This window comes from Salibacterium aidingense DSM 18341, from assembly GCF_000429685.1.
Classification (GTDB): Bacteria; Bacillota; Bacilli; order Bacillales; family Marinococcaceae; genus Salibacterium; species Salibacterium aidingense.
Window position 1 is genome coordinate 57,672 of sequence record NZ_AUCI01000001.1, and the last position, 57,671, is coordinate 115,342.

General features: G+C 43.8%; 50 protein-coding genes (2 of these 50 cut by a window edge). 28 read left to right on the forward strand and 22 right to left on the reverse strand.

Annotated elements, in window-relative coordinates; translation table 11 throughout:
* Positions 1–1,761: the 5' portion of an SLC13 family permease gene (locus G475_RS0100330; RefSeq protein ID WP_026699552.1), read on the reverse strand. It extends 15 nt beyond the left edge of the window; 1,761 of the gene's 1,776 nt are visible here — the first part of the coding sequence; it begins with the start codon at positions 1,759–1,761; its stop codon lies off the left edge, out of view.
* 183 nt (positions 1,762–1,944) lie between these two features.
* A complete protein-coding gene (locus G475_RS0100335; protein ID WP_026699553.1) occupies positions 1,945–3,978 on the reverse strand; it encodes a sigma 54-interacting transcriptional regulator in 2,034 nt (677 codons plus the stop codon).
* A 284-nt stretch (positions 3,979–4,262) separates the two neighbouring features.
* Here G475_RS0100335 and G475_RS0100340 point away from each other — a divergent pair, with 284 nt between their 5' ends.
* From G475_RS0100340 to G475_RS0100385, 10 genes are all read left to right on the forward strand, one after another.
* Positions 4,263–5,468: a M20 metallopeptidase family protein gene (locus G475_RS0100340; RefSeq protein WP_026699554.1), complete on the forward strand. Its 1,206-nt coding sequence runs from the start codon at positions 4,263–4,265 to the stop codon at positions 5,466–5,468.
* A gap of 68 nt (positions 5,469–5,536) precedes the next feature.
* Positions 5,537–6,454 carry an ABC transporter permease gene (locus tag G475_RS0100345; protein ID WP_026699555.1) on the forward strand — a complete coding sequence of 306 codons (918 nt, stop codon included), beginning with the start codon at positions 5,537–5,539 and terminating at the stop codon, positions 6,452–6,454.
* Between the two features lie 14 nt (positions 6,455–6,468).
* Complete coding sequence (locus tag G475_RS0100350; RefSeq protein WP_026699556.1) at positions 6,469–7,404, forward strand: ABC transporter permease; 936 nt, start codon at positions 6,469–6,471, stop codon at positions 7,402–7,404.
* 4 nt (positions 7,405–7,408) lie between these two features.
* Positions 7,409–8,383, forward strand: coding sequence for an ABC transporter ATP-binding protein (locus G475_RS0100355; RefSeq protein WP_026699557.1), 975 nt, complete (start codon positions 7,409–7,411; stop codon positions 8,381–8,383).
* Positions 8,384–8,397: 14 nt separating this feature from the next.
* Positions 8,398–9,432 (forward strand): ABC transporter ATP-binding protein, encoded by a 1,035-nt coding sequence (locus G475_RS23825; RefSeq protein ID WP_035709711.1) that lies wholly within the window; start codon positions 8,398–8,400, stop codon positions 9,430–9,432.
* A gap of 12 nt (positions 9,433–9,444) precedes the next feature.
* On the forward strand, positions 9,445–10,110 hold the full coding sequence (locus tag G475_RS0100365) for a hypothetical protein (RefSeq protein ID WP_156911590.1): 666 nt from the start codon (positions 9,445–9,447) through the stop codon (positions 10,108–10,110).
* A 25-nt stretch (positions 10,111–10,135) separates the two neighbouring features.
* Positions 10,136–11,752, forward strand: a complete 1,617-nt coding sequence (locus tag G475_RS0100370; RefSeq protein WP_026699559.1) for a C45 family peptidase — start codon at positions 10,136–10,138, stop codon at positions 11,750–11,752.
* Positions 11,753–11,772: 20 nt separating this feature from the next.
* Complete coding sequence (locus G475_RS0100375) at positions 11,773–13,374, forward strand: ABC transporter substrate-binding protein (protein WP_026699560.1); 1,602 nt, start codon at positions 11,773–11,775, stop codon at positions 13,372–13,374.
* Between the two features lie 61 nt (positions 13,375–13,435).
* Positions 13,436–14,920, forward strand: coding sequence for a gamma-glutamyltransferase (locus G475_RS0100380; protein WP_026699561.1), 1,485 nt, complete (start codon positions 13,436–13,438; stop codon positions 14,918–14,920).
* A gap of 50 nt (positions 14,921–14,970) precedes the next feature.
* Positions 14,971–15,225, forward strand: a complete 255-nt coding sequence (locus G475_RS0100385; protein ID WP_026699562.1) for a biotin/lipoyl-containing protein — start codon at positions 14,971–14,973, stop codon at positions 15,223–15,225.
* Positions 15,226–15,283: 58 nt separating this feature from the next.
* Here the strand turns inward: G475_RS0100385 and G475_RS0100390 are convergent, their stop codons facing one another.
* The 6 genes from G475_RS0100390 to G475_RS0100415 form a co-directional block, all read right to left on the reverse strand.
* Positions 15,284–15,934 carry a DUF3889 domain-containing protein gene (locus tag G475_RS0100390; protein ID WP_026699563.1) on the reverse strand — a complete coding sequence of 217 codons (651 nt, stop codon included), beginning with the start codon at positions 15,932–15,934 and terminating at the stop codon, positions 15,284–15,286.
* 176 nt (positions 15,935–16,110) lie between these two features.
* Positions 16,111–16,980, reverse strand: a complete 870-nt coding sequence (locus G475_RS0100395; protein ID WP_026699564.1) for a class II fructose-bisphosphate aldolase — start codon at positions 16,978–16,980, stop codon at positions 16,111–16,113.
* 2 nt (positions 16,981–16,982) lie between these two features.
* The gene (locus G475_RS0100400) at positions 16,983–17,459 is read right to left on the reverse strand and encodes a PTS sugar transporter subunit IIA (protein WP_233275708.1); all 477 of its coding nucleotides are present in this window, start codon (positions 17,457–17,459) and stop codon (positions 16,983–16,985) included.
* A complete protein-coding gene (locus G475_RS23830) occupies positions 17,437–18,903 on the reverse strand; it encodes a PTS fructose transporter subunit IIC (RefSeq protein WP_051301990.1) in 1,467 nt (488 codons plus the stop codon). Before G475_RS23830 ends, G475_RS0100400 begins: the two co-directional genes overlap by 23 nt.
* Complete coding sequence (gene pfkB, locus G475_RS0100410; protein ID WP_026699566.1) at positions 18,896–19,834, reverse strand: 1-phosphofructokinase; 939 nt, start codon at positions 19,832–19,834, stop codon at positions 18,896–18,898. The genes G475_RS23830 and pfkB overlap by 8 nt, the downstream gene beginning before the upstream one ends.
* Before the next feature lie 123 nt (positions 19,835–19,957).
* Complete coding sequence (locus tag G475_RS0100415; protein WP_211233907.1) at positions 19,958–20,743, reverse strand: MurR/RpiR family transcriptional regulator; 786 nt, start codon at positions 20,741–20,743, stop codon at positions 19,958–19,960.
* Between the two features lie 246 nt (positions 20,744–20,989).
* Here G475_RS0100415 and G475_RS0100420 point away from each other — a divergent pair, with 246 nt between their 5' ends.
* From G475_RS0100420 to G475_RS0100450, 7 genes are all read left to right on the forward strand, one after another.
* Positions 20,990–21,361 carry a DUF2294 domain-containing protein gene (locus G475_RS0100420; RefSeq protein WP_324603197.1) on the forward strand — a complete coding sequence of 124 codons (372 nt, stop codon included), beginning with the start codon at positions 20,990–20,992 and terminating at the stop codon, positions 21,359–21,361.
* A 216-nt stretch (positions 21,362–21,577) separates the two neighbouring features.
* Complete coding sequence (locus G475_RS0100425; protein ID WP_026699569.1) at positions 21,578–22,633, forward strand: ABC transporter substrate-binding protein; 1,056 nt, start codon at positions 21,578–21,580, stop codon at positions 22,631–22,633.
* Positions 22,634–22,648: 15 nt separating this feature from the next.
* The gene (locus G475_RS0100430; protein WP_026699570.1) at positions 22,649–23,614 is read left to right on the forward strand and encodes a nucleoside hydrolase; all 966 of its coding nucleotides are present in this window, start codon (positions 22,649–22,651) and stop codon (positions 23,612–23,614) included.
* Positions 23,611–24,444: an ABC transporter permease gene (locus G475_RS0100435; RefSeq protein WP_026699571.1), complete on the forward strand. Its 834-nt coding sequence runs from the start codon at positions 23,611–23,613 to the stop codon at positions 24,442–24,444. Before G475_RS0100430 ends, G475_RS0100435 begins: the two co-directional genes overlap by 4 nt.
* Complete coding sequence (locus tag G475_RS0100440; protein ID WP_026699572.1) at positions 24,437–25,222, forward strand: ABC transporter permease; 786 nt, start codon at positions 24,437–24,439, stop codon at positions 25,220–25,222. The genes G475_RS0100435 and G475_RS0100440 overlap by 8 nt, the downstream gene beginning before the upstream one ends.
* Positions 25,223–25,236: 14 nt before the next feature.
* Positions 25,237–26,322: an ABC transporter ATP-binding protein gene (locus tag G475_RS0100445; protein WP_026699573.1), complete on the forward strand. Its 1,086-nt coding sequence runs from the start codon at positions 25,237–25,239 to the stop codon at positions 26,320–26,322.
* On the forward strand, positions 26,312–28,024 hold the full coding sequence (locus tag G475_RS0100450) for an adenine deaminase C-terminal domain-containing protein (RefSeq protein ID WP_026699574.1): 1,713 nt from the start codon (positions 26,312–26,314) through the stop codon (positions 28,022–28,024). The genes G475_RS0100445 and G475_RS0100450 overlap by 11 nt, the downstream gene beginning before the upstream one ends.
* 241 nt (positions 28,025–28,265) lie before the next feature.
* On the opposite strand, the gene G475_RS0100455 is transcribed toward G475_RS0100450, so the two are convergent.
* From G475_RS0100455 to G475_RS0100475, 5 genes are all read right to left on the reverse strand, one after another.
* Positions 28,266–29,492, reverse strand: a complete 1,227-nt coding sequence (locus G475_RS0100455) for a DUF819 family protein (RefSeq protein WP_026699575.1) — start codon at positions 29,490–29,492, stop codon at positions 28,266–28,268.
* Positions 29,493–29,557: 65 nt separating this feature from the next.
* Positions 29,558–30,094, reverse strand: coding sequence for a helix-turn-helix domain-containing protein (locus G475_RS0100460; RefSeq protein ID WP_026699576.1), 537 nt, complete (start codon positions 30,092–30,094; stop codon positions 29,558–29,560).
* Between the two features lie 31 nt (positions 30,095–30,125).
* Positions 30,126–31,343, reverse strand: a complete 1,218-nt coding sequence (locus G475_RS0100465) for a dipeptidase (RefSeq protein WP_026699577.1) — start codon at positions 31,341–31,343, stop codon at positions 30,126–30,128.
* A 580-nt stretch (positions 31,344–31,923) separates the two neighbouring features.
* Complete coding sequence (locus G475_RS0100470) at positions 31,924–33,159, reverse strand: dicarboxylate/amino acid:cation symporter (RefSeq protein WP_035709718.1); 1,236 nt, start codon at positions 33,157–33,159, stop codon at positions 31,924–31,926.
* Positions 33,160–34,053: 894 nt separating this feature from the next.
* The gene (locus G475_RS0100475) at positions 34,054–34,737 is read right to left on the reverse strand and encodes a FadR/GntR family transcriptional regulator (protein ID WP_026699579.1); all 684 of its coding nucleotides are present in this window, start codon (positions 34,735–34,737) and stop codon (positions 34,054–34,056) included.
* A 151-nt stretch (positions 34,738–34,888) separates the two neighbouring features.
* Here G475_RS0100475 and G475_RS0100480 point away from each other — a divergent pair, with 151 nt between their 5' ends.
* The 3 genes from G475_RS0100480 to G475_RS27855 are packed head-to-tail and all read left to right on the forward strand — an operon-like array spanning position 34,889 to position 37,517.
* Positions 34,889–36,037 (forward strand): trans-sulfuration enzyme family protein, encoded by a 1,149-nt coding sequence (locus G475_RS0100480; protein WP_026699580.1) that lies wholly within the window; start codon positions 34,889–34,891, stop codon positions 36,035–36,037.
* Positions 36,038–36,049: 12 nt separating this feature from the next.
* Positions 36,050–37,195: a Na+/H+ antiporter NhaC family protein gene (locus G475_RS23835; RefSeq protein ID WP_211233908.1), complete on the forward strand. Its 1,146-nt coding sequence runs from the start codon at positions 36,050–36,052 to the stop codon at positions 37,193–37,195.
* The gene (locus tag G475_RS27855; RefSeq protein ID WP_267880091.1) at positions 37,098–37,517 is read left to right on the forward strand and encodes a Na+/H+ antiporter NhaC family protein; all 420 of its coding nucleotides are present in this window, start codon (positions 37,098–37,100) and stop codon (positions 37,515–37,517) included. The genes G475_RS23835 and G475_RS27855 overlap by 98 nt, the downstream gene beginning before the upstream one ends.
* Before the next feature lie 89 nt (positions 37,518–37,606).
* Here the strand turns inward: G475_RS27855 and G475_RS0100490 are convergent, their stop codons facing one another.
* The 6 genes from G475_RS0100490 to G475_RS23850 all read right to left on the reverse strand — a co-directional run bounded on the left by G475_RS0100490 (position 37,607) and on the right by G475_RS23850 (position 45,613).
* A complete protein-coding gene (locus tag G475_RS0100490) occupies positions 37,607–39,556 on the reverse strand; it encodes a TRAP transporter permease (protein ID WP_026699581.1) in 1,950 nt (649 codons plus the stop codon).
* Positions 39,557–39,562: 6 nt separating this feature from the next.
* The gene (locus tag G475_RS26200; RefSeq protein WP_051301991.1) at positions 39,563–40,075 is read right to left on the reverse strand and encodes a DUF1850 domain-containing protein; all 513 of its coding nucleotides are present in this window, start codon (positions 40,073–40,075) and stop codon (positions 39,563–39,565) included.
* Positions 40,059–41,042 carry a TAXI family TRAP transporter solute-binding subunit gene (locus tag G475_RS0100500; RefSeq protein WP_026699582.1) on the reverse strand — a complete coding sequence of 328 codons (984 nt, stop codon included), beginning with the start codon at positions 41,040–41,042 and terminating at the stop codon, positions 40,059–40,061. The genes G475_RS26200 and G475_RS0100500 overlap by 17 nt, the downstream gene beginning before the upstream one ends.
* A 155-nt stretch (positions 41,043–41,197) precedes the next feature.
* Positions 41,198–42,553: a sigma-54-dependent transcriptional regulator gene (locus G475_RS0100505; protein ID WP_026699583.1), complete on the reverse strand. Its 1,356-nt coding sequence runs from the start codon at positions 42,551–42,553 to the stop codon at positions 41,198–41,200.
* Positions 42,550–44,562, reverse strand: a complete 2,013-nt coding sequence (locus tag G475_RS23845; RefSeq protein ID WP_051301993.1) for a transporter substrate-binding domain-containing protein — start codon at positions 44,560–44,562, stop codon at positions 42,550–42,552. Before G475_RS23845 ends, G475_RS0100505 begins: the two co-directional genes overlap by 4 nt.
* 127 nt (positions 44,563–44,689) lie before the next feature.
* Positions 44,690–45,613 carry an NAD(P)-dependent oxidoreductase gene (locus G475_RS23850; RefSeq protein WP_051301994.1) on the reverse strand — a complete coding sequence of 308 codons (924 nt, stop codon included), beginning with the start codon at positions 45,611–45,613 and terminating at the stop codon, positions 44,690–44,692.
* A gap of 146 nt (positions 45,614–45,759) precedes the next feature.
* Here G475_RS23850 and G475_RS0100520 point away from each other — a divergent pair, with 146 nt between their 5' ends.
* The 7 genes from G475_RS0100520 to G475_RS0100550 all read left to right on the forward strand — a co-directional run bounded on the left by G475_RS0100520 (position 45,760) and on the right by G475_RS0100550 (position 53,835).
* On the forward strand, positions 45,760–46,620 hold the full coding sequence (locus G475_RS0100520; protein ID WP_026699584.1) for a LysR family transcriptional regulator: 861 nt from the start codon (positions 45,760–45,762) through the stop codon (positions 46,618–46,620).
* A 121-nt stretch (positions 46,621–46,741) separates the two neighbouring features.
* Complete coding sequence (locus tag G475_RS0100525) at positions 46,742–47,857, forward strand: type 2 periplasmic-binding domain-containing protein (RefSeq protein ID WP_035709721.1); 1,116 nt, start codon at positions 46,742–46,744, stop codon at positions 47,855–47,857.
* A gap of 53 nt (positions 47,858–47,910) precedes the next feature.
* A complete protein-coding gene (locus tag G475_RS0100530; protein WP_026699586.1) occupies positions 47,911–49,401 on the forward strand; it encodes a tripartite tricarboxylate transporter permease in 1,491 nt (496 codons plus the stop codon).
* Positions 49,394–49,834 (forward strand): tripartite tricarboxylate transporter TctB family protein, encoded by a 441-nt coding sequence (locus G475_RS0100535; protein WP_026699587.1) that lies wholly within the window; start codon positions 49,394–49,396, stop codon positions 49,832–49,834. Before G475_RS0100530 ends, G475_RS0100535 begins: the two co-directional genes overlap by 8 nt.
* Positions 49,835–50,003: 169 nt before the next feature.
* Positions 50,004–51,203: a 2-methylaconitate cis-trans isomerase PrpF family protein gene (locus G475_RS23855; protein ID WP_051301996.1), complete on the forward strand. Its 1,200-nt coding sequence runs from the start codon at positions 50,004–50,006 to the stop codon at positions 51,201–51,203.
* Positions 51,204–51,236: 33 nt separating this feature from the next.
* Positions 51,237–52,739, forward strand: coding sequence for an FAD-dependent tricarballylate dehydrogenase TcuA (gene tcuA / locus G475_RS0100545; protein ID WP_026699588.1), 1,503 nt, complete (start codon positions 51,237–51,239; stop codon positions 52,737–52,739).
* A 19-nt stretch (positions 52,740–52,758) separates the two neighbouring features.
* Positions 52,759–53,835, forward strand: a complete 1,077-nt coding sequence (locus G475_RS0100550; RefSeq protein WP_026699589.1) for an isocitrate/isopropylmalate dehydrogenase family protein — start codon at positions 52,759–52,761, stop codon at positions 53,833–53,835.
* 45 nt (positions 53,836–53,880) lie between these two features.
* On the opposite strand, the gene G475_RS26205 is transcribed toward G475_RS0100550, so the two are convergent.
* Positions 53,881–54,369 carry a hypothetical protein gene (locus tag G475_RS26205; protein ID WP_156911591.1) on the reverse strand — a complete coding sequence of 163 codons (489 nt, stop codon included), beginning with the start codon at positions 54,367–54,369 and terminating at the stop codon, positions 53,881–53,883.
* Between the two features lie 654 nt (positions 54,370–55,023).
* Between G475_RS26205 and G475_RS0100560 the strand changes: the two genes are divergently transcribed.
* Entirely contained in the window at positions 55,024–55,254 is a 231-nt protein-coding gene (locus G475_RS0100560; protein WP_026699590.1) for a YgdI/YgdR family lipoprotein, read from the forward strand.
* Between the two features lie 112 nt (positions 55,255–55,366).
* Here G475_RS0100560 and G475_RS0100565 read toward each other — a convergent pair whose 3' ends face one another.
* A complete protein-coding gene (locus tag G475_RS0100565; RefSeq protein WP_026699591.1) occupies positions 55,367–56,449 on the reverse strand; it encodes a tartrate dehydrogenase in 1,083 nt (360 codons plus the stop codon).
* Positions 56,433–57,671 carry the 3' portion of an aspartate aminotransferase family protein gene (locus G475_RS0100570; RefSeq protein WP_026699592.1) on the reverse strand. 135 nt of this gene lie beyond the right edge of the window, so only the last 1,239 of its 1,374 coding nucleotides appear in the window; its start codon lies beyond the right edge, outside the window; the stop codon is at positions 56,433–56,435. The genes G475_RS0100565 and G475_RS0100570 overlap by 17 nt, the downstream gene beginning before the upstream one ends.

Here is a 57,671-nt window from a genome sequence, read left to right on the forward strand (position 1 = left end):
ATACACGATAGAAACTGTCGTTGCCATACAAATCAGGGTTAACGGGAAACCAATACGAAAATAATCGGCAAATGAATACCCGCCCGGACCAAAGACAATTAGATTCGTCTGATAGCCGATCGGGGATAAAAAACTGGCGGATGCGGCGATCGCAATAAGAACAGCCATACCGACAGGATCCATTCCCATTTCCAGAGCGATTTCATAGGCTATCGGGAACATAATGACGGCTGCCGCGTTATTCGTGATAAATTCTGTAAAGATATTCGTGAGGAGATAGAGGGATACCAGCACGGCTGCAATTCCAAGAGGCTCCAATCCTCCTATCATTGCCTGGGCAATCCAGTCCGCTGTTCCCGTTGCCGTAATCACATTTCCGATCCCCAGCGCACTGGCGATCAATAAAAGCACCTGGAACTGGACAGATGCTTTCGCCTCTGTCGGTGAAGAAATTTTCGCAGCAAACAAGATTCCCACCATGATTACCATCGCTTGAAAAATGGAAAGCAAGTCCAGCATGACCAGCCCGATCATCCCCATTAAGAGAATCAACGTAATCCAGCCTTGGGACTCATCCTCATAAAATTTCTGTTCTTCCAGCGGAGTGGTGATATAAAAATCCTTTCTTTCCCGGATGCGTTCGTTAAAATCCGGACCGCTGACAAGCAGAAGTAAGTCGCCTGCTTTCGGTACAATGTCCCCTATTTTCCCTTCCACCCGTTCGTCATTGCGGTGTACGGCCACCACCGCCGCATCATATGTTTCTCTAAAACGGCTCTGTTTGATGGTCTGGTGAGTCAGGGAGGATTGGTGGGAAACAACGGCTTCCACGAGCCGGCTGTTTCCATTTTTTATATTGTCAAGGGACAGGTCCGTTCCTGTATTAACCTCCAGCCCTTTCCGCTTCTGCAAATCCGCAATGGTCGAAATCATTCCCGTAAATACAAGCCGGTCGCCTGCCTGCACCAGGGTCTTGCTGCTCACCGGCGAAATTCTGTTTTTGCCGCGGATAATTTCAATTAAGTAGACGCCCTTTAAATTGCGAAGCTGCGCTTCTTCCACTGTTGCATTAGCATAAGGAAATTCTGCTGTTACTCTCATTTCACTTAAATAATCTTTCGTATTTTCCCGGACCCTTTGAATCATGCTGCGGTGATCCGGGAGAAGGTGCGGACCGAATACCAGCAGATATAAAAGACCGGCCACGGTAATGGGCACTCCCACCCATGCCAGTTGGAAAAAGGAAAACCCTCGTTCTCCAGCATCAATCAGGAGACCATGAATGACCAGGTTCGTCGACGTTCCAATTAATGTTATTGTCCCTCCCAGAATAGAAGCATACGACAACGGCAGCAAGTATCGGGAGGGCGAAATGTTGTGCTTCGAGGTCCACCGCCGTACGACCGGGGTCAGTGTTGCCACAATAGGCGTGTTATTAAAGAATGCAGAGAAGGCAGACACTGGAACGAGAAGCTTTCCCATCGCCGCCCTGCCGGATTTCGTATCAGCCAGAAACGATGTCATTAACCGTTCGATTAAACCGCTTTTTTCAAAGACACCGGCAACCACAAACAGCAGAGCCACCGTCATCATCCCTTGATTCGAAAAACCGGCAAGCGCCTCTTCCGGGGTCACGAACCCCAGCATTAAAAACAGGAAGAGCGTAAAAAACACTAGAAGATCCGGCCGGACTACTTCCAAAAACAAGCCGGCCATCATGAAACATATTCCAGCCAGAACCACAGCAATCTCTATCGTCATATGAATCCTTCCCTTATGTAACTAACCTGTAATCATTATATAGGCGCTTGGTTCTTCCCGGCAAGAAACTTGAGTTTTCTGATAGGGTATTAAAATAAAATAGTTCGTATTGTTTTCCTACTTTTCACAGAAGCCAGAAACAGTATCGCACTTTCAAAAAAGCCCTCTTTAAGGGGCTTTTTCCTAGTGATTACTTATTATTTCTATTCCTTTTTTGGTAATGGTTGTACCCGCTCTCCCCTTTCCTATTTCTACCAATTTATCCTTCTCCATGATTTTAAGATAATTTCTTAATTCCTGTTCAGAAAGAAAAATTTGATTAGCAAAGGCTTTGTCAGCTATTGTTTTTCTACCAATTCTTTGTTTCCTTAAGTATTCTTGATAAAGTACACGTAAAATAAAATATATTTTCTCATCATACTCATCCTGCTTCTCGGTTTCAACAGCATGAGTAATGTTTTTTATATCCAGCCACTCTTGATAAATTGGCAGCTCTTTACATTCGATATAGTCACCCCCGAAATTCTTAATGTAATTTGCACAGTTTTCCAATTCTCTTATATTCCCTTCCCACGTATAATTTAATAAAAAGTCTGTCGCCTCTTCGCTTAAAGAGATATCATATCCTTCTAAAAAGAAGGAGAAAAGCGGTAAAATATCTTCTTGTCGTTCGCGCAGGGGCGGAATTTCGAGAGGCAGTACGTTTAATCGAAAGTACAAATCTTTACGAAAATCACCCTTTGAAATCTCGCTTTTTAAATTTCGATTTGTCGCTGCTATAATTCGTATATCCACTGGTATAACCGAATCTCCGCCTACCCTCATCACTTCTTTTTCCTGAAGTACTCTTAATAGCCTTGACTGGAGCGCTGGCGGCATTTCACCGATTTCATCTAAGAAGATAGTTCCCAGGTGGGCTTGTTCGAAGAGCCCCGGCTTGCCCCCTTTCTTTGCTCCAGTAAACGCCCCCTCCACATAACCAAAAAGTTCACTTTCCAATAATTGTTCAGGAAGAGCCGCACAATTAAAAGCGACAAACGAATATTTCTTTCTTGAAGAATGGTTATGAATGGCCTGAGCAAACAGTTCTTTTCCCGTACCACTTTCCCCTTTTATAAGCACAGAAGCATCAGAGTCAGCCATCCTCTGGGCTATATCTTTACTGCGTGAAATAGCCGGAGAATCCCCTATTATATTATAGAAATGATATTTTGCTGCAAAACCTTTTCCAGCTAACTGAGAACGCAGACGGTGCTGTCGCTTCTCCGTTTCCTGGAAAGGAACTAGCGTTGCTATGGCACCCGTTGTCTCACCTTCCACTTTAATAGCATTCATCGTCAACACTGTCGATGTTTGCCCGATTTGTAAAATTTCTTCCACAGCGTCCTGCCCATGATTCAGTATTTTTTCAAACGGTATATTCGGAAGCACATCTCGGTAATGATGCCCTAAAACTTCTTCTGGTTTATCTTCTATAAGTTGAGAAGCTGCATCATTATAAGTAGTTATTTTACCGGAAGAATTCACCGCTATGATCCCATTCTGTACAATTTGAAGAAAAAGATCTAATTGGTTTTCCAAGTAATCTTTTTTATCCAATATTCTTTCCAGCCCATAACTTATAGGAAGTATGTTAGAAAAGTGACGTTTTATTTTCCCCTCATATTTATGATGATCTATGTCAAGCTTCGCTATAATATCCATATAGGTTGTCATATCCAATATACGATTACCAATATTAATAATATCCTTATTTTCCAGTTCAGATTCAGGTTCCTCATTTGGACTTATAATGAGATCAACTTCAGGAAAGGGATCCATGCCTCTATAAGCCGGAATTAAATTAATTTGTCTTACATCTAATTGATGGATAGTAGAAATGGTTTCTAAAGACATTTCTAAAGTTGCGTTATATAAAATCGCGTTGGTCCCTTTTCTAAGATTCTTAATTCTTTTTATCCCCGTTTCACTTAACGTTCGTTTAGCAATAATAACAGCGGCATTTACATTTTTTATATAACGACGTACTTTTTCGAAAACTTTATAGTTAGGTATTAAAATTAAATCTCCTGAAATACCTTCATAGATTGTTTCATCTTCAAAACAGTAAAGATTCGTAGTTATGTCATCACCAAACATATTGGTAACTTCGTCATGAAAAGAAAGAAGAGTGTTTTTATATAACGAGACAATAGTCAAATTCTTATTCCGATTCATGCCAATCCCCTCCTTATTGATTTGTATTTTATATAAAAAGTGTTTAAAAAGCAATTTAAAATACCAAAACAACCATATTCAATTGGTTGTTTTGGTATTTCTATTCACCAATTAAACCATAAAATAACTCCTGTTTTCTTTATATTTTATAATGATACCTTTTTTTCTTTGCCATTATGACTTACAACGATAGTCCTCTCCTTCATCTCTTCTCTCCATATTTCTCTCTTGGCATGGATATTGCATCATTGTAATGGGAACGCAAACAACAAGGAGTGGAAATAATGCATTCATTACTAACCAAAGCAATGGAGATGCAAAATGATTTATCAACGTGGCGGCGGCACCTGCACCAATATCCCGAGCTTGGATTTCAGGAATACAATACCGGTGCATTTATTAGAGAGAAATTGAAGGAGTTTGGTATTCTAGAAGTTTCACGTATTGCGGAAACAGGCCTGATGGTTATGTTAAGAGGAAAAAATCCCGGGCCCACTGTTATGTTAAGAGCTGATATGGATGCCCTTCCTATCCAAGACGAAAAAAACGTTGAATACGCTTCCAAAATAGATAATGCAGCCCATTTGTGCGGGCACGATGCACATATTTCCATGATGCTGGGAGCAGCAAAAATTTTAAATGAAACAAAAATAGAAAACGGAAATGTGCAGATTATATTTCAGCCAGCAGAAGAAGGGTTATACGGTGCGAAAAAAATGATAGAAGAAAATGTACTGGGCGAAAACAATGTAGCGGCGGCAGCAGCCTTGCATGTCCAGCCTACCCTGCCCACTGGAGAAGTATCTATCTGTCCAAGTTCCAGCACGGCAAATTCAGATAGATTTGTCATTAAAATAATAGGAAAAGGAGGGCATGCGGCCCACCCCCATGTTACGGTCGACTCTGTTGCCGTTGCTGCTGAAGTTATTTCATCTATTCAACATATCGTAAGCAGAAAGGTGAACCCATTAGATAATGCTGTCATCTCGGTTGGGAAAATCACCGGAGGTTCGGCAAGAAATGTTATTGCTCCCTCCGTCACGTTGGTTGGAACTGTCCGAACTTTAAAAGAAAATGTTCAAGTTAACATAAAAGAAGAAATGGAAAGAATTATCTCGGGGGTATGCCAGGCATTTGAAGCTTCCTTTGAATTTAATTACGAAGAAGGGTATCCTTCTGTCGATAATGATGAAGAAATGCTGTCCATATTCAAATCCACTGCTTCCGGCATACTAGGTGAAAATAAATTGTCTATCGTCCCCCCCTCCATGGGTGGAGAAGACTTTTCCTATTATACAAAAATAGTTCCATCCGTATTTTTCAGGCTCGGCGTACGGCCACAAAACAAGGAATCTATCTATTCACACCATCACCCTCTTTTTGATATTGACGAAGACGCAATGCCTTATGGAACAGCTCTTCTTTCCAAGTTCGCTCTTGATTTTTTGAAACATAAACAAACGTTGGAAAAGACAGTCTCCTTTCGTTAAAAACCTTCTATTATTTTCTTCAGCATTAATTTAAAATGGAAATTAAACTTCAAAAGGAGGGGTCTAATTTGAGCAGTTATATTAGACGGAGATTAATTCAATTACTTCCCGTCATGTTTATCATTATTTTTATTGTTTATAGTCTGGTCTACTTTGCCGGTGATCCAGTATTACTTATGCTGCCTGAAAATGCAACACAAGAAGACATCGCCCAAATGAGAGCTGCCTTAAATCTCGATCAGCCATTCTATATTCAGTTTTTCACCTATATGTCTAATGTTATTCAAGGAGATTTCGGAGATTCCTTCAGCTACAATCAACCTGCTTTAGATATAGTTTTAGAGCGTCTTCCGGCCACCATAGAGCTTGGTATTGCCTCTATGATAGTTGCTGTCGGTATGGCCGTCCCCTTGGGAATATGGTCGGCCCTCAAACGAAATTCTTTAACTGATGTTTTTATTACAGGTGGCACTGTGATCGGCCAGGCGATGCCAAATTTTTGGCTGGGTATCATGCTCATTCTAGTTTTTTCCGTGAACTTATCTATTCTTCCCGTTTCAGGGACCGGCACTTACGCTCATCTAATCTTACCAGCCATCACCCTTGGAACAGGAATATCTGCACAAATCGCCCGATTAACTCGTTCGAGCATGTTAGAAACACTGAATCAGGACTATATACGAACAGCCAAAAGTAATGGAATTAATCGTTTTTCCATTATATACTTACACGCTTTCCGTAACTCTTTAATACCAGTAGTTACGATCACAGCAATGCAGACTAATGCATTAATAGGCGGCGCCTTAGTAACGGAAATGATATTTGCCTGGCCCGGCCTGGGACAATTATTAATTCAAGCCATCCACGCCCGGGATATGGCCATTGTTCAAGCTTCCGTTTTCATTATTGCGATTATTGTTATTTTAATGAATTTTATTGCAGATATTTTATACAAACTTCTTGATCCAAGAATTCACCTTAAATAAGGAGGCAGAAGAACATGAGTATACCAGAAGAGAAACAACAACAAGATACTGTTTCTGCCCCGCCGCGATTAAAAAAAGTGTCCTCTGTTAAGAAATGGCTGAAACTTTTACTCCAAAGCAAGACAGGTACATTCGGATTATTTATTGTCATCTTTGTTTTTCTGACGGCTGCGTTCGCCCCATGGATCGCTCCACATGATCCGACAGAAAATAATTTGGCGCAAATGCTTCAGCCTCCTTTTTGGGCAGAAGGCGGCAGTATGGAACATATTTTAGGAACAGACAACCTCGGAAGAGATATGTTCAGCAGAATACTTTATGGCGCTCAAGTTTCCCTGCTTGTTGGAATTACGGCAGTTCTGATAGCCGGGACTATCGGTTTGGCCGCCGGTATCATTGCGGGGTATTATGGAGGTTTTATTGATAACTTGATTATGAGATTTGTCGATGCCTTCCTGGCTATACCCAGCATTCTATTAACTCTTGTCATATTAGGCATCGTCGGTCCCGGGATGTTTACACTCATTCTTGTATTAGGTATTACAAATTGGGTGAATTACGCAAGAATTGTAAGAGGGGAAGTCTTGTCGTTAAAGGAAAGAGATTTCGTAACTGCGGCCAGCCTGATGGGAGTCAACGACAGAAAAATCATGTACCGCCACCTGGTTCCTAATGTTTTTTCTTCTTTTATCGTTATTGCAACGTTAAGCGTAGCGACCACTATCATCTCTGAAGCTGCTCTTAGCTTTTTAGGAATGGGGATACAGCCTCCCCAAATCTCATGGGGCGGCATGCTCAGTTCAGGAAGAGATTACTTAGCTGACAGCTGGTGGGTGGCCACCTTCCCTGGACTGGCAATTACGATCACTACATTAGGAATTATATTTCTGGGAGATTGGCTGAGAGATGTTTTGGACCCTAAGACAAATATGAATCGGAAAGGAAGGTAATAGAATGGAATCCAATCAACCCCTTTTAGAAGTCGAACACTTAAGCACTCATTTTTTTACAGAAAATGGTGTAGTCCCTTCTATTAACGATATTACTTTTTCGATTGCCCCCGGAGAGATTGTTGCTTTAGTCGGTGAATCCGGTTCTGGGAAAAGCGTAACTTCAATGTCCATTATGGGACTGGTTGAATCTCCGGGAAAAATTGTGAATGGTAGAATTCTTTTCAACAATCAGGACTTAACAGCCCTTTCCTACAGAAAATATCAGAAGATTAGAAGGAACGATATATCCATGGTTTTTCAGGAACCGTTAACTGCTCTGAATCCTGTCTTTTCTATCGGATTTCATTTAGTAGAGACGATAATAGTACAACAAAAGGTCTCGAAGAAAAAAGCGAAAGCAATAGCTTTTGAATGGCTGGAAAAAGTCCGCATCCCCAACCCCAAAGAAGTGTTTGCTTCCTATCCACATGAATTAAGCGGCGGAATGCGGCAGCGAGTAATGATTGCTATGGCTCTCTCCTCGCATCCACGATTGTTGATCGCAGATGAACCTACCACAGCGCTGGATGTCACGATACAAAAACAAATACTGGATGTAATGAAAACTCTCAGCAAAGAATTGGACACCGCTATTTTGTTTATCACTCACGACCTCGGAGTAGTTGCTGAAATGGTGGATCGTGTCATGGTCATGTATGGCGGGGAAATCGTGGAAACAAGCAGTGTAAAACAGCTTTTTCACACCCCGAAGCATCCCTATTCTGAAGGGCTGTTGAAAAGTACTCCAAAAATCCAACAATCTGATGAAAAACTGGATACGATTGGCGGGGCAGTACCCTCTCCTGCCAATTTACCAACAGGATGCAAATTTCATCCACGCTGCCCTAAGGCGTTTGATCGATGTACATCTGAACATCCTTCATTAATAAACCTTAATAACGAAAATCAAGTTCGTTGTTTGTTGTATGAATCTTAGAAAGGATGATACCTATGACAGCCCACACCTCTCCCCTTTTAGAAATAAAAGATATTACAAAATCCTTTGATTTTTCAAAAGGATGGATGAAAAAGAAACAACAGTTTTTAACAGCAGTAAATAATGTAAGTCTCACTATATATGAAGGAGAAACCGTCGGTATCGTAGGAGAATCGGGGTGCGGTAAATCGACCCTGGCAAATGTCGTAATGGGGGTGCTCCCTCCGGATGAAGGAAAGATTATGTTTAATGGTACTGATATTTTTTCATTATCTAAAAAAGAACTTAAAAACAAACGAAAAGGATTTCAAATGGTGTTCCAGGACCCTTCCTCTTCCTTGAACCCGCGCATGAAAGTTTTTGATATCATCGCTGAACCGTTACGGGCTTATAAAATGGCAGTGGGAGAGCGTTTAATTGAGGAAGTAGAAAGCCTGCTGACAAATGTCGGCCTGGATATCAGCTATAAAGAGCGATATCCCCATGAATTCAGCGGCGGCCAAAGGCAGCGTATTGTCATTGCCAGGGCTTTAGCTCTAAAACCAAAGTTAATCGTTTGTGATGAACCAGTATCTGCCTTAGATGTTTCGATACAAGCCCAAATATTGAATCTTCTTCAGGAATTACAGGAGAGATACAGCTTGACTTATTTATTTATTGGTCACGGTCTTCCTTCTGTTCATTATATAAGCGATCGTATCGCGGTTATGTATCTAGGGGAAATAGTGGAGATTGGGAAGAAAGATGTTATTTTCAATAACCCGGCTCATCCATATACACGTGCTCTCTTATCTTCTATCCCAGTGCCAGATCCCGATCATCATGAAAATAGGCCACAAGAATCTTATATCCTGGGGGATATGCCCAATCCTACTGATCCTCCATCTGGATGCAAGTTTCATACACGCTGTCCTATTGCTCAAGACATATGTAAAGAAAAATCTCCAGCCCCGGCTTCTGTTCGGGATAACCAGGAAGCAGCCTGTCACTTTCCCATAATGGAACCGGCAGCAGAATTATCGCAAGAACAAAGAGCCTCTGTTTATTAGAAAGGAGAAACCATGATGGACCTGGCATCCTATCATCTTTCCGATTTATTAAAGATCGAAAAACCATTCGCAAAAAATAACTATCAGGGGAACTTAGAAGATCAAAAGGTATTTAACGTAAAAAAAGGTTCTATCCCCGTTTTAGTGTCTGCTCCACATGCCACAAAACATAAAAGAAACCAAACAGTCAAAGAACAGGATGATTTCACAGGAAGTATCGCTCTGCTTCTCCATGAATTAACCGGCTGCTATCTTATCTATACCACGAAAATCAGCGGGGAAGATCCAAATTTCATAAAAGGAGGTGGGACTTATAAAAAAAAGGCTGTGGAGTTAGTTCAAAGCTTTCCCATTACCTATTTACTTGATCTTCACGGGGCGTCAAAAAAAAGGACATTCGATATTGACATGGGGACCTGCTACGGAAAAACGATGAAAAAGGAGACCTGTAACAGTATATTAAGCACCTTTCGAGCGTTTGAACTGCATGATGTAAAACAAAATTATCGGTTTCCTGCCACGAATCCAAATACAGTCTCCCATTATACCCACTCTATAACTGGAATAGAGACAGTGCAGCTAGAAGTGAATGAAATGTATCGAAACCCGCAGGAAAACAAAGATTTATTTTTAAAATGCTTAGAAAGTCTGAAAGGGGTAGTTAACAAGCTTTCTTAAGTAAAAAGGAGAGATGATTTTCTATATGAAAAAAATTCCGTATTTACTGTATGCTGCCTTGCTAATAGCTGTCTTTACCTTTAGTTACAACCCTTCCTTGAGCCACGCTTCTAGTTCTGCTATTGCTACCGGGGAGGCTACGGAGGATGGAAGACCAGTAGCGTGGAAAAATCGCGATCATTGGTCTACTCCAGATGGATGGAAAGTATATCCATTTTATTATGAAGCAGATTCTTCCTCTTTTGGTCCGGGGGATTCGTTCACATCTCGATTTAATTACGTAGGAGCAACAGCGGAAGGGGAATCCGGAAAGGATCCTATTACTGAAAAACAAGTACCTTGGGCAGGAGCGAATGAACAGGGGTTAGGACTGGTACAGGTTCATGGGCACACGTTAACGTCCGATTTTGCCGCAGATCATGGGTATCCTGTATCCCAAGACCTGGACAACGGCATAGCGGCCGGTTTGATGAACCATATTTTATTATCACGGGCCGAACACGTAGACGAAGTAGAACAAATTCTGTGGGAAACGAACGACGGTGGTGGTTTTAATAATAGCTTTGCCAGAAATACATCAACCATAATAAGCGTATTTGACCGCTGGGGAAATGCTGCCATTTTCGAGATAGACGGAGATAGTTTTACGAGAGACAATATCAAGGAAGAGTACACCCAGGACGAAGACGGTTATTACTCTGCTTCCCATGAGGACAGCAAGGGACTTCTCAGTGCTGAAAATAACAATTCGGGTGATTCCCCAAATGCCTCTAATCCCGAAGATGGGGAATACAGCGGTTATGATTGGCGGACTAATTTCAGCAAAGTGGATTGGGCAAAATCAAATGGGTTTCCCTACTTCGTCGATGAAGAGACGACAGATGTGGTAGACAACGAAGTAACAGCTATCGACGATATACCTAACGGCGTACACGATTGGAATTATTCAACTAGCGCAGTAAAAAGGCATACCAGAGCCGGAATTAGAATGGATGACCCCCACCCTATAAATTACGAATACTTTATTCAAAAAGAAGTAGGATCTCATGCACTGCCAACCGAATGGTATATGGAATCATTATCAAGGAGCATTGGTAATCTTCCCGCTGACGACAAACCGCTCGGATGGCATTTGAATCGTCACGTTAGTACCTTTGGTTCTGTTATTTCCGGAGCAAAGCAGGGGGATCCCCATGAAGGAAAGCTTACGACCATGTGGATTGCTCTTGGAGAGCCCTCGGTCAGTATGTTTGTACCCGTTTTTCCATTTGCCGGGGACCCGCCAGATGTGCTGGATGATATGTATCTGGCCACCGATGAAAAAAGGCAGCAGGTTTATGAGTATGATGGGGTGGAAGCCTGCGGTTACAGCTGTGGCAGAAATAACAATAGTACTGCCGACTTGGAAGCTCTTGCAGGAAAAGAAAGTGATGGCGAGGGCTACTATGGAGAAGGAGGAATCCAGAATAACATTTTTAAAATCGAGGACTGGATTTTTGATGAGTATGAAAGTTTTATGGATGAATTAAGAAACAATAACTATTCTGATGATGAGCTCGAAAAGGAATTGGCTGATTGGCAGAAGGGCATAGCAGAACAAGCAAGAACTCACTACGAAGAGGGAACTGTTCCGCAGGAATAATTAATTAAGGAGAGAAATAAATGAAACGAACATATTTCTTGTTTATTGCAGCATTATTCATCATGTTAATAACCGGCTGTGTAACCGCAAATAACTCGGAAGAAGAGGCTGACCAGGAATCATCGGCGGAGGAACAAGATGATGGGTCTTCTGCGTCAGAAAATTCTAAATCTGAAGATGACACACTAACAATTGCGGTAGGAGTTGACATGGCTACCTTTGATATCCATGACCACAATAATACATTAACGGAAGCTATGCACATTAACATGTTCAACTATCTATTCATGAGAAATGATGAAACCGGTGAAATAGAGCCGGACCTTGTAGAGGAGTATGAAAATACGGATGATCTTACGTGGAATATGACTTTAAAAGAAGGAGTTACTTTTCACAATGGGGATGAGCTTACTGCAGAAGATGTACAATACACATTAGAACGCGTCATTGAAGATGAGAGTTTAACAGAGCACTCTCAATATAATCAAATAGATGAAATTAACGTTATTGATGATCATGAGTTTGAGATTGTAACGCATGAACCAGAACCAGTATTGCTGAATCGTTTGTCGCGCATCGGCTCTAGTATTCTTCCCAAGGATTATATCGAGGAAAATGGATGGGACCACTTTTTAGAAGAACCTATTGGAACCGGCCCTTTCCAATTCGAAGAATGGAATCGGGACAGTGAAGTGATCTTCTCACGGTATGATGACTATTTTGAAGGCCCTGTGGAAGACTGGGAAGAGCTTGTGTTTCAAGTTATTCCTGAAACCTCTACCGCTGTAGGGGAATTACTGACAGATGGAGTCGATATCGTGTTCGATGTTCCTGATAATGAGTGGGAACGTATAGAGGGGAATGAAGGAACATCGGTGATCACCGGTCCTTCTCAACGAGTGGGGCTGCTTGGATTACGTCATACGGAAAGCTATCCCACTTCTGACCCCTTAGTACGGGAAGCAATTGATCTGGCCATTGATAATGAAGCATTAGTAGATCATATTTTAGGAGGTGCAGGCGTACCAACCAGGACCCGGGTCACCCCTGGCAACTTCGGAGCTAACGAAGAGTTATTTGATACCTATTTGTATGATCCTGAGAAAGCTGAAGAATTGTTGGAGGAAGCTGGGTATGGCGGCGAGGAGTTGGAGCTTACGCTGCACGCTCCGATCGACCGATATACGAAAGGGGAAGATATAACGGAGACCGTAGCAGCAATGCTGGACGAAGTCGGGATTACAGTGAATGTAGATTTCATGGAATTTAACAATTTCTTATCTACGAGACGTGCTTTTGAAAACGAAGATATGTTTTTTGCTGCTTTTGGAAATTCATTATTTGATGGAGATGTGGCATTAGATGTATACCGCTCCGGGCGTGCAGAGGGTGAATTGGATTACGAAAATGAAGAAGTGGACCGGCTACTTGAAGAAGCATCAACCGACATGAATCCCGAGAGCAGAAAAGAAAAGTTTGAAAGAATACAGGAGATAGTAGCTGAAGAACGACCACATGTATTTCTTTACCTTCAAGACAATGCTTATGGAGTAAACGATGCAATCAATTTCACCCCGCGGCAGGATGAAATGTTTTATGCCCCGGATATAACAAAAGATTAAAAGGAATGGGGGCTGCAATTCAGCAGCCTCTCTCCTTCTATCTATAGGGAGGCTGGAATTAATGAGACATCAGTTCGGAGTAAGCAGCGCACATCCATTGGCTACAAAAGCTGGAATGGACATATTGAAAGAAGGAGGCAACGCCGTGGATGCAGCCATTAGTGTAGGCTATGCATTGGGCGTGGTGGAACCCTATGCCTCTGGAATTGGCGGCGGAGGGGTAATGATGATCTTAAAAAAGGACTGGAAAGAACCTATCGTTTATGATTATAGAGACAAAGCCCCGCTCTATATAGAAAAAATGGAGTCCCAAGCTGCCGTTCCGGGTTTTCTTAAAGGCATGGAAACGTTACGGAAACAGCATGCTTCCATGCCTATCAATAAAATAATGAAACCAGCAATCGAACTTGCTGAAAAGGGATTCCCCATGCACGGCATACTTCAAGAGAACTTAGAAAAAGCAGAGCATTTGAATAAAAGGGAACTCCCCCATTTTTTTAATAAGGAGAAGCCTTTAAAGAAAGGAAACATCCTTTACCAAAAAGAGTTAGCAGATACATTGCGCTGTATCAGCAGGGAAGGTGAAAAATCCTTTTACTCAGGTGAATTAGGAAGTCAAGTGACGCAAGCTTCCCCTCAATTGACGTCTGAAGACTTACAAAACTACAGCGTTAAAATCGGAAAACCGGTTAAGAGTTACTTTCATAATCATGAAGTCTTTACTCCGCCTCCTCCATTATCAGGCCCTGCTCTATCTCAGGTCCTGAAAATGGTAGAAGCATTCAAATTAGAGGAGCAAACGAAAACCGATTATATAAACAGCCTCGCCAGGATTGTGTCCTTCGTTTCAGAAAAGTATAAAGCAAGCTCTGGGGATCCAGATTTTATATCGATTCCTTCTCATTACTGGCTGGATGAAACCCACCTTTCCAAACTGCAGGAGGACATAACCGGCCAATTAAAAACTCATCCTTTTGCTTTACAGGGAGACATTAATGATTTTAACAGCACGACTCATTTTTCCATCATGGATGGTGAAGGAACAGTGATAGCGGCTACTCATACCATTAGTGATTTTTTTGGCTGCGGCACCTGCATAAATGGTTTCTTTTTAAACAATCAACTAAGGAACTTTAACGATGATGGAATAACTCCCAATTGTTATGAGCCAGGAAAGAGAACTCATAGTTTCATTTCTCCAGCTATTGTTTCGGATAATGAACGGGCCCTCGTCCTCTCCCTGGGGTCCTCGGGCGGCAACAGAATTCCGATGGTATTAGCCCACTTTTTAACTCAATTCTTTAAAAAGAATAGAGTAATGGAAGAAATACTAAACGACCACCGATTTTTTTACAAAGATGGTGAATTGAGATTGGAATGCCACCCAGGGGAAGAATCCTTATGTGCACTTTCTGAAAAATTTTCCAATATTGCTATATTAAACAACAGCTTATACTTTGGTGGTTTACATATCCTTATAAAACAGAACGGCCAACTATCAGGAGGAGCGGATCCAAGACGAAAAGGGAGTGTAAGGGTTCGTTAAAAATGGAGAAAACAGAAGGAGAATTACTATGATGACAAGGAGGAAAAAAATTGTTTCAAAAAGTACATGAGGTAACTTCTCTTCACAATGGAACGGTCACCAATGTTTACGTAGATTCCACTGCTTATGTATATGAATGGGAACCATTACTTTCCATAGAAAATAAAAATAAAGAAACCATCGTAATTTCCTTCGGTGCGAGTGGTATTATCACACAACTTAATGTAAAGTCTGGTGATCAGGTTTCTGATAATACAATCATTGCAGTAATTGAAGACGACATGCAATTATCAGGCAGTGATTGACTCATTATCTACTTGTCTTACAACAGCGCAATGAGGATTGGTCTCATTGCGCTTTCCTTTATATTTCCTTTAGATCAAACGATACGACTCGATCAGTGTTTGGGTTATACGTAACCCTCGCCTGTACTTTCATCGTTTCCTGCGGCGATTGTAAGGTGAATTCGTATGTTTCTCTTGTCTGATCCGTATTCACCTGGGTGGTCCCCATCGATTGATAATCGGTCACCTCGTAATTGGGGTATGCTCTTTGAGTAATCTCCAATAAATACCTCCCCCAGCTTTCCTCCTCCAGCTCCGGGGACGGTGTTATTTCTATATTGATTACACCGACATCCGTATTGGCCCCCAATGCTTCAAACGCTCTCCGTTGCAAATTGATGCGGTTCGGCGGAAATCCCTGAACTTGATCTACCACAGTAACAATGATTTCCCGCCCCGTCGTGACATTTCTGATTTTTAACGACTGCCCACATTGGTAGGGAGAACTTTCACCGACAGCGGCGGTCATGTACTGGTAATCAGACCAGGAGCTCCCGCATTTCGTCACTGGTCCTCCCTCTGTCCAAGTAGCCTGCCCCTGCACGGTTTGCTGCCTGCCAGAATACACTGGATATTCCCTGTGATAAGCTGCCGGCGGAACAATAGCGGCGGGTTGGTAGGAGTACACGTGCGGATAGGCACCGGGGCCATAAGCATAATAGTAATACATTTTTTTCCTCCTGTTCAGCATAAACTCCATGACAGCCTATGCTCGGCTGCCCAATTTGTGAAAAGCTCTCTACTCTAACAGGTGGCTCCATTATTTTATTTCAAACTGGTCTACAATAAGTTAAAGGCGTTGGAATCCAAATCCAACGCCTTTTTCAGACCCGCTCCAGGGATTGCTCAAACTCGTTGAAACTGTTGTTTCCCTGAGCTTTCAAGAAGCTCCATTTTTTCTTTCACAATATTTTTGGCTTCCTGTTTTGCTTTCAGGAAATAACTTCTTGGATCAAACGCTTTCGGATCTTCTTCAAAATGCTTCTGCAAGGCTGCAGAATATGCATTTTTCAGCTCAGTCGAAACATTCATTTTGGCCATACCGAGCGATATGCATTTTTTGACTTCTTCGGCCGGGATGGCGGAACCGCCGTGTAAAACCAAAGGGACCTCAACATTCTGAGCGATTTTTTCTATTCTGGGAAAATCTATTTCAGGGGGACCGCTGTAAATGCCGTGCGCGGTTCCAATGGCAGGTGCCAGAGTCTGTACTCCCGTTTGTCTGATAAATTCCACACATTCTTCCGGGATAGCTTTTTCAGCATCTTTATCTTCCACAACGATTTCGTCTTCCACCCCTCCTACTTTTCCCAGCTCTGCTTCTACATTGATTTCAAGCGGTACGGCTATCTTAACCACTTCCAGCGTTTTTTCTACATTTTCATCAAAGGGATGCATAGAGGCATCGATCATAACAGACGTATAACCAGCTCTTATACATTCCAGAATAATGGAATACTCCTGGCAGTGATCGACATGCAGGGCGATGGGGACAGGGTATAATTCAGATGCCTTTTTTGCATTATGGGCAATGACATCAGCACCTAGTTGTTTCACCGTCCCTGTCGTTGTCTGAATAATAACCGGGGACCGCATTTCATATGCTGCCTCTGCCACAGCATACAGCATATCTAAAGAATGTACATTAAACGCACCAATGCCGTATTGGTTTTTTCGAGCGTCATTTAATAGTCCGGTGGATGAAACAAGTGCCATCGTTACAACCCTTCTTTCTGTAAGTCTACTTTCTCGGTTAGAAATGCATGCAGTGCTTTTTCATCCGGTGCCTTCAATAACTGTGTGCGATTCTCTTCCTCCATAAGCATGCGTGACAAAGAAGACAATATTTTGAGATGAGTGTCTCCTTCTTCCTTTTCAGGAATAAGCAATGCTATAAAAAAAGAAGCGGGACGAGAATCCATCGAATTCCATTCGACTCCCTGTTTTGTTGTTACAATAATGATTGCGGGTTGTTTGACTTCTTTTGATTTCGTATGAGGAATCGCGATCGCATCCTGAAATCCGGTCGTACTTTGTTTTTCCCGTTCCTTCAATCCTTTTACTATCTTTTTTGGCTTTTTAGTTATTCCTTCCTGTTCTGCCTGCCCGGCAATTTCCCGGAACACCTCTTCCTGGGTTGCGGCCAGGGAATGGAAAATAATATTTTCCGGTTTAAGCAAGTTGCTGAGTCTCAAGATTCTCCTCTTCCTTTCCGTCTCTGCTGCTTTTTAGACCAGTCTGCTTCAGAAATTTGGCCCTCCGGTATGCTCCAAAAATCACACCGCCAATGAGGGACCCGGCAAGAATCGCTGCAAGCCATTGCAATACTCCCGACACCACTGGAAGTACCAGGAACCCGCCATGAGGTGCCGGAACCTCCACTCCCATCAAATAAGTTAATGTAGCAGCAATGGAAGAGCCCAGCATCAGGATCGGGATAACGATAATTGGGTTCTTGGCTGCAAACGGAATAGCTCCTTCTGTAATGTGCGTGGACCCAAGTATAAAGTTGACAGATCCCGCATTGCGTTCTGATTTGTCGAAATACTTACGGAAGAACAACGTGGCAAATGCTGTGATCAGGGGAGGGGCAATACATGCAGCGGACACTCCGGCCATAAAATACATGTTTCCTTCTGATAACAGCGCGGTTCCTGTCACATAAGCTGCCTTATTCACGGGCCCGCCCATGTCAAAAGCACACATTGCCCCGACAATAATTCCAAGCAGAATGGGGCTGCTGTTTTGAAAACCAGTTAAAAAGGATTCCATTCCTGCGTTAATCGCTGACATTGGCTCTACTAATAAAGTCATCAATACTCCAGTGATGAAAATGCCGAAAACAGGATATAAAAAGATAGATTTAAGTCCGTTTAAAGACTGTGGAATTTTTTCTAAAAGCATTCCCAGCCCCACAACAATGTAACCTGCCGCAAAGCCTGCTACAATACCTCCTAAAAATCCAGCACCGCCTTCGTTTGCGATCAACCCTCCAACAAAACCAGCAACAAGACCGGGACGTTTTCCGATCGATTCCGCAATAAAAGCTGCCAGAATGGGTACCATAATCTGAAATCCATAACCACCGATGGTATTCAGCATCCCGGCGACCGGGTTATAACTTTCATGTTCCGGGTCGGCCGAATATATACCGAATAGAAACGATACGGCAATTAACACCCCGCCTCCCACGACAAAAGGCAGCATATGGGATACACCGTTCATCAAATGTTTATACAGAGCATGGGTCATAGAACCTTTGCTGCTGTCAGAGTATTCTGTAGGTTCTGCCCCCTCTTCTGTCCGGCTGGTTCCTTTTTGTATACCGGCTTCCCCATTTTTAATTGTCCGGATAAGCTCCCCGGCATCTTTAATTCCTTTACCGACTGAAACGGATACAACGGGTTTTCCATCAAAACGATAAGCGTTTACATTTTTATCAGCTGCTATGATAACGCCATCCGCTTTGTCAATCTCCTCTGGAGACAACTCGTTATCCACCCCGGACTGTCCATGTGTTTCGACTTTAATATCCACTCCCTCTTCTGCCGCAGCCTTGTTCAATGCTTCTGCTGCCATAAACGTATGAGCAATTCCAGTTGGACAGCCAGTCGCTGCCACTATTTTGATATCAGGCATTTATGGTTCCCCCTTTATGAAACGTTAAGTGTACTTCTGATAACAGATTTTTGATATCTTTTATCCCTGCCAGTCCTTTAGAACATGCCGTAGCAGTCCCGGCAGCCGAGGCATAAGTCATCGACTCTTCTAAACTACTCTGTAATTCCCGTCTGCCAAGAAATGCTGCCAATAAAGCATCACCAGAACAGGCTGTGTTCACTACCTCCCCTTTTGGGGCATTCGCTATCACAATCCTTTCCTTTGAAATATAGATAGAACCTTTCTCCCCTCTTGAAACAATTACTTGTTTCGCTCCTTTTTCCAAGAGTCGTTGAGCCATAGAAACAACCTGGTTTTCGCTAAGGGGTTTATCATTTATTCCAAAAAAAGATCCCAGCTCATCATCGTTTGGTTTTAATAAATAGGGCCGATATGGAAGACAATCCATTAGTGCGGGTGAACTGATGTCAAGTACTAGGTCGACTTCCCTTTCCTGACATATCCTGGCGACCTCTACATGGATGTCATCTTCTACATTTTTAGGGAGACTTCCTGAGACCACTAGTTTACTGTGACGGGGGAGCTGTTTTATTTGAGCCAGCATAGCTTCAGAAGCCTCCCTTGACACTGCCGGCCCGTTGTTCACAATTTTGAATTCCTGATCAGCATTCGCAAACACATTTATACGAGTAATCCCTTCAATTTCAATAAAATTTGTTGCTATTTTCATTTTTTCTAATTCTTCAGCAATAAACCGGCCGGAGAACCCCCCGATAAAACCTAAAGCCGTCGTTTCCAGCTGCATCTGCTTCAACATAATCGAAACGTTAATACCTTTTCCGTTTGGCTGATAATCCTCTTCCATGGTCCGGTTGACAAGGTTAGGTTCTAATTTTTTCATACGGACAAATAAGTCAATGGCTGGATTAAATGTACATGTGTATATCATGGTTTCTCACCTAGTTTCTGTGTTGTTTAACTTATCTACATTGTGGCACAGGATGTTATGTAAATGTTTACACAATCCGTAAAGGCTTTCATGAGAAATAGAATACAAAAAAAATGCCTCTTTTTACGGAAGCATTCGAATCATATAAGCATCTAATAAGATACGGGCGATAACACTCAGGGGCAGGCGGGAACGAACTTCATAATCAGGAAAATAGGAATGTTCTCCTTTATAACCAATAAAACTCATATCAGACAATTCTCCTAACGACGATTCCACCCTGGTTAAAAGCGATAATGTTGATATTTTTTTCATATTTAAATTTTTACAAGCTTCTACTAATTCTTCCGTTTCTCCGCTCAGGGAAATAAAAACAGCCAGTTCATCATCTTGGATTTCCTGAGATTTACGTCTAATAATATTTGGATCATTGTGCATTTCACAATTCTTTCCGCCAAGCTGTAGTTTCAGGGTCATTTCATTAGCAATCATTTCAGAAAAACCTCTGGCAAATACGTAAATTTTCTGAGCATCGTAAATTTTTTGTACAGCGTCCTCAATGTTCCCTATACTCAGCATCTCAATTGTTTTGTTTACTTCTTCTTTATTTTTTTCAATGGCTTTTTGTATTTTATTTTCGATCGTGCCCATTGTATTCGACTCATCTTTCAAGGCCACTCGTTCTTTCAGGTGATATTTGAAATCCGTATAGCCTTCGTAACCGATTTTTTTCATCAGTCTTACTATGGTTGCTGTAGAAACATTCGCATTTTCACTTAATGTTACAATGGACATCAGCGATATTTTTTCAATATGCTGATAAATATATTCCAGTAAGTACCTTTCCGAATCACTTAAGCTGCTGTACATGTTTGCAGGTATATTAAATAAAATCTTTTTATCATCCATGGTTGCCCTGTCCCTTCTATTTTGTTCTTACTAAACAAACAGTACCACATTTTCTTCTGCTACTGGTTATTGTTCCAAAAACCGATTTATTTTTCATTTCATCTCCTATATTATTTGTGTTTAAAGTCCGCACACGACTGGTTACCATGGATATATATGAAATTTCCGGTTTTAATACGAACGATCCCCTTGCTGAAATGTTCTGTTTATATTATAATATGGAAACTAAGAAGCATACATTTGCAGGTGATAGGGATTATTACGAAAGACACAGCCGCTGCCAAAAAAGACTTGGCCCATATGTACAATGAAGTGTCGAAAGAAATATTTGGTGTTGGGACCACCCTTTTAAAAATTTCCATTTTTGAAACAGAATCATTTATTACATTACAGGCCCGGCACAAAAAGGCTTCGCGCTCCAATGCCCTGGAATGGGAAGCTCCCGACCTCAAACAGGAAGTAGATTTTCGGCTGTCTGCCCTCTTTAAACGTAAGCTTAAAGAAAGAATAGAGACGGATCTTAACCTGAATATTGAGGCGATTTTTCGTGACTACGACGCTTCTATTCAATACGCTTTTACGAATATTATGTTCCATGAAGGGGGAGAGGACAACTGAACCCGGACCAGGATCTGGGAACAGCCCTCGCATCCAGCCTTTTTCGCGGCTATACGATTTTAATCTTTCTATTTTCGAGGACTCTCTTCTCTTTGTTTACAAGGAGAGGATGATCTCATAGAGCATCGTGTTCTAATGGGATCATCCTCTTTTTATTTTCTCTTTTTTTATCGCTGCTCATGTATGTCTTTTATTCTATTATCAGGAGGCTTCCCAATGAAAATTCGCCATTTACTTGCTTCTTCTACTTTGTTTCTTTTACCTTTGAGTGCCTGCGGCAGCTCGGATGATGGTACGTCTTCCTCCGAAGAACCAACGGAATTGGTTATCTCTACCTGGGGCTTTGCAGAAGACTTCTTTCGCAAAGAAGTTTACGCTCCTTTTGAAGAAGAACATAATGTTGAGATTGTGCTGGAAACCGGCAATAATTCCGAACGGTTGAACAAAATCCGCCAGGGGAATTCAAGCGTGGACTTGATTTATTTATCCGACTATTATGCGCAGCAAGGCATTAATGACGACTTATTTGCTGAAATCAACTATGACAATATTCCCAACGCTGAAGATATTTACGATGTTGCCCAAGCTCCCTTAGGCGAAGCATACGGCCCGGCATATACGATCAGCCAATTGGGCATTGCCTATAATCCCGAAGAAACAGACGTGGATATTACTTCATGGGAAGACTTATGGGATCCTGCGCTGGAAGACAGTATTGCTGTCCCCAGTATTACAGCAACAGCTGGGCCGATGCTGCTGGACGCTGCCTCTGTCGTTAGCGGCAAGGATCAATTTGATGAAGACGAGGCCTTTGCTCAAATGCAGGAGCTGAATCCGAATATTGTAAATGAATATTCGCAGACTTCCGCTTTTGTCAACATGTTCACCCAGGGCGAAATAGCAGCAGGGCCGCTTATGGAAATGTTTGTTGCTGACTTAAAAGAAGCTGTGCCGGAAGCTTCCTTTGTATCCCCCGAAGAAGGGGCCTATGCCGTCATGAATACTGTAAATATTACAGCAGACAGTGAAAACAAAGAGCTGGCGGAAGAGTTTATCAACTGGCATTTAAGCGCTGAGGTACAGAAAGCTTCGGCTGCAGCCAAAATCGACTCCCCTGTCAATACCACCCTTGATCTTTCTGAGGAAGAAGCGGAAGGGCTGACATACGGAGCAGATACCATTGAAAATCTGAGGGTCCTGGATATTGAAATGGTCAACGAACAATCCGAAGCCTGGACCGACCGATGGAATAGAGAATTAACCAGCAACTAAAAAGGAGGACTTAACGTGGGCAGGAAAAAAATTTGGCTGGATGTGGATACCGGCATCGATGATGCGCTGGGTCTCATGCTCGCCTGCAGCCATGAAACGTTTCAAGTCGAAGGGGTATCTACGGTAAGCGGGAACGTTTCCCTTCCTAAAGCGACGGCCAATACACTGCAGGTATTAAGTTTGCTCCATAAAAAAGAAACACCTGTTTACAGTGGAGCTCCTCACCCGTTTATGAGGTCTCCGGTTTATGAACATGCCGTTCATGGGGAAGACGGGCTTGGAGGACTGTCCGATCCAGCTTTCTCCCACGTCCCTTCTCTTCACCCCTTTGGTCCCGACCAATTGATTGAGGCGATAAGAAAGCATAAACAAGAGATGACGCTTATTTTCACAGGCCCGTTAACGAATTTGGCGATAGCTGTGCGTAAAGCGCCAGATATTGTGGATGATGTGGGGAATGTAATTTTTATGGGAGGGGTGATCAGGGGAGGAGGCAACATTACACCAGCAGCAGAATTTAACATGTATGCCGACCCTGAAGCAGCCCATATCGTGCTGCATAGCGGTTTTTTTCACCTTACGCAGGTGGGGCTTGATGTCACCAGGCAGGCGCTGCTTACGGAGAACCATTTGGCCGCCCTCTTCAAGGAAAACCAGGCAGTCGGAAAGTTTGTCTCCGATGTCACCAGCCATTATCGAAAACGGTATGAGCAGCGGAATGGAATCAATGCCTGTGCGCTGCACGATCCTTTAGCTGTTGCTTATGCGATGAAGCCGGAAATATTAAAAACAGAACCCTGTTACGTGGATATCGAATACAGCAGCAGGATATCAGATGGAAGTCTGGTCGCTGATGAAAATAACCGTCTGGGCCAAACGCCCAATTTATTCATCAGTTCGGAAGTAAATCTCCCGCTTTTCTATGAATGGTTTCATCAATCCCTTGTCTCACTAAAAATTAATGAAGGTGTTTCACGATGAGAAATATTTGGAAATATATACTAATTCTCCCCGGACTAGCAGGACTGCTCCTATTTATGGTTATTCCTCTCACAGGAACTATCGCCTCCACGTTTTGGGAAAACGGTCGATTTACGGTAAACGGCTACCTGGAATACATGCAGGACCCGTATTTTTTAAATATATTATGGGTCACCCTACGGACGAGCCTGATCACCACCCTTGTGTGCAGTATATTAGGATTTCCGACAGCTTATTTTATTTCAAAAACGCAGCCCCGCGTAAAAATGCTGCTGCTGTTGTTATCTATATTCCCCTTACTCACCAGTCCGGTGGTTCGTTCTTTCAGCTGGATGGTCATCCTTGGAGAATCCGGTTTATTGAATAATTTATTGACCTTTCTGGGGATCGCCGGGCCCCTGGATCTTTTATATACTCAATCCGCTGTCACCATTGGTCTCATCCATTTATTTTTACCTTTAAGCATCATTACTCTCGTAGGGGTGATGGATAATATCAGCGAGGATGTAACACAGGCTGCCGAAAGTCTTGGCGCGCGGCGCAGTACTATTTTCTGGCAGATCCTGCTTCCATTGAGCATTCCGGGGTTATTAACCGGAAGTATTCTGGTGTTCGTCGGCAGTTTCACTGCTTATACCACTCCTGCATTACTCGGGGGACGAGAACGAGTCATTTCTACGTTCCTTTACCAAAATGCAATGACGTTAAACGATTGGCAGCTTGCTTCCATCGTAGCCACCATCATGATTGTCGTTTCTTTTACTGTGATTGGGCTGATGAATTGGGCTGCGGACAAGATTGCTGTAAAAGGAGGAAAACTCAGTGGCTAACCGTATTCTTTTAACCACATTTACGACGCTGGTGTTTATTTTTCTGCTTGGCCCGCTTGCTATCATCGCTGCGGCTTCCTTTGGCGAAGCCAGTGTCCTGCAGTTTCCTCCTGACAACTGGTCCTTAAAATGGTATGCCAATATCTTTGAAGTGAAGGGGTTTCTTGATACCTTCAAGACATCGATGATTGTGTCCTTTGCAGGAAATGTATTTGCCCTTCTGCTTGGTCTGCCGGCCGCTTATGCGCTGAGCCGTTTTACTTTCAAAGGAAAAGCAGGACTGCAGACATTTTTTATTTCGCCGGTTTTAATACCCGGTATTGTGCTCGGTTTTTCCCTGCTTCGCTATATCATTGTTACCTTTAATCTTCCCATTTACGCGGCACTCTTTATCGGTCATACCATTATTATGCTGCCTTTTATTGTGCGTGTCATATCTTCGAATCTGGCAAGCTTTGATTTCTCCATTGAAGAAGCAGCTATCAGTCTTGGTGCGAGCAGAATCGGAACGTTTTTCCGGATCGTACTGCCAAACATCCGCGCCGGAATTCTGGCCGGAATTTTGATAGCTTTTCTTGAGTCTTTTAACAACGTGGACTTGTCCGTTTTTATGACAGGACCCGGGGTGAGTACCCTGCCTATTCAAATGCTGACCTATGTTGAAAATTACTTCGACCCAACCATTGCGGCCTTATCTGTTCTGCTCATGCTTCTTACTGCCGTTCTCATGTTTGCGATCGAGCGGCTGCTTGGACTTTCATACTTCACTAAAAACTAATGGAGGCTTCCCTCATGGCTTATTTATCATTGCAACAAGTGTCCGTTGCCTACCAAAAAACAAATATATTAGAACAGTTTAACCTGGAGATTCAAGAAGGAGAACTTGTCTCCCTGCTGGGGCCGAGCGGATGTGGAAAAACAACCACATTGCGTTTGATTGCAGGATTTCTCCATGCACACGAAGGGGCCGTCACCCTTCAGGACCAGGACTATACGAATGTCCCGGTTAATAAAAGAAACTTCGGTTTTGTGTTTCAAAATTATGCATTATTTCCCCATATGTCCGTCTTTGATAACGTAGCGTTCGGACTTCGGCAGCGGAAAGAATCCAAAAGCGCTATAAAAACCAAGGTCCTGGATATGCTTGATTTGGTGGGGCTGAAGGGATTTGAAAACCGGTTCCCTTCCGAACTTTCCGGAGGGCAGAGCCAGCGGGTTGCTATCGCCAGGGCGCTGGTCATAGAACCTGATTTACTGCTGTTTGATGAGCCGCTTAGTAACCTGGACGCCAACCTGCGTGTCAATATGCGTCTGGAGATCCGCCGTATTCAGCAGGAGCTTGGCATTACAGCCGTCTATGTGTCACACGATCAGGAAGAATGTTTCTCGATTTCAGACCAGGTCGCTATTATGAATAAGGGGAATATTGAGCAGCTCAGCAATCCCGCAGATATTTATCATTATCCAAAAACTTCGTTTATCGCTGACTTTATCGGGTTTAAAAATTTCATTACTTTTGACCGCAAAGAAAAACAGACAGAGGGCACCACTTATTATAAAGCTGATACTGCCTTTGTTGTCGCCGACCATCCGGGAAGCACCGGCAGAGAAGGAATGATGGGAGCCATACGCCCGGAAGATATCACATTTCATACCCGGGAGAATGCAGCACATACCAATTCCTTGTCCGGCACTATCCACACTGTCATTTTTCTGGGACGCAGCTACCAATACGAAGTAAGGACCTCTCTCGGGAATTTTACCGTAAATGAAGAAATGTTTGCTCCCCTGCAGCCGGGTACAGAAGTAGCTTTAACCTTTCCTCCTGACAAGTGGGTCATTGTGGAAAAAACGGAGGTGACCACTCATGCAGGTTGATACGCTCATTGTGAATGCCCGTATTTTCAATAGTTATGTGAAGACGTTTCAATTCCAGAACGCTGCGGTCGTGGATGGACGCTTTTTATACATTGGTCCGAAGGGGGAAGACTACTTTACGGCCGGCGAAGTGATTGATGCCGGCGGATGCTGGATGATCCCAGGTCTGATCGATATCCACCTGCATATCGAAAGCTCCATGGTAGCCCCTGGTACCTTTTCCAACGCCCTGCTCCATCATGGTGTTACGACAATTGTGCCCGAACCGCACGAAATGGCAAACGTTTTCGGACTGGACGGGGTAAAAGAAATGCTCCATGCCAGCAGAGATTGTCTCGTCGATATGTTTTATGCCATCCCTAGTTCCGTTCCGGCGACAAACATGGAGACGACCGGAGGTGCTATTACCATTTCGGATATGGAAACGCTCCTTCAGACCGAGCCGCTCGCCTGCATGGGGGAAATCATGAATTACACCGATATTATCCAAAAGCCGGAAGGGCGAACCAACCAATTGCTGCAATACTTCCGTGAGCATTATCCTGATTTTATTATCGAAGGACACTGCCCCCGTTTGATGGATATTGATCTGCAGCGGGTCATCCATGCCGGGGTGGATTCCGACCACACCCATCAAACCGTTGCCGGTATGGAAGAGCGGATAAAATCAGGCATGTTTATTGAAATCCAGGAAAAATCGATGTCTCCTGAGGTCATGGACTATTTAATCCAGCACGAGGTGAAGGAGCACTTTTGCTTTGTCACTGATGATGTTATGCCGGATTCTCTGTATTACCGCGGCCACTTGGATGCTGTGTTAAAAAAGGCAGTAGATATGGGGATGGCTCCTGAAGATGTTATTTATGCCGCCACCTATACTCCAGCCCAACGAATGAAGTTTCATGACCGCGGCGTGATAAAACCGGGAACGATCGCAGACTTCGTTTTATTAAACAACCTGGAAACGTTTGAAATCGAGAACGTGTTTAAAAACGGGAACCGTGCTAATACAGAAAACGGCAGGGAAAACCTGGGGCGAAGCTTTCCGGCTTCCTTTTACCAGAGTGTACAGCTCGCTCCTTTATCTGCTGACGATTTTATGTTAGAAGCAGCAAATACCAACCAGCCGGGACGCCGTACCACCCAACGTGTCATCAAGGTGAAAGATGGATCCACATTTACCCAGGAAGAACAGCATTCCTTTTCCGTTCAGAAAAACGGAAGGGTTTCATGGGAAAACAGCGGTTTTGGTCTATTGTCCACGTTTGAACGGTATGGAAAAAACGGAAACCGTGCTCATGTTCTTATCGACGGCGACATTATCCAGCGCGGCGCAATAGCCACGACCTACTCCCATGACAACCATAATTTATTGAGTATCGGCCACGATGCCGAAGATCTGGTACTGGCCTGCAATAAAGTAATGGAAGAACAGGGAGGGTTGTGCCTTGTGGAGAGCGGTGAAATACTAGCATTTGTTCCGCTGCCTGTAGGAGGCATTTTAACCGAAGATCCCTTAGACACCTTCGCCCCAAAAATAAAAAAACTGCGCCAGGAAATGATTCGTTTGGGATACCGACATTACAACCCATTGATGTCGCTGAGCACGTTATCCCTGGCGGTCAGTCCTGCCATTAAATTAACGGACCAGGGATTGATCGATGTGAATGAAGGAAAATTTATTTCTAACGCCGTGGACTAATGTAGTGTAAAAGAGGAGCTGTATCAAAGGTACAGCTCCTTCTCTCCCCAATCGTTTGCCACAAATGCGATAGCTGTACCCAGCGGAAACATGAGTGTCACAAGTATTGGTGATTTTTTAAAGATCCAGGACGTTTTAACGGAAACCCTTCGGATATCAATCCCAATAAAGGCGTTACCTTTTTTATGTTTGAAAAGGTTGTTCGCTTTTTACATGCCTAAAAACACTTATGAAATTGTATCTACAATAATGACTGGAAAAACAATCCAATTCCTGTTCCAAGGTAATTTCCGATAATATAGCCGAGTGTGCCAACAATCAAAATTGGCACAATTAGTTTGTTCCAGCCTTTCGCAATTGCCATTGCCGCAGCTGTTGTAGGCCCTCCAAGGTTTGCATTACTTGCGAGTACAATTTCTTCCAGGTTAAATTTAAACAACTTCCCTAACACAAGGGAGCACAGGAGATTCATCAGGACGATAATCAATACAAAAACGAGTAAAAGCGGTGCCGTTGTCATAACTAGTGACAGCGATGCCGGTACGCCGATGACCACAAAAAATAAATAGATTAAAAAAGTCCCTAGTTCCTGTGTTCCGTGGAGGTTTTCAAAGTAATTCGGGAACAAGAAAACTGCTAAAACAGTAAGTGTTGTTAACACGAGATACTGATCACCGATCAAGCCTCCCAGCACCTGATAGAAAATACCAGCATCCTCACCACCTGGGATTGCCTCTGCAAAAAAGTCAGCCAGTTGGAACGATACGGCTACAAGGAAGAATGCCGTTGCAACACTTGATGCAATATCTTTTAAAGATATTTCTTTTCCTTTCCAGAATGAAGCAGCCAGCGTTTTGTCTTCATCACTGGAAGTGTTGGATTCGACTTCTTCCATGTGTGGTGTTTTAAATTTTCTACGAAATAAAGAAACTGCCGGAATGCCCATTAAAACAAAAAAGAAAAGCGCCATCATTGCATTATCTGCTACAACTGTGGCTGAAACGAGATCCTCTGGCGCTTCAAACTTTGCAGACATTGCTGCAAAGTTAACACCACCCCCGGTATAGGATCCAGTCATCATAGCACCTATTTTATCAAGATGTGGAATGACATCTTTCAATAACGTAAACGAAATAATGGTACCAACAACAGTGCCAATCGAACTTAACAAGAATATTGTTAGCATGCGGCCACTTTCCTGCCAGATTTTTTTAATGTTTGCCTGGAATAAAAGAAGTGGGATGGCCAGTGGTACAACATAATCCCAGATCGCGTCATAAGCACCGGATTCAAGTGGTATAATGCTCAAGTTGGACAGAGCCATTGCACCTATTAATGCAATAATAGCACCGGAAACTTTGGAAGCCCATGCATACTTTTGTTCCAAATAAATGCTGATGGCTGCCCAACCTGTCAGAAATGCCCAAAGTGCCCACGTATTATCTGATGAAATTAATGACGTATCCAATTGATTCACCCCATTGTTTTTTATATAAATTTATAGAAATAAGGCGTCTTCTCTATAAAAACTTTCTAAAAGCTTGGCGGTGTCATCGCCCAAACTGACATTGATTTTTCATCCGTGGGATTGACATACCGGTGTGGAATTGTGCTGTTGAATGAGATGCTGTCCCCTTCTTCCAGATGAATCTCTTCATTATCCAAAATAATGGTTAAGCTGCCTTGAAGAACATAACCACACTCCTCCCCTTTATGAGTGACGAGTTTCCGATCTTCCTGATGCGGTTCGAGTTCGACTAGAACCATCTCCAAATTACGTTTCATTCGTGACGAAAGCAATTGATATTTTAGCTTTGAATCGGGTAAAGTGATGGTCTTACGGTCTCTTTTTTTAACGACTCGATCCGTATTATCGTCATACCCAATCAGTTCAGCAATCGTGACATCAAGCCCTTTACAAAGTTTATACAACGTTGTAATAGCAGGGTCTGTATTATCCCGTTCAATCTGGCTTACTGTAGCGATGCTAACAGAGGATTTTGACGATAATTCTTTTAAGGACAGGTTCTTTTCTTTTCGCAGTTTTCGAATCACGCTGCCGTCAAACATTGTCGGCTCCTTTCCAATGCCTTCGTATACGTTACGGAATTTTTTTTTGCACACATAAATGATTATGTAAAAATGCCAGTGCATTTGTGGAGCAAACCCGTTCCATTTCAGATGTGCTAAAGCCCCTTTTTAACATTTCATCCATTAATGCAGGTACACCTGCAATACTCTCCAGGTCCTTTGTGACCGGGAGTTCACTCAATCCTAGATCGTAATCCTTCAGGTAATTCGTAAAATCGAAACCAAATCCAACATGTTCGACGCCAACGAGTTCTGCCATATAGACTACATGATCAACAAATTTTTCAAGGGATGGGTTATCATCTGAAACAAATTCGGCATGTGCATTAACGCCGATTAGTCCATTCCTTCCGGCAATTGCCTTCAACTGTTCATCCGTTAAATTACGTTCGTGATCACAAAGTTGCTTTGCATTGCTGTGTGAAGCAATCAGGGGACAGCTTGTCTGCTTTACGGCATCCCAAAATGACGGTGCATCCAAGTGTGACACGTCAATAATCCAACCTTTGTTTTGCATTTGTTCAGCGGCAAACGCTCCTGATTTCGTAAGACCTCGTTTGTTTGCTTCAGTCCCGGTTCCCGTTGCAAGGAAATTCGCCTCATTCCAGGCAAAAATTGAATGCCGGATATGACGCTGATCCAATTCTTCCACTGACCGGGAGACCTTCTCGATGTCTGATGAACCACCCCATTCCTCCATAAAGCTTAGACCTTCCAGACCGAGATAAATAAAGACTTTACCACTGTGTTTATATACATCCAAGTCAACAGCAGATGTCACAATCTCAACTTCGGAACATTCCCTGAAGTCGTCAAGCGCGTATTGAAGAAGCTGCCAAAAACGCTGCAGGGGGTTATGGCGAAACATAGGCTCCACCCAAATTACACAAATAAGGCCAACCACACCATTTTCTTTAAGTTGTGGAAGGTGGCACTTTTCAAACACCCTAGATTCGCCATTTGCACGCCGGAAAGCAATATTGGTGATGATATCGGAATGAAGGTCTACAATGTTCATTCTTCCCACCCTTTTTATTATTTTAAAATTTTCACTATATTTTTTCACTTTACTAAAATAGGGAATTTTTTTCAAGCTTAATTTATTGAAAATTGAAATATCAGATTCACTGCTTGATTTGAAAATCGTGCCAGGCCTCGGACATTTCCAGTGGATTTTATGCCTATCGCCAGCGGGCTTCCGCCAACCCGGATCCGAAACTGAAAACATGATCACCTTTACCACTTTTTATGAGTATAGGGCATCTTGGGCCTGCGTCATGTTCATCATCAAATCGTTACTCATGAAAAAGTTTACCGTATTATGCGAAAATTAGGGTACAGAAAAATCCTCTTTTAACCGCCGCCAGCCAGCCTGGCACACAACCACGCCAACCTGTTAAACCAAAACTTTCAGGCCGATCACCCTTAAGAAAAATGGTGGGGGCGATGCGACAGAATTTCAGGCAGAAGGGCAAAAACTTTATCTTTCTACAATCTGGCTCTGTTTAATAACGATTTCGTGGCGGACAAGCTCGTTGAAATGGCTGGCTACATTAATCATTGTGGAAAGAAGGACTGTCTACTAATTTGGGTATTGACCATGGGCACCAATCCCCTTGCTTGCGAGACAGAATCCGTAACTATTGTTGAAAAAAGCAGGGTCGTACCTGGGGGTATGAACTGGGTCAAGACTTCTACTAACAACATCAACCGTTCGAGAATTGAACCCTCTAGCTTTTGTACACACTAGGTACACTTAAAACTTCCCGGATCGAAGCTTATCTTCGTCCCGGGAAGTCCCAAGAGTACTACACTGAGTCTGATGCAGTGTCTTTCCCCTGTTCTGATCGATCTATCACATACGCACAGGCTGCATCGCCAGTAATATTCAGGGAGGTACGAAGCATATCCAGCAAACGATCCACCCCAAGGACAAGCGCAATACCTTCCACAGGCAGGCCTACCTGCTGCAGCACCATGGACAGCATAATCAGCCCCACACCGGGAACACCAGCTGTCCCAATGCTGGCAAGCGTTGCCGTCAGGACCACCATCACGAGCTGGGAAAAAGCCAGATCCGCTCCCCATACCTGGGCAATAAATACAGTTGCGACTGCCTGCATAATAGCTGTTCCGTCCATATTTATTGTAGCGCCCAGCGGCTGGACGAAACTGCTGACTTTTTTACTCACTCCAAGCCTCTCCTGGGCCGTCCTCATGGAGATCGGCAACGTTCCGCTTGAACTGGCCGTACTAAAGGCCACGGTCATAGCGGGGAAAAAGCTTTTGAAGAAATGAACAGGGCTTTTCTTCCCAAGCACCCTGATAGCAAGGCTGTAAGTAATACCGGCATGAAGGACAAGCCCAAGAATGATGGTGATCATATACATCAGCATCTGCTGCAAACCATCCACCCCGGCAGCTCCAACAGCAGAAGCTATTAATGCAAATGCACCGTAGGGAGCCGTGTACATGACAATACGGACAAGAAACATCATCACTTCATTTCCTTGTTCGAGCAGTCTGTGAAGACCCGCTGTTTTATCTCCCAGTTTCGCAAGCGCTACTCCAAAGAAAATAGCGATTGCGATAATCTGCAGCATCTCCGCCTCTGCCATCGCATTGACCGGATTATCCGGTATTATATTTAACAACGTATCCATAATGGGAGGCGCCTCTTCAGCCTCATATTCCACTCCCTGGGTATCAAAAGCTCCTTCCGCGCCGGGCTGGATCAAATACGCAAGGCTGAGTCCGATAACAAGAGCGATGGTCGTCGTGATTAAATAAAAGCCAATCGTCTTACCCCCGATCCTTCCTAATTGAACCGGGTCCTTTAAGCTTGCTGTTCCAAGCGATATCGAAATAAAAACGATGGGAACTACAAGCATCGTAATAAGGTTCAGAAAGATATCGCCAACGGGGGTTAATACATAAGTATCCAGCCTGCTGAAAATACTTTCTGGCACAAAATTTAAAATAAGTCCGGCGATAACGCCGAATAAAAGTGCGAGCAAAATATGTTTGGTTAAATTTTTATGCATATCCATGATCCTCCTTCCATTATCAAAGCAGTCCTGTCCTGTCCCCCTTTTTTTCATGGTATATTACAAATTTTATCGGAAGACCCTCGCCTTCCCCGCGGAGTCCAGCATACCATGAGGGATTTCAGTTGCTTATTCCCTACCAGGCATCTGGGTTTGTTTCAGTCACCGATTAACCACTCTCTTATTTAAGAGTGGAGAACTGAACGAAAAATTGATTAAAATATTTAAAAAATAATGTTTTTAAAAAACTTCAAATTTAAATATACCACAGCTGCAAATCAAAAATCCCTGATTCATTTTGCCTATTTGATTCTTGTTATTATGTTTAAGCTCGGATCACTCTTTCTATGGCACATTTATTTCCAGCAAAAAATCGCGGGCGCATCATTCCAGTTCCGGACTTCAGTCCCCATCATTTCTGCCTCTAAAATTCACCCATAAAGTAAACGCTTTCATTTAAAAATAACCTCTTTAACCCTTGGACCTTCAGGAGAAAGCTCCAGCTTGCCGGCTGCATAACTAAGATCCGGTACCATTTCCGTGTTCCAGTTACCTGGAAGTCCGGGCTAATTCTGTGAATTACGCACTACCTACCACCTTACAGGCTGCTTGAAGTGAGGGCTGCACGAGGGGTTAAATCGATATGACGCAGCCGATCATGTACAAGACGGATAACCTGCCCCCCCCACAGCCACATCTCATCCTCCGCTATTACTTCTTCCAGTAGCATTACCACTAAACATGTGGTTTTAGTCAAAATATATGAGAAGGAGTTTCTTATAGAACGAAAAAAGATGATGAAGCATTGCCGGCGTAGTACACAGTTGCAAACGAAGGGTCAAATCCTCCCCCCTCGACAAAATACGCCAAAACCCGGGTGGTGACAGGCACTCATATATTTTCGATCGAGGAACGTACCGATTCCATAATCTGCTGGAAGGCAGCAGCTGCTTTTTCGGAGTCCCGTTCCTTTATCGCCTGCAGCAGGGTTTCGTGATAAGGGTAACTGGTATCAAAGATATCTTCCACACCGAAGGGCTCGTTCCAGAATTCGTAGAAGCTGTCCCAGACGGAATCAATAATGCTTTTCAACAGCTCGTTTTTTGTAGCCTGGTAAATCGTCTGATGGAAATCAGCGTCTGCGGCATTGGCTTTTTCCCTTTCATTATTCTTCAGCGCCTCGACGTATCTGTTTAAATGGGTCTGCATCCTATTCACTTCCGTATCAGACGCATGAACAACAGCAAGATCGACAGCTTTGCCTTCCAACGCTTTACGGACTTCCAAGGCTTCCAGTAGAAAGTCTTTCTTATTATCTATTTCAATCGAGGTTTGAATATGGAAAGGTTTGATGTCTTTCACAAATGTTCCTTTTCCATTCAATACTTGGAGGGCTCCACGGGATTCCAACAGCTGCAGGGCTTCCCGCAGGGTGGAACGGCCGATGCCGAGCGTTTCCATTAACTCAGACACAGGCGGCAGTTTATCCCCCTCTTTTAAATGACGCTCTTTCATGTAGGCTTTTATCTCTTTAGCAGCCATTTCCGAAAGACGCTCTTTTTTCATGGTCTTCATCGTATGTTTGCCACCTCCTGCTTCCCTCTTGATTATATCAAACATTCGGCTTTTGCTTACAGTCTTTATATTTCAGAAAAATCTAGCCTTTCATACAGCATGATAGTATGATAGTATAATTAATAATTAAAGATAGAAAGCGTGGCGTCTTATGTTACAGGCAGATAAGAAAATATGCACCGACATTGATACGGAAGGCTGTCACGGAGCCGCTTCCGCCCCCATTTATCAAACAAGTCTCTTTACATTCAATACGTTCAGGGATTTTACGGAGGCACAGAAAAAAGAAAGAGAGCGCTATGTTTACACGCGCGGAGTAAATCCCACAGTGAACCTATTAGAAAATAAACTAGCAGCCCTGGAAAGGGGGGAACAATGTAAATGCTTTGGTTCAGGCATGGGGGCAGTAAGCTCGATATTTTTATCGTTGTTAAATAGCAATGACCATGTATTATTTGTAAATAACATCTACGGCCCGACCACAGAATTAATGGAGGTACTGCAAAACTTCAACATCTCCTGTGACTATGTCAGCCATGACGTGGAACAAATAGAAGCTTCCATCCAGCCGAATACAAAGCTGATTTATGCTGAAAGTCCGGGAACGATGTTAATGAAAGTGGTAGATTTGAAAAAGACAGCAGAAATAGCTAAAAAACATAACATCACGACAGTCATTGATAATACTTGGTCTACCCCTCTTTTCCAGAAACCGCTGAGGCTTGGATTTGATTTATCCCTTCATTCGTTGACGAAATATATAGGAGGACACAGTGATGTGATCGGCGGAGCGGTGATTGGCCGGGCAGATCTGGTGGACCGGATTTTCAAATATGGATTTCAATTGGGCGGATCGGTATTATCCCCTCATGATGCTTTTTTGATTCTGCGGGGATTACGGACCCTGCCGGTACGCCTTGCGCAGCATCAAGCCAATGTTTTAAAAATAATAGACTACCTTCAGACAAAAAAGGCAGTAAAGCAAATTTACCATCCAAAACTTTGGCAAAATCCCGCCATTGCCAGGCAAATGCTCGGTTATACCGGTTTAATCAGTTTTGAATTGAAAGATACTAGCTTTGAAACACTGACCAAATTTATTGACAGCCTGGTTTTATTCAAAATCGGAGTAAGCTGGGGCGGCTTTGAAAGCTTAGTAACCTCTCCGCAGAAAGAGGGCAACGAGGAACAACTGAAAGCCGCCGGCCTCCCGTCAGGCTTAATCCGGTTATCCATCGGACTGGAAGGTGATGAGCTGCAGATTAGCGATCTGGAAAAGGCCTTTTCAACTATATCTTAAGGAGTGAACAAGATGAACGAAGATAATGTGAAACGACCGTCCATTGGCATGGCTCTCTTACCTATTATAACGGCGATAGCTATTTTCGTCGTTGGAATTGGTATTCTGGAATACCCGGCAGAATTGATGCTTCTTTTCGCTGGTGTCGTTTTTGCCATTTTTGCGATGGTAAACGGAAACAGCTGGGATTCTATCATTCTTTTAATGGGAGATAAAATAAAAAGGGCCCTTCCGGCGATTCTTATCTTATTCAGCATTGGACTGCTCATCGGAACCTGGTTTATCGCAGGTACGATCCCCTTTTTCATCTATTATGGACTGGAAATTATCAATCCGAATTACTTATATGTTCTTGCCTTTTTAGTCACCGCAATCGTTTCTACCTGTGTTGGGACGTCCTGGGGATCTGCCGGCACCATAGGGGTCGCACTAATGAGTATCGCCCAGACGATGGATATTTCGATGGCGGTGACAGCCGGAGCCGTCGTATCCGGCGCTTATTTCGGCGACAAATTATCTCCCTTGTCGGATACAACAAATATGAGCTCCCTTGCTGCCGGCGCCAACATCTATGAACATATAAAACACATGCTGTACACTGCCGTCCCCTCCTCTATTGTGGCCATTATCGTGTTTTTCTTTGTCGGGCTGAATATAGAAACAAATACCACCCAGCTGGAAAGCATTCAAATCATGATCCAAAGTATCGATGAACTGTTTGAACTTAATATTTTATTACTCATTCCTGCTGTCATCGTAATCGCCGGCTCCATTATGAAAAAGTCTCCATTAATTGTACTATTTGCTTCCTCCCTGACAGCGATGATATTGGCATTGCTCATCCAGAATGTCTCCTTCGGTAATGTTTTTGCTTCCGCCGTATCCGGATTTAATATGGATATGATCGCAGAAACACTGCCCAACTTAAATGAAGGCGTTATCACTGAAGAAATCGAATCACTGATCAGCGGCGGCGGCCTCTATTCTATGTATAATGCTACCTTCTTTGTGTTCGTGGCCTTCTTTTTTGCCTCCGCCCTCGAAAAATCGCAGACCCTCAATGTTATTCTGGAGCGGGTTATTGTATTTAAAAACTATCGGAAGTCTTACCTTTGCGTCTTTGCTGACAGGGTTTGCCGTTATCAATGGGACATCTAACGCTCTGGTGACATATTTCCTGATTCAGGACATTTACGGCGAGGCGTATAAAGAAAAAAATCTTCATCCTTCCAACCTGTCGAGAAATATGGAAGACTCGGTTGCCATTACAGAAGCCCTGATGCCCTGGACTGTATCCGGTGTATTTATGGCCACTACCCTGGGGGTCGGTAACTTCGAATTTCTGCCCTGGGCCATCTTCAACCTTGGTGGATTCGTTTTCTCTGCCCTATATGGCTTCCTCGCCCCATACACAAACGGTTTCGGCATCCGCAAGCTGAACCCAGAACACAAAGATTACTCCGATTCAAAAATTTCTTAATTATGGAAAAGAGCCATCCTGTTTTTTCAGGATGGCTTTCTCACATGCCTCCCCCCTATTCGACAAAAACCGGGGCGTGACAGGCACTTTTACCTTCGCCAAAAATCGGGGCGTGACAGGCACCAGCCGAGAAACAGGAGCAGCAGGAGGAGAGCGGCTGCATCATAAAGCAGATTGGGTGTCATCATTAGAATCGCACTTCCTGCAAGAAGGAGACGCAGAATAATTGGTATTTTTATTCTGAAAAATCCTTCAGCGGCTGCTCCGAGCATCACCACTCCCATAACAGCCGAGAGCGTGACGAGCACGCCTTCTCCTAATGTGGTATTGGTTAACAGTAACGATTCATTATAGACGAACAGGTATGGTACGATAAACCCGGCGATCGCAAGTTTCATCGAGGTGAAACCAGTCCGCATCTGATTTCCTCCCGAAATTCCTGCGGCAGCAAAAGAAGCTAAAGCGACAGGGGGTGTGATATTGGCAAAAATACCAAAGTAGAACACGAACAAATGGGCCACTAAGGCCTCAATCCCTAATTCAACCAAGGCCGGAGCTGCCATGGTAGACGTAATAATATAGGTGGGAATACTTGGAAGCCCCATTCCAAGTACAATACAAGCTGTCATGGTAAACATCAGCGTCAGCAGCAGGTTTTGTCCGCCAAGGGTAACAATACCGTTAGCCAGACTTATACCGAAGCCGGTTAATGTCGCTATACCGACGATCAAGCCGACAGCAGCACAGGCCACAGCTACAGCTATGGCTGTACGTGCTCCATTTTCCAGGGCTTCGTAAATATCCCGAAACGACATTCGGGTGGTTTTTCGAAGCATAGCTGCCACAATAGTGACGATAATTGTTAAAAATGCGGAGAAAATAATGGTTCGGCCGCTGAAAAACAGCATATACATCAAAAACAGTAACGGAATGAGCAAGTGTCCGCGTTCGGCCATCACCTTTTTCACTTCCGGCAGATTGTCTTTTGATATACCTTTGAGCCCCTCTTTGGAGGCACGCAGGTGGATCTGCGTAATCACCCCCAGATAAAACAACAAGGCCGGCAGCAAGGCAGCCAATGCAATCTGGCTGTAAGGAATACCTAGAATTTCCGCCATAATAAAGGCAGCGGCTCCCATGATCGGCGGCAGAATCTGACCTCCAACCGAAGCCGAGGCTTCAACGGCTCCTGCAAAGTCTTTCTTATACCCGATTTTCTTCATTAACGGTATCGTAAAAGAGCCGGTCGTGACAACATTGGCTACAGCGGCCCCATTAATACTTCCTAAAAACCCGCTTGCTATGACGGAAACTTTAGCGGGACCGCCTTTTGTCTGGCCTGCCGCCGCCAGCGCCAGATCGTTAAAGAACTGACCCATGCCCGATTTTTGAAGAAAAGCTCCGAATAAAATAAACAGGAAGATATAAGTAGCAGATACCCCAATCGCCGTACTGTACACACCTTCAGTAGTTTGATACATAAAACCAACGATTTCATCCCAGGCGTAGCCCCGGTGCCGGAAAAGACCAGCCATTTCACGCCCGAATATCCCATACAGCAAAAACAAGACAGCCAGCAGCGGCAGCCCCCAGCCAGTGACGCGCCGGGCAGCTTCCAATACGAGCAGCACCAGGATCGCCCCAAAAATGAGATCGATGGAATTAGGTATACCGCCGCGTTCAATGATTCCCTCGTATTCTAGGAATACATATACCGTTGTACTCAGCGCCATCAGTGCAAACAAGGCATCCAGCCAGTGCAGGGTATTCCGTTTTGACTGTGTAAAAGGCGGATAAAGCAAAAACACCAGAATGAGAATAACCGCAACGTGCAGGGAACGGTGCTGCAGGGTGACAGGCGTTCCAAAATAAGACGTATATAAGTGATAAAGCGAAAGAAAGACAGCTGTCAGAGAGACTATCCAGGCCAGCCCTTTATTATCAAATACACGGAGCCGTGATTCTTTATCGTATTTTTCCAGTACTTCTTCCTGATGGTTCTCTGTGTATTCTTCCTCTGTTGCCTGTGATAAACGCAAAACATATCACCTCTTTTCTATGAACATTCGCAGTGGTTCATGGTGCGGCAGGTCTTTGGCCGCAGCCACTACTTCTTTATTGAGCTTGACGTGATACTCCGCATCATGGGAATGAATCCAGTTCACCGTGGTGTGACACTCCTGAATATTTTGGGCTGTCAGTTTTCCATCACGTTGTTTCAAATCCTCATATTCGTGCTCTACTCCAGCTCCAAATGATTCAAACTGCGTTTCCTCTAACAATAGATCACACGATTCCCCTACGATGAAAAAATCAGTCCACGGTGTCTTTTCCACGGAATGAACCCAGGAGAGAGCCACTTCATCTCCGGGTTCAACCGGAAGTTCAAGAAATGTTTCTCCCTCCCGTTCATGTTCGATCACCAGCTGCCTTTCATTTTTCGTACAGGCCGCTATCATCCCAAGTAAAGCCACAACAATGAGAAAAACACTCGATGAACGTCTCCTTAAGAAACCATATCTTCTTCTGCCCTCTCCTTGATTATTCGTCCAAAGCATCCTGGTCCTCATAGTACCGTTCAGCCCCAGGATGAAGGGGAACCGGCATTCCGTCGGTGACAGTATCTAAATCAATATCCTGTGCAGCATTATGCGCATCCTGAATCGTTCCCAGGTTATCAAACATAGTTTCTGTCAACTCATAGACTTCGTCCTCACTTAAACTTTCGTTTACCAGCATGACATTCATAATAGTTGCCGTCTGAATATCTTCCTCGGTTTCATACACATCAGCTTCAATGGTTCCTTCCCCAAAGAATTCATATTCTTCCTGAAGCTGACTCAGCGCCTCTCCTTCAATTGGAACAATGGTCACATCTTCCTGCGTAGATAAATCAATAACTGTAGAATTAGGCAGTCCGCTGGTAACAAAGGCCGCATCAATCATATCGTTTTGCATCTGATCAATCGCTTCACTGTAAGAGAGGAAATCTTCGTTAATATCGTCATAACTCATGCCATAAGCTTCCAGCACCATTTGGGCGTTTAACTCCACACCAGAATTCGGAGCACCCACCCCTACATCCATGCCTTCCAAATCTTCAATCCCTTCAATACCTGTATCTTCCGTCGTTACCACCTGAACAAAGTTGGGATAAAGGGAAGCCATTCCCCGCAGCCCTTCTTTTGGCTCTTCCTCTTCAAAAGGACCGGTGCCTTCATAAGCCTGGGAAACGGCATCAGACATCGTAATCGCAAGCTCTGCCCGGTCTTCTTCCAATAAATTAATGTTTTCCACAGAAGCTCCGGTGGATTGAACGGAAGAGTCTGTCCCCAACTCGCTTTCATACAGGTTGGATAACGCGCCTCCGATCGGATAATACACACCAGACGTACCACCGGTGGCGACAGTCAGAAACATATTTTCTTCCACACCCCCGCCGGCTTCTTCTCCTCCGCTTTCCTCATCACTACAGGCTCCTAGTACAAAAAAAGAAACCCCTAATACCAGCAATAATTTCTTCAAAATAAATCCCCCTTGCTTAAGTATGTATCCCTTTTCATTGCAAAAAATATGCCAGCATTGCAGAGCCCTTTAACACAGGGTTTTTGGAAACGCATTCAAAAAATCCCTTCAAACAAGACGGCAACTTTTGCCGGTGTGGAAAAAGTTGCCGCTTTCTATTCCGATAGATGATAGCGTTTGATTTTATCCCGTAAACTGCGTTCACTGATCCCCAGAGCCTGTGCCGTCCGTTTCCGGCGGCCGTTGAAAACCTCAAGAGTCCGTTTAATATGTTCTTCTTCCACCTTCTTCAAGGATCGGCCTGCTTCCCCGGGGAGATCCGTATTAATCTCCTGCCCTTCAACGGCAGCTACTGTCTCCGGCAGATCCTCCTCTTCAATATATTCCCCTTCCGTGATCACCATCGAAGATTCTATAATATTGCGTAATTCTCGGATATTTCCTGGAAAAGAATACATTTCTAAATACTGCTGCGCTCTTTTTGTCATCCCTTTAATCGAAGTATTCAATTCCTCATTTAACACTTGGATAAAATGCCTGGTTAGCAGCAGAATATCGTCTTTCCGCTCCCGTAACGGGGGCAGATGCAATTCAATGACATTCAAACGAAAGTATAAATCTTCCCGGAACCGTCCCGCTTCCACCTCTGCTTTGAGATCTTTATTTGTCGCTGCGATCACCCGGACGTCCAGATAAAGGGTTTGATTGGATCCTAACCGGACAATTTCTTTTGTCTGCAGAACACGCAGCAGCTTGACCTGAACCGGCAGCGGCATCTCCCCGATTTCATCGAGAAAAATGGTGCCTCCCTCCGCCTCCTCAAATTTTCCCTTCTTGGTCTGGACCGCTCCAGTAAATGCTCCCTTTTCATGGCCGAATAATTCACTTTCAAGAAGCTGTTCCGGAATTGCTGCACAGTTTACCACTTCAAAATGTTCACGCTGCCTTGGTCCGGAAAAATGGAGCGAACGTGCCGCCAGCTCTTTTCCTGTTCCACTCTCTCCTGTAATTAATACATTCGTGTTCACCTGTTTTACTTTATCCATCAACTTAAATACATTGCGCATGGATTGGCTTCTCGCCAGAAATCCTTCCTGACTGTACTTTTTATCCAGTTCATTGGTTAAGTAATTGACCTGCCGGTGCAGTTTCACATATTGAAAAGACCGTTGCAGCACGGAATGAAGCTCATCCATGTTCAAGGGTTTCGTTAGATAAGAGTACGCACCTGCCTGCAGAGCTTCCACTGATGAAGAAATACTGCCATAAGCCGTAATCATGATCACAACAATGTTTCGATCGAACGCTTTTATTTGTTTTAATACATCCATGCCATTTTCTCGTCCGATCCGTAAATCCAGAAGACAAAGATCAATCATGTTTTCTTTCAGTATATGAAAGCCATCTTCCACATTGGTCGCGCTCCAGACATAATAATCATCTTCCAGCGCGAACTCGAGGGATGTGCAGATGGAAGGCTCATCATCAATAATTAAAATAGAGCCATTCATATCATATCACTCCTTTCTTCAGCCGGCTGATATTCAGGAAAAATCAGATGGATGGAAGTTCCTTCTCCTGGTTCACTCCACACTTGAAAGAACCCCTGGTTTTCTTCTACATGCTGTTTTGCTATGGCCAGTCCCAGACCGGTCCCTTCTGTTTTTGTCGTATAAAAAGGTTCAAAAACCTGCCGCTGCACTTCCTTACTCATCCCCGGTCCGTTATCCTTAATTTCCATGCATACCTTGTTATTCTGCCTGTAATTCTGTAAAAGCACCCTTTTTTCCTCAGCCGATGATTGTTCTGCCAGAGCATCCATTCCATTAATCACCAGGTTGATCACTGCCTGTTTCAACTGCTGCCGATCCGCTAAGATCCATAAATTCGGTTCTACTGAGACCTCAATCATAACCCCTTTATTTGCTGCAGTCCGCTCAAACAGCAGTTGACAACTTTTCAGCAAAGCAGAGGTATCTAGACCTTCCTGCTGCACAGGCCGCGATTTGCTGTAATCCATCAATCCTTCAATCAGTTGATTGATCCGCTCCATTTCCTGCGGGACAAGAGCAGTGACTTTTGCCCGAAAGGGTTTACTTTGGAACTTGAAAGGCAGTAAATCTATGAACGTTTTAATAGAAGTCAACGGGTTTCGGATTTCATGGGCTATCCCAGCAACCACACGGCTCAACGCCTGATTTTTTTCATGTTCAAAAGCCTGGTAGCGTACCTGCATTTCCTCGCTGATATCTTCAAACGAAAACATGACCCCTACAATATCCTGTTCAAAATTATACAATGGATAAATATACGTCCGAAGATGGAGCCGTATCCCATCTGGGCGCACCCAGTCCCTTTCTTCTCCAAGAAATTGCTTCCCGTCATGAAGCACGCGCTCCCATTTTTCTTTTAAAAAATAATAAAGGAGGTCATCATTTTGGTAACTTTTCCCTGCTAAAGTTTCTACCGTATTCAGTATCAATGCAGCCTTAGGGTTACAGGAAGTAATCGTGCCATCGCGGCCGATGGTCATCAAGCCGCGCGGACTGGATTGAAGGATCTGCTTCTGAAATTCATTACTATTTCTGGTCGCTTCTATCTGCTCTTGTAAAGAACGGTTGGTTTCGTTCAGACGTTCCGTTTGACGGGCCACTTCCTTTTGAAGTTTACGGTTAATGCGCACCGCCAAGAAAATGATCCCTGCCGTTACAAGCAAAGCCGTCCCCACAATTTGAAGGGCTAACCACATCGTCTGACGTGACGCATCTTTTTCCGGGAACCACTCGCGAAATAGCTCCTGGTATGTGCCATCATTATGAATACTCTTCAGGCCGTTATTTAATTGACGCAGCGTCTGATAATCTTCCGCGGAAGTCGCAAAAGAAAATTCAATCGGGGCGAGATAATGATCCACCACCCTGAATCGTTCTGCTTCCCCATACTGCTCCAGCAGTTCTTCCGTTGACGTAACCTCTCCAGCCAGGGCATCGGCACGCTCTCGAATCATCAATTTTACCGCCTGATCGAGGCTGCTGGTTTCGTTGAATTGAATACGGCGTATGTTCTGCAGGAAGACACGCTCCACACTGTCGGTTTTGACAGCTACTGTATGGTTGGAAACATCGGCGACACTTTCTATCGCGGCTGTTTCTTCCGGCACGAACAAACCGGCGGAACTGGAATAGTAGGAATTACTAAATTCCATCGTTTCCGCCCGCTGTTCAGAATAACTCACACCGATGACGATATCCACCTCCCCTGTTTCTAACGCAGCAATCGCTTCCCGTTCCCTCTTCGGTACAAAAGTTACCTGAACCGGTGCCCTGGCTTCAATTTCATTCAGGATCTCTACCGCAAACCCGGCAGGCTCCCCGTCTTCCTGAAAGTGAAAAGGCGGCCTGTCCGGATCATACGCAGCAACGAGCTCCCTCTCGTTTTCCGTCCTCTCCTCAGCAGAGACGGCGGACCACATCGTTCCCATCATTCCTATTATTATTGCGCTGATGATATACTTTACCATCCCAAAGCCCCACTTCATAAGCCATGATAACGCTTTCTATGAATCTATCTTCAACATACTGAAAAACAAACAACCTGGCAATTGTTGATTTGGAGGAGTCGACAAAAACCGGGGCGTGACAGGCACCTTAAAAATACTGTTCTACGTTGGTCAAGGCTGCTTCTGCGAAACGTTGCAGCACATCGAAGGTGACATAACCAATATGGGGGGTCAGCAATATATTATCCGTATTACGGAGGAAGGGGTGATCGCGCAGCGGTTCTTCACCAAAAACATCGATCCCTGCCCCTCCAATGCTTTTCTTCGCAATTAATTCGGCCAATGCATCCTCCTCAACAAATGCACCTCTGGAAGTATTAATAAAAACAGCATGTTTTTTCATGAGTGAGAGCTTATCTTTTGTTAAAAAGCCTTCCCATTCCGGGGTGAATCGCATATGCAGACTGATGACATCAGACGTTTGCAGAATCTCTTCTAATTCTGCAGCTTCCACATTATAATCCTTTTCTAATCCATCCCCGCCGGTTGGCCGCCATACTTTGACACGCATTCCTAAAGCCTGGGCAACCGTCGTTACCTCTCTGCCAATGGAGCCGAATCCTAATATACCAAGCTGCTTCCCTCTTAGTTCCATGCCCGGGTTTTGGATCCATTCTCCTTTTTGAAAAGAATGCTGATGAAGGGCAAATTGACGGGAAACTCCAATCATAAGTCCAATCGTTAATTCTACGACTGAAGCTTTTGCTCCGCCGGGAGTCTTTCTGAGATCAATTCCTATCTCTTCCAGGGCCTCTGTATCCAAATGTGCTGTTCCTTTCCCAGTCTGGGATATTAATTTGACCTTTCGAAGCTGTTCAATTACCGGCCGGTTCATCGGCGTCCTTTCCCGCACCAGCACGATCGCTTCAGCATCTTCTGCCAACGCTGGAACCTCTTCGGAACGCACAGGACGGGTTATCGATGTAATATGCCAGCCTTTATTTTTTAACCGTTCGGCTGCTTCCGAGGCAGAATACACATTTTCATAATCTCCAAGAATTAAAATATTCATTTCCTTCTCCTCCTCCCTATTTAAACAATACTTCTAGCATACTTTTTTGATTTAAACAATCCTTTCATTCGCCAGAAAATGATAGAATGACTAAGAACCGCCGGCATAACTCCATAAACAATTTTTTATTGGAAATGAGGGATACCATGAATGAACAAGACTGGTCACTTTTACACATATTAAACGAAGAAAAAAATATTACAAGAGCTGCGCAGCGGTTATATATATCCCAGCCTGCTTTGACCTATCGTTTAAATCATCTGGAAAAGGAGTTTGGGACAAAACTTGTGCTACGGGAAAAAAAGGGACTCGAATTTACGCCTGAAGGAGAACACTTACTCCAATATGCCAAAAAAATGATCCATGAACTGCAAAAAACAAAAGATGAAGTACTGAATATGGGAGAACATATTAATGGAAATCTACGGCTTGGCACTTCCGGACACTTCGCCCTCTATCGTTTACCAGATATATTAAAAGATTTTCTCCGCCAGTACTCCCAGGTCCAGTTAAACGTCCATACCGGCTTAAGTTCGGAAATCATGTCCCTGATGGAGCAGTCTGAAGTTCATCTGGGCATCGTCCGGGGAGAAATATTATGGCAGGGAAAAAAACATTTGTTGAGTGAAGAAAACCTTTGTGTAATATCAAAAGAACCTTTGCAGCTTAAAGAACTTGTCCGCTTACCAATGATCAGCTATACAACAGATATCAGCTTAAAACATACGATTGACAGCTGGTGGAAGCAGGAATTTAACCAGCCCCCTTTTGTGATGATGCAGGTGGACCGGATTGAAACCTGTAAAGAAATGGTGAAAAACGGATTGGGTTTTGCCATTATCCCACGGATCGGCTTGCGTGCTTCTGACCCCCTTTATGCCCAGGACATAAACGCTAAGTCCAGAAAAACATGGCTGATTTACGACGAACGTGCATTAAAGCTGTCCGTTGTTCAAGTATTTGCTGATTTCATACGTTCCTATTTCCATCATCCGGACGATTCATAAATATTATTTATATTTTTGAATAAAAAATAATTATTTTACTTATTATGCTAGCTGATTTAGCCTTTAGATACATTGAATTTTTTGAAAATATCGATTAATCAAAAATGAAAGGGGTTTCATTATGAGTGTGCGTCCCATTTTGGCTGTTTTAATTTTAATTTCAGGGGCAGGGTTAACAGGATGTAATACCCAATCTGCCGGAAATGAAGAGGTTGAAGATCCTGCTTCGTTTTACGAGGAGAAAGATGTCTCCCTGGTTATTCCTTATGATACCGGGGGAGGCACCGATGTGTTTGGGCGCTTTGTTGCTCCCTATTTCGGCGAGTTTTTGAGCGGGGAGCCTGATATTCAGCCCGAGAATATTCCCGGAGGCGGGAGTATTACCGGATCAAATGAATATGCAAATACGATGGAACCTGACGGCACGAATTTATTGGCTACCAGCGGCTCCACTCATATCCCTTTTTTGCTGGATCAGGCTTCTGTGGAATATGACCTTTCCAAGCTGAATCCAGTGCTTGGTTTTCCAACAGGCGGTATGGTTTATGCCTCCCCTTCCACCGGGATAGAAGAACCCGGAGATCTGCAGGAAGTTGATGAAGAATTAATCTATGCCGGAATTAGTGCAAGTGGTCTTGATCTTGTTACCCTGCTTGCTTTTGAAGTACTGGACCTGGATGTCGAAGCCGTAATGGGATATGAAGGGCGGGGACCCTCACGAATCGCATTTGAGCAGGGAGAAAGCAATATCGATTACCAAACAACTTCTGCTTATAAAGAAAATGTGGAGCCAATGGAGGAATCCGGGGAAGCTGTGCCTCTTTTTACATTTGGACAAATAAATGACCAAGGCGAAATGGAACGGGATCCTGCTTTTCCGGATACCCCTGCATTACAAGAAGTTTATGAAGAAATCCATGGCGAAAAGCCTTCCGGTGTTACCTGGGATGCCTATAAAAACTTTGTAAGCGCTGCCTATACCGTTCAAAAAATCATCTGGGTTCATGACGACGCTCCAGAGGCTTCCAAACAGGCACTTAAAAACTCCGTTGAAGAGATGGTAGAAAATGAAGAATTTCTTGCAGAAAGCGAAAAGGTGATGGAAGAGTACGAACCTTTTGATCAGGAAGAATTGCAGGAACTCGTAAACAATATGAATAATACTTCTGAGGATGTTGTTGAATGGGTGAGAGAATTCCTTCTGGAAGAATATGACACGGACGTGGAAGAGCTTTAGCTGAAAATTATCCCAGAATGTTCTTACTACTTTCACATAAGGAGGAGTGTACTGTGATAGAAGCAGCCATAGAAGCCTTATTGACCTTACTAGATCCGTCCCGTGCAGGATTTATGGTTTTGGGGATCTTGATCGGTTTGACGGTAGGACTCCTGCCCGGATTAAGCGGAACCGTTGGAATGTCACTCCTTCTTCCCTTCGTGTTCGGAATGGATACTACTTCGGGAATGGCCCTGCTCATAGGGATGGTAGCCGTGGTTCACACCGGTGACACCTTTCCGTCTGTTTTGTTGGGAATCCCGGGAACTTCTGGATCACAGGCGACAATCATGGATGGTCATCCTTTGGCAAAAAAGGGAGAAGCGTCCCGTGCGCTGGGGGCAGCTTTCTTTTGTTCCATGATTGGAGGAATTTTGGGAGGTATGGCCCTATACCTTACAATTCCTTTGGCAAGACCCCTCATTTTATCCTTTGGCTCCCCGGAATTATTTATGCTCGCCATGCTTGGATTAAGTATGGTCGGGATATTGGCAGGAAGGTCGCCGCTGAAAGGATTAATCTCAGGGCTGCTTGGCATGATGATCGGATCGGTTGGAAGTGCTCCTGCGGTCCCTGAATATCGTTATGATTTTGACTCCCCCTATCTATCGAACGGAATCCCACTGGCTGTAATAGCATTAGGGCTGTTTGCTTTCCCTGCTTTGGTTAATATGCTGACAGCCAATAGAAGTATTTCTGACTCCCCGCCTCTTTCAGGTGGAATTCTCAAAGGAATCAAATCTTCTATCGCCAATAAATGGCTGATGCTGCGAAGTGCTGTATTCGGAGCAATTATTGGTTTCATTCCAGGCCTGGGAGGAAGCGTCGTGGATTGGATAAGTTACGGCGTGGCGAAGAAAACAACTCAAAATAATTACTTCGGGGAGGGGGATATCCGCGGCGTTATTGCCCCTGAAAGCACGAACAATGCAAAAGAAGGAGGGGCACTGATCCCAACTTTGCTTTTCGGCATCCCCGGCAGCGGCACAACAGCTGTATTATTAGGCGGTTTAACGTTAATGGGCCTGGAAGCAGGACCAAGCATGCTGACTTCGGATCTGAATGTCACGTTATCCATTATTTGGACCCTCATCTTTGCAAATATCATTGGAGTTATGTTTTGTATTTTGCTGACAAAGCCGATAGCAAGCCTTAGTTTTGTACCAGCCAATAAACTTATCCCCTTTTTGATTATTATCATTATTCTCGGTGCCTATCAAAGTTCTTTTGCCTGGGGGGATATATTCATTTTTCTTGGAATAGGACTGTTAGGTCTGATTATGGAAAGTCTTGATTGGCCGCGGGCTCCGCTATTGATTGGTTTTGTGTTGTCCTTATCGGCAGAACGGTATCTATGGATTTCAGTGGAGCGGTACGAATGGACCTGGTTAACTAATCCTATAGTCATTTTTATTTTTATAATTATCTTGTTCTTACTCTTTGGAGGATTTTTGATTAAACGTATCAGCAGCAGCATCCAACAAGGAGGTGCACGCAATGGATAAAAAAACAGCTTCTCTTTTGTTTTCTTTATTCCTGCTGCTCCTATTCAGCGGGATGGCCTGGGAAGCAGCCGGCTTCACAGAACTGGCCAGATTCTTTCCTTTTTACATTTCTATCATCGGCGCTGTTTTTTGTACTGTTCAAACTATTTTTTTATTAAAAGAATGGATCCGGGATAAAGAAGAAAAAAAGTCTCCTAACCTTCAAATCAAGGCTCCAACAAAATATATCGGGTGGATTATAGGATATGTTCTGCTAATTTATATTTTTGGTCTTATGGCAGCAACCGGAACCTATTTAATCCTGTTTCTGACTATGGAAACAAGACTGAATTGGTGGAAAACTGCCGGAACCACCGTGCTTGTTTTATTATTTTTAAACTTTTTTAGTATATACATGAACCTTTATTGGCCCGAGAACTTGATGGGATGGTGAAGTAAAGGAAAACCCGCTGCTTCATGACAGTATAGGGTGGGTTTTCCTCCTCAATACCATAAATATTATTTATGATAAATAATAAATTATCAATATTTTAATTATTGAAATGCCTCATGTAACATTTTGTTTAATCCATATCAAAGAATAGTAAAAAGGAGTGAAGAAGATGGCCAGAGATTATAAGAGGATCAGGGCCGCTATTATCAGAGGCGGCACGAGCAAAGGGGTTTATCTGATGGATAACGAGCTTCCCTCTGATCCGGACATTCGAGAAAACGTTATTTTGTCTCTTTATGGAAGTCCTGATATACGGCAGATTGACGGGTTAGGAGGCGCTGACCCATTAACAAGCAAAGTCGCCGTAATAAAACCTTCTCTTCGTAAAGATGCGGATGTCGATTATACCTTCGGTCAGGTTTCCATCGACCAGGCCCATATTGATTACCGAAGTAATTGTGGAAATATCTCTTCAGGAGTGGGTCCTTATGCAGTTGATGAGGGAATGGTCCAAGCCGTTGAACCGATCACTGTCGTACGGATATACAACACGAATACAGATAAAATTATTGAAGCAGAAATCCCTGTAGCAGATGGCAAAGCGTTGACTACCGGAGATTGTTATATACCAGGTGTCCCTAACCCCGGAGCTAAAATTATGCTTAACTTTGTAAACTCGGGGGGAGCCATAACTGGAAAAATCCTTCCAACCGGGCAGGAAAAGGATATTTTCCAATTAAAGAACGGAAAACGAATCATCGTCAGTATCGTTGACGCCTCCACCCCGGCTGTCTTCGTCAAAGCGCGGGATATTGGTATAAGCGGTTCAGAGCCCCCTCATGATATTGAAAACAATCCCAGACTTTTGGTTTTACTGGAAGACATACGAGCAGAAGCAGCCTTGAGGCTCAAGTTTGTTCCTACAAAAAAGGAGGCAGCCACAAGATCCCAATCCATCCCAAAAGTCATTATTGTATCGGAAAGACAGTCCTATCAAGGCCTAGGCACAGCCGTAGATAAAAGTCACATAGACTTCACTGCAAGAGCGATGGCAATGGGGAAAGTGCATAAAGCCTTTGCAGTAACGGGAGGGATCTGCACTTCCACAGCTGCTTTGATTGAAGGAACCGTTGTGCATGACGTAAGTTCTCACCAGGAAACCGGGGACATCAGAATTGGGCATCCTTCCGGAACTATGGACTTCAGTGTCACTGTAGAATGGAACAATGGAGAATACCATGTTACCCGCTCGGCCGTTCCGCGTACTTCAAGAAGGCTGATGGATGGGCTTGCTTACGTGCCGGCTCCCGTATTTGAAGGAAAACCAAAACCATCTGATGCCGCAGTAAAAAGCTATGAAAAATTTTAGTTTATCTCTCGTTGATAGAACAAGGAGGAAATCATGGATAAACACAATCTTTCCTATGACATCATCGTTGCCGGTGCCGGGAACGCTGCTTTATGTGCCGCGATATCTGCAAGAGAAGCAGGATGCCGCGTTTTAGTCCTGGAAAAAGCACCGTTTCAAAAAAGAGGCGGAAATTCTTATTTCACCGATGGCGCTATCCGTTTTGCTTTTAACGGACTGGATGATATTCGCAAAATCGTTTCCTTATCAGAAGAAGAAGCTGATGCGATTGAAATGCCGGCTTATAGTGAAATGAAGTATTATAATGATTTGATGCGTGTCACCGAAAATCAGAGCGACCCGGTGTTAGCAAAGCAGTTAACCAGGCAATCCTATCCCACGATAGCCTGGATGCATAAACATGGAATTTCCTTTCAACTGAACTATGACAATCAGTCTTTTAAAAAAAACGGAAAACATCATTTTTGGGGAGGACTTCCCGTTAAAACAGAAAACATCGGAGTAGGATTAATAAAAAAGTTGAATGAACGGGCGTCAGACCTTGGGATTGATATTTGGTATGAAGCCCGAGCTATAAGGATAAATAAAAAAAATAATCAAGTTTCTTCTGTTGACGTAGAGAAAAAGGATGGAAGGCATGTTATCCCTGCAAGCAGTGTCGTTTTAGCTTGCGGTGGCTTTGAAGCAAATCAAAAGATGCGTACCAGACATATAGGGCCTGAATGGGAAGCCGCGATTGTACGCGGTACGGAATTCAATACAGGAGATGGCTTATCCATGGCTTTAGAAGCCGGAGCGGCTCCTTATGGAGACTGGAGCGGCTGCCATTCCATCGGAACGGATTATAATGCACCTAAAGTAGGTGATTTCACAAAACCGGGGGATATTTTCAAAAAACATTCCTATCCCCTCGGCATTATGGTCAATCAATACGGCGTACGATTTGTCGATGAGGGGGCAGATTTCAGAAATTACACGTACGCCAAATATGGAAGAGAAATATTAAAACAACCCAACGCTATGGCCTTTCAGATATTCGATATGCAGGTTCGACCCCTGTTAAGGGAAGAATATGATAAAAAGGAAGCCACCTCCTTCACCGCGGACAGCCTGGAAAAACTGGCGGACAAACTTCCCGTCGATAAAAAAGCCTTTTTAGATACAATGAATGAATTCAATCATGCCGTCGAAGATGGATCGTTTTTCCCCAATGAAAAAGACGGGAAAAAGACAAAAGGCATTAAACCGCCTAAAAGCAACTGGGCCCTTCGAATAGAACAAGGACCTTTTTACGCCTTCCCGGTCACGTGCGGCATTACTTTTTCCTTTGGTGGTGTAAAGGCCGGGCCTAACGGGGAAGTGCTGTCTGCCGATAATGAACCAATCTATGGTCTGTTTGCGGCTGGTGAAATGATCGGAGGGATTTTTTATGAAAACTATCCCGGCGGGTCCGGATTAATGTCCGGCGCTGTGTTCGGGAGACTTGCCGGTGCCTCTGCCGCTGAATACGTCGAATCACTAAAAAACAACACATAAGAAGGAGGCTTTAAAACAGATGGGAACGTATCAAATCGGTGTTCTGGAAGGAGACGGAATCGGTCCGGAGATAATGGAGGAAACCATTCATGTTCTCGAAGAAGTACAAACCCAAACCAGCAATTTAGCATTACATTTCAAGTATCTGCCGATTGGACTTCAAGCTTACCATCGTCAGGGCGTTACTCTGCCCCGGGAAACAATAGACTCATTAAAGGCGATGGACGCAGGCATACTTGGCCCTTTATCAACTCACGCGTATGACATTTCAAATTCAAACATGGTAAACCCAAGCGGTTTTTTAAGAAAAGAATTGGACTTATACGCTAACGTTCGACCGGCTAAAACCTATCATGGGGTCCCTTCTTTATTCAGCGGTATCGATCTGATCGTTGTCAGAGAAAACACAGAAGGAATGTATGCGGATCGGAATTTATACGACCATTCCGGCGAATTCATGCCGGATCCGGACACCGTCCTCTCCCTCCGCCTCATTACCCGCAAAGCTTCCAAAAGGTTAGCCAAAATTGGGATTGAATTAGCAGCTGCGCGAAAAAAACACCTTACTATTATTCACAAAATGAATGTACTTCGTAAAGGATGCGGTCTATTTTATGAAAGCTGTCAAAAAATTGGAGAACATTACCCTGATATTTTTATAGACGATTACCATGTCGATGCTTTTGCCATGCACCTTGTACAACACCCTCAGGACTACGACGTAATCGTAACTACTAACATGTTCGGCGATATTCTTTCGGACCAGACCGCAGGCCTTATTGGCGGTCTGGGCCTGGCCCCCGGATTGAATGCAGGGGACTCTTTCCTATTAGCCCAAGCCACTCATGGTTCCGCTCCCGATATTGCGGGAAAAAATATCGCCAATCCTGTTTCAGAGATCCTATCGGCGAAAATGATGCTGGAATGGCTGGGTATCCGCCATCAGGATCCCCAAGCCCTGCAAGCAGCTTATGCCATGGAAAAAGCAGTGGAAAAAGCATTGGCCGATGGAAATGGCACGAAGGATATCGGAGGGAACCTGTCCACAAAAAGGTTCGGTCAATATATTACCCAGTCCCTTAATTCTTTAGAGTAACAAAGCATTCACAAATCACCTAATCTAAACATCTTCAACAGAGTATTATTTAGAACATTCACTTTCGACAAAAACCGGGGCGTGCCAGGCACGGTTATTCCAAACCTGGATGAATGGTTTGTTTGAGTGCAGCATTCGATTGATTTCCCGTCTTTCTTTCAATAACACTTGCAGCGAACCCGCTACCGTCTTCTCGCAGTTTTGACCATCTACCGTTTCTATCACATACCGATAAAATTGTTGGGTCGATTTCTCTTCTATTACAAATATATTCTTCACCCTCTCCAAATCGATATTTTCAACCAGCTTGTCCCATTGCATATACCGCCGGACAAGATCACGGATATCAAAAAAATAGGGGTGCTCCTCGTTCGCACGATAGATTTTCAGATTTTTCTCCATTCTTGATATAATCATATCCTGGTTTGCGAATCGATTTAATTCTACCCGCACGGCATTCGTGGAATCACTGAATTCTCTCGTCAAACTCCGCAAGTATCCTTCCGTTCCTGGATCAAGGAATAATTTCAGCATAAGTCGTAATCTCGTTTTTGATGTGATTAAATGATGAAGCACACCCATTCACCTTCTTCAATTAAAATTTGTCGAAAATAATGATTTTATGTAGAAATATATGTAATTATTGGATAAATATTGATCATTAATCCATAAAAATTTTACCCTTTTTGTAGGACTAAAGTCAATATTTAACTTGCTGATTCTTCCTATTAAATGATAGATAAAATATTTTCATTTGAATACTTTGTTCAGCAGATAGTGAATCGTTCTAATGGAAGGAGATTACGACATAAAAGGAATAGAAGGCATATTTTACGGTTATCTTCACCTTATTCTGCCCCGCTTTCATCTCCCGGTAGAGGCCTAATCGTTCATCCCCCTATATAATTCAAATATCCTGGTAAAAAAATTTATAGTACATTCAATTAAGATTTTAGACCTATAAACTGAAACTAATTTTAGCACGACAGTTAAAAATTTTAAATTAAAAGCCATAGAAGTATCAGGTTAATTTTTACATAAACATTAGTTAAAGATTATAATCATTACTTATAGACAAATAAAAATATTACTCATATCATTCTATTTTATCGCAAATCCTCCTTTGTTATTAATTCTCTCTTTTCTCCCTATTGTCATGTTACTATGATGAAAGGAGGGGTTGTCGACATGAAATCATTTAAAGTCCTTTATTACCTGGAGAAAGAATTTACTATAGCACGAGTCATCCATGCTGAAACGGCCGAGGACGCCATTCAAAAAGTAAACGAGGAAGAGGGGATGATTTGCTTCACCAGTGCAAACGGCATTTATCATCAATTTCATCGAAACGATGTCAAGCTGATCAGGCTCGGGCAGGCCGTTAAACGCAGCCAGCGCCAGCAGCAGAACGTGAATTAATGCAGCAAAAAGCTTCAGCCGGGGAAGGGCTGAAGCTTTTTGTATAGTAGTCTTTTCATTTGATGTATCGCATGGAGGAAAATTTAATGGTATCTCCATTTTAAAAAAAGTTCTACCTCTCATGTGCCCCGGGTTTTTGCAGGGCCTCAGCAACAGCTATTCCGACGTCTTCGGTCGTAGCATTGCCTTTCATATCCGGTGTAAGAGGCGAACCAGCTGTCATCACTTCCTCCATTGCCCGAAGGACGGCACTCCCCCATTTCTCCTCCCCAAGAAAATCAAGCATCTGGCTGGCCGACCAGACCGCAGCTAACGGGTTCGCTGTTCCTTTCCCGGCGATATCGGGGGCGGAGCCGTGGACAGGTTCAAACATGGAAGGGTATTTTCGTGAAGGATTGATGTTTGCGCCTGCGGCAAGGCCGAGACCTCCGGCAAGGCCGGCCCCAAGATCGGTAACGATGTCGCCGAAAAGATTCGACGTTACCACAATCTCAAAACGCCCGGGGTCAAGCACGAAAAACATGCTTGCCGCATCGACCAAATACGAGTAGGAAGGGACATCCGGGTATTCTTCGGCCACTTCGGCAAACACCTCATCCCAGAACACCATCGAATACTGCAGGGCATTTCCTTTGCTAATACTTGTGACCGATTTACCGTAACGCCGCCCTTGTTCAAACGCGTGGCGGATGATTCGTTCGGTCCCTTTCCGGGAAAAAACGCCGGTCTGCAGAGCCACTTCTTCCGGCTGCCCCCGGTACAGACGGTCACCGGCTCCGGCGTATTCCCCTTCACTGTTTTCCCGGATTACAAGCATATCAATGTTTCTTTTTTCTTCCACCAATGGAGACGGGGCCCCTTCTAAGAGTTTAACCGGCCGCAGGTTGACATACTGATCGAAGCTTTTGCGGATCTTAAGAAGCAGGTCCCACAGAGAAATATGGTCGGGAACCCCGGGATAGCCGACGGCACCAAGGTAGATGGCATCGAAGAATTGGAGCTGCTCGATTCCGTCCTCTGCCATCATTTGACCGTGTTCTTTGTAAAAACCGCACCCCCACGGAAAACTCGTAAAATGAAACGAAAATCCCCCATCGAGGGCAGCAGCCTTATCCAGCACGCGAAGGCCTTCCCTGAGGACCTCTGGACCAATCCCGTCCCCGGGGATTACAGCAATATTATGGGTTTTTGACATTACTCAGCTGCTCCTTTACGTTCTTTTTAAATGTTGCAATGATAAACTCTAGGTCTTCTTCTGTGATTGTAAAGGGCGGGGCCATCGTTATAATATTGTTTTGTCCCTGGACGATATCGGAGGTTTTACCGACGAGGAGTCCGTTCTGTTTACAGGCGGCGAGAATTTTTTTCAAATGGCTTTCCTCAAGGGCTTCTTTTGTTGATTTATCTTTCACCAGTTCGATGCCGACGAGCAATCCTTTGCCGCGCACATCTCCGACGTATTCAAGTTCTGTCAAATCCTCAAGGGCCATGCGGAGTTTCCTCCCCATATCTGCTGCCCGTTCCACCAGGCCTTCCTTCTCGATAATGTTCATGTTTTCCACCGCTGCTGCGCAGGCTGCCGGGTGACCGCCGAATGTATTAACGTGCCGGAAATGATCGTTTGCATCACTTCCTTTAAACGCCTCATAGATATCCTTGCGGACCGCCGTAACAGAAAGGGGCATGTAGCCGCTTGTAATTCCTTTGGCCATCGTAATCATATCCGGCTGCACATCATAATTCATAAAACCAAACGGCTTGCCGGTACGGCCGAACCCACAGATCACTTCATCGGAAATCAAAAGCGCTCCGTGTTTTTCACATATTTCTTTCACCCGTTTCATGTATGTTTCATCCGGCATGAGTATCCCTCCCCCGGTAATAAGGGGTTCCATGATAACCGCAGCAACTGTTTCTTCTGCTTCCCACGTTATCACTTTATCAATTTCCTCTGCGCAGGCCCGATTGTATTCCTCCAGAGACTGCCCCTCCGGTTTACGGTAACTGTCCGGCGGCGTCACGTGAATAAAGCCTTCGCCAAGCGGCTCGTACTTATACTTACGCTGCGTCTGCCCGCCTGCAGCAAGCGTTGCCATCGAACTGCCGTGATAGGAACGATAACGGGAAATAAACTTATACCGTCCGGGCTCCCCGTTTTGGTGAAAATACTGGCGTGCTATTTTAAAGGCTGTCTCGTTGGCTTCCGATCCGCTGTTCGAAAAAAAGTAAATATAATCTTCGCCGAGCCATTCATTTAATTTTTCCGATAGTTCAATGGCCGGGGTGTGACTTTGAGTCAGCGGATAAAACGGCATTTTCAGCATCTGTTCATACGCTTTTTCGGCTATTTCTTTCCGCCCATATCCAACATTCACACACCAAAGTCCGGACATTCCATCCAAGTATTCATTCCCGTC

What these genes read in the sequence shown, in the direction of transcription:
- G475_RS0100425 (WP_026699569.1), top strand. Translation starts at nt 21,578, where the DNA reads ATGAAAATTCGCCATTTACTTGCTTCTTCTACTTTGTTTCTTTTACCT.
- G475_RS0100535 (WP_026699587.1), top strand. Translation starts at nt 49,394, where the DNA reads ATGGATAAAAAAACAGCTTCTCTTTTGTTTTCTTTATTCCTGCTGCTC.
- G475_RS0100565 (WP_026699591.1), bottom strand. Translation starts at nt 56,449, where the DNA reads ATGTCAAAAACCCATAATATTGCTGTAATCCCCGGGGACGGGATTGGT.
- G475_RS0100370 (WP_026699559.1), top strand. Translation starts at nt 10,136, where the DNA reads ATGAAAAAAATTCCGTATTTACTGTATGCTGCCTTGCTAATAGCTGTC.
- G475_RS0100415 (WP_211233907.1), bottom strand. Translation starts at nt 20,743, where the DNA reads ATGGATGATAAAAAGATTTTATTTAATATACCTGCAAACATGTACAGC.
- G475_RS26205 (WP_156911591.1), bottom strand. Translation starts at nt 54,369, where the DNA reads ATGCTGAAATTATTCCTTGATCCAGGAACGGAAGGATACTTGCGGAGT.
- G475_RS0100465 (WP_026699577.1), bottom strand. Translation starts at nt 31,343, where the DNA reads ATGTTTTCAGTTTCGGATCCGGGTTGGCGGAAGCCCGCTGGCGATAGG.
- G475_RS0100505 (WP_026699583.1), bottom strand. Translation starts at nt 42,553, where the DNA reads ATGAATGGCTCTATTTTAATTATTGATGATGAGCCTTCCATCTGCACA.
- G475_RS0100480 (WP_026699580.1), top strand. Translation starts at nt 34,889, where the DNA reads ATGTTACAGGCAGATAAGAAAATATGCACCGACATTGATACGGAAGGC.
- G475_RS0100520 (WP_026699584.1), top strand. Translation starts at nt 45,760, where the DNA reads ATGAATGAACAAGACTGGTCACTTTTACACATATTAAACGAAGAAAAA.
- G475_RS0100390 (WP_026699563.1), bottom strand. Translation starts at nt 15,934, where the DNA reads ATGTATTACTATTATGCTTATGGCCCCGGTGCCTATCCGCACGTGTAC.
- G475_RS23850 (WP_051301994.1), bottom strand. Translation starts at nt 45,613, where the DNA reads ATGAATATTTTAATTCTTGGAGATTATGAAAATGTGTATTCTGCCTCG.
- G475_RS0100395 (WP_026699564.1), bottom strand. Translation starts at nt 16,980, where the DNA reads ATGGCACTTGTTTCATCCACCGGACTATTAAATGACGCTCGAAAAAAC.
- G475_RS0100335 (WP_026699553.1), bottom strand. Translation starts at nt 3,978, where the DNA reads ATGAATCGGAATAAGAATTTGACTATTGTCTCGTTATATAAAAACACT.
- G475_RS0100340 (WP_026699554.1), top strand. Translation starts at nt 4,263, where the DNA reads ATGCATTCATTACTAACCAAAGCAATGGAGATGCAAAATGATTTATCA.
- G475_RS23855 (WP_051301996.1), top strand. Translation starts at nt 50,004, where the DNA reads ATGGCCAGAGATTATAAGAGGATCAGGGCCGCTATTATCAGAGGCGGC.
- tcuA (WP_026699588.1), top strand. Translation starts at nt 51,237, where the DNA reads ATGGATAAACACAATCTTTCCTATGACATCATCGTTGCCGGTGCCGGG.
- G475_RS0100460 (WP_026699576.1), bottom strand. Translation starts at nt 30,094, where the DNA reads ATGTTTGACGGCAGCGTGATTCGAAAACTGCGAAAAGAAAAGAACCTG.
- G475_RS23830 (WP_051301990.1), bottom strand. Translation starts at nt 18,903, where the DNA reads ATGCCTGATATCAAAATAGTGGCAGCGACTGGCTGTCCAACTGGAATT.
- G475_RS0100365 (WP_156911590.1), top strand. Translation starts at nt 9,445, where the DNA reads ATGATGGACCTGGCATCCTATCATCTTTCCGATTTATTAAAGATCGAA.
- G475_RS0100560 (WP_026699590.1), top strand. Translation starts at nt 55,024, where the DNA reads ATGAAATCATTTAAAGTCCTTTATTACCTGGAGAAAGAATTTACTATA.
- G475_RS0100475 (WP_026699579.1), bottom strand. Translation starts at nt 34,737, where the DNA reads ATGAAGACCATGAAAAAAGAGCGTCTTTCGGAAATGGCTGCTAAAGAG.
- G475_RS0100350 (WP_026699556.1), top strand. Translation starts at nt 6,469, where the DNA reads ATGAGTATACCAGAAGAGAAACAACAACAAGATACTGTTTCTGCCCCG.
- G475_RS26200 (WP_051301991.1), bottom strand. Translation starts at nt 40,075, where the DNA reads ATGCTTTGGACGAATAATCAAGGAGAGGGCAGAAGAAGATATGGTTTC.
- G475_RS0100380 (WP_026699561.1), top strand. Translation starts at nt 13,436, where the DNA reads ATGAGACATCAGTTCGGAGTAAGCAGCGCACATCCATTGGCTACAAAA.
- G475_RS0100355 (WP_026699557.1), top strand. Translation starts at nt 7,409, where the DNA reads ATGGAATCCAATCAACCCCTTTTAGAAGTCGAACACTTAAGCACTCAT.
- G475_RS0100435 (WP_026699571.1), top strand. Translation starts at nt 23,611, where the DNA reads ATGAGAAATATTTGGAAATATATACTAATTCTCCCCGGACTAGCAGGA.
- G475_RS23825 (WP_035709711.1), top strand. Translation starts at nt 8,398, where the DNA reads ATGACAGCCCACACCTCTCCCCTTTTAGAAATAAAAGATATTACAAAA.
- G475_RS23835 (WP_211233908.1), top strand. Translation starts at nt 36,050, where the DNA reads ATGAACGAAGATAATGTGAAACGACCGTCCATTGGCATGGCTCTCTTA.
- pfkB (WP_026699566.1), bottom strand. Translation starts at nt 19,834, where the DNA reads ATGATATACACATGTACATTTAATCCAGCCATTGACTTATTTGTCCGT.
- G475_RS0100445 (WP_026699573.1), top strand. Translation starts at nt 25,237, where the DNA reads ATGGCTTATTTATCATTGCAACAAGTGTCCGTTGCCTACCAAAAAACA.
- G475_RS0100525 (WP_035709721.1), top strand. Translation starts at nt 46,742, where the DNA reads ATGAGTGTGCGTCCCATTTTGGCTGTTTTAATTTTAATTTCAGGGGCA.
- G475_RS0100375 (WP_026699560.1), top strand. Translation starts at nt 11,773, where the DNA reads ATGAAACGAACATATTTCTTGTTTATTGCAGCATTATTCATCATGTTA.
- G475_RS0100450 (WP_026699574.1), top strand. Translation starts at nt 26,312, where the DNA reads ATGCAGGTTGATACGCTCATTGTGAATGCCCGTATTTTCAATAGTTAT.
- G475_RS23845 (WP_051301993.1), bottom strand. Translation starts at nt 44,562, where the DNA reads ATGGTAAAGTATATCATCAGCGCAATAATAATAGGAATGATGGGAACG.
- G475_RS0100470 (WP_035709718.1), bottom strand. Translation starts at nt 33,159, where the DNA reads ATGCATAAAAATTTAACCAAACATATTTTGCTCGCACTTTTATTCGGC.
- G475_RS0100550 (WP_026699589.1), top strand. Translation starts at nt 52,759, where the DNA reads ATGGGAACGTATCAAATCGGTGTTCTGGAAGGAGACGGAATCGGTCCG.
- G475_RS27855 (WP_267880091.1), top strand. Translation starts at nt 37,098, where the DNA reads ATGTTATTCTGGAGCGGGTTATTGTATTTAAAAACTATCGGAAGTCTT.